Origin of the sequence: Delftia sp. RIT313 (assembly GCF_000632165.1) — a bacterium.
Classification (GTDB): domain Bacteria; phylum Pseudomonadota; class Gammaproteobacteria; order Burkholderiales; family Burkholderiaceae_C; genus Comamonas; species Comamonas acidovorans.
On sequence record NZ_JFYT01000051.1, the window covers coordinates 1 to 56,997 of the forward strand.

General features: G+C 65.9%; 49 protein-coding genes (1 of these 49 only partly in view). 25 read left to right on the top strand and 24 right to left on the bottom strand.

The window, feature by feature from the left end; translation table 11 throughout:
* Positions 1 to 477, bottom strand: a 477-nt coding sequence (locus tag BW39_RS15115) for a flavodoxin family protein (RefSeq protein ID WP_043822710.1), incomplete at its 3' end; no start/stop codon positions are given.
* A 55-nt stretch (positions 478 to 532) separates the two neighbouring features.
* A complete protein-coding gene (locus BW39_RS15120; protein ID WP_043822711.1) occupies positions 533 to 1,504 on the bottom strand; it encodes a LysR family transcriptional regulator in 972 nt (323 codons plus the stop codon).
* Between the two features lie 171 nt (positions 1,505 to 1,675).
* Between BW39_RS15120 and BW39_RS15125 the strand changes: the two genes are divergently transcribed.
* Positions 1,676 to 3,145 carry an MFS transporter gene (locus BW39_RS15125; protein ID WP_235264213.1) on the top strand — a complete coding sequence of 490 codons (1,470 nt, stop codon included), beginning with the start codon at positions 1,676 to 1,678 and terminating at the stop codon, positions 3,143 to 3,145.
* A 13-nt stretch (positions 3,146 to 3,158) separates the two neighbouring features.
* On the opposite strand, the gene BW39_RS15130 is transcribed toward BW39_RS15125, so the two are convergent.
* Positions 3,159 to 5,504 carry a TonB-dependent receptor gene (locus tag BW39_RS15130; RefSeq protein ID WP_235264214.1) on the bottom strand — a complete coding sequence of 782 codons (2,346 nt, stop codon included), beginning with the start codon at positions 5,502 to 5,504 and terminating at the stop codon, positions 3,159 to 3,161.
* Between the two features lie 186 nt (positions 5,505 to 5,690).
* Positions 5,691 to 7,025, bottom strand: coding sequence for a sigma-70 family RNA polymerase sigma factor (locus BW39_RS15135; protein WP_043822716.1), 1,335 nt, complete (start codon positions 7,023 to 7,025; stop codon positions 5,691 to 5,693).
* 126 nt (positions 7,026 to 7,151) lie between these two features.
* Between BW39_RS15135 and BW39_RS15140 the strand changes: the two genes are divergently transcribed.
* Entirely contained in the window at positions 7,152 to 7,397 is a 246-nt protein-coding gene (locus BW39_RS15140) for a hypothetical protein (RefSeq protein WP_043822769.1), read from the top strand.
* Between the two features lie 90 nt (positions 7,398 to 7,487).
* Complete coding sequence (locus tag BW39_RS30390; protein WP_081816214.1) at positions 7,488 to 8,237, top strand: DUF4377 domain-containing protein; 750 nt, start codon at positions 7,488 to 7,490, stop codon at positions 8,235 to 8,237.
* Between the two features lie 166 nt (positions 8,238 to 8,403).
* Here the strand turns inward: BW39_RS30390 and BW39_RS15145 are convergent, their stop codons facing one another.
* Positions 8,404 to 9,303: a LysR family transcriptional regulator gene (locus BW39_RS15145; protein WP_043822718.1), complete on the bottom strand. Its 900-nt coding sequence runs from the start codon at positions 9,301 to 9,303 to the stop codon at positions 8,404 to 8,406.
* A 201-nt stretch (positions 9,304 to 9,504) separates the two neighbouring features.
* On the opposite strand from BW39_RS15145, the gene BW39_RS15150 reads away from it, so the two are divergent.
* The 7 genes from BW39_RS15150 (at position 9,505) to BW39_RS31995 (ending at position 15,890) form a co-directional block, all read left to right on the top strand.
* The gene (locus BW39_RS15150) at positions 9,505 to 10,116 is read left to right on the top strand and encodes a glutathione S-transferase family protein (RefSeq protein ID WP_034392716.1); all 612 of its coding nucleotides are present in this window, start codon (positions 9,505 to 9,507) and stop codon (positions 10,114 to 10,116) included.
* A 54-nt stretch (positions 10,117 to 10,170) separates the two neighbouring features.
* Positions 10,171 to 12,246 (top strand): FAD-binding oxidoreductase, encoded by a 2,076-nt coding sequence (locus BW39_RS15155; RefSeq protein ID WP_043822721.1) that lies wholly within the window; start codon positions 10,171 to 10,173, stop codon positions 12,244 to 12,246.
* A 57-nt stretch (positions 12,247 to 12,303) separates the two neighbouring features.
* A complete protein-coding gene (locus tag BW39_RS15160) occupies positions 12,304 to 13,002 on the top strand; it encodes a hypothetical protein (protein ID WP_043822722.1) in 699 nt (232 codons plus the stop codon).
* A gap of 15 nt (positions 13,003 to 13,017) precedes the next feature.
* Complete coding sequence (locus BW39_RS15165) at positions 13,018 to 13,251, top strand: hypothetical protein (RefSeq protein ID WP_043822725.1); 234 nt, start codon at positions 13,018 to 13,020, stop codon at positions 13,249 to 13,251.
* Between the two features lie 167 nt (positions 13,252 to 13,418).
* Positions 13,419 to 13,883: a GNAT family N-acetyltransferase gene (locus BW39_RS15170; RefSeq protein ID WP_043822728.1), complete on the top strand. Its 465-nt coding sequence runs from the start codon at positions 13,419 to 13,421 to the stop codon at positions 13,881 to 13,883.
* A 555-nt stretch (positions 13,884 to 14,438) separates the two neighbouring features.
* Positions 14,439 to 15,371 carry a hypothetical protein gene (locus tag BW39_RS15175; RefSeq protein ID WP_043822730.1) on the top strand — a complete coding sequence of 311 codons (933 nt, stop codon included), beginning with the start codon at positions 14,439 to 14,441 and terminating at the stop codon, positions 15,369 to 15,371.
* Positions 15,372 to 15,386: 15 nt separating this feature from the next.
* Complete coding sequence (locus tag BW39_RS31995) at positions 15,387 to 15,890, top strand: hypothetical protein (RefSeq protein ID WP_235264215.1); 504 nt, start codon at positions 15,387 to 15,389, stop codon at positions 15,888 to 15,890.
* A gap of 69 nt (positions 15,891 to 15,959) precedes the next feature.
* Here the strand turns inward: BW39_RS31995 and BW39_RS15180 are convergent, their stop codons facing one another.
* The 14 genes from BW39_RS15180 to BW39_RS15240 all read right to left on the bottom strand — a co-directional run bounded on the left by BW39_RS15180 (position 15,960) and on the right by BW39_RS15240 (position 35,424).
* Positions 15,960 to 17,804 (bottom strand): acyl-CoA dehydrogenase, encoded by a 1,845-nt coding sequence (locus tag BW39_RS15180; RefSeq protein ID WP_043822772.1) that lies wholly within the window; start codon positions 17,802 to 17,804, stop codon positions 15,960 to 15,962.
* 108 nt (positions 17,805 to 17,912) lie between these two features.
* A complete protein-coding gene (locus BW39_RS15185) occupies positions 17,913 to 19,088 on the bottom strand; it encodes an acetyl-CoA C-acyltransferase (RefSeq protein ID WP_013802768.1) in 1,176 nt (391 codons plus the stop codon).
* Positions 19,089 to 19,147: 59 nt separating this feature from the next.
* Complete coding sequence (locus tag BW39_RS15190; protein WP_043822732.1) at positions 19,148 to 21,247, bottom strand: 3-hydroxyacyl-CoA dehydrogenase NAD-binding domain-containing protein; 2,100 nt, start codon at positions 21,245 to 21,247, stop codon at positions 19,148 to 19,150.
* A 170-nt stretch (positions 21,248 to 21,417) separates the two neighbouring features.
* Positions 21,418 to 22,563: a radical SAM protein gene (locus BW39_RS31055; RefSeq protein ID WP_152547243.1), complete on the bottom strand. Its 1,146-nt coding sequence runs from the start codon at positions 22,561 to 22,563 to the stop codon at positions 21,418 to 21,420.
* The gene (locus BW39_RS30400) at positions 22,556 to 22,984 is read right to left on the bottom strand and encodes an SPASM domain-containing protein (RefSeq protein ID WP_081816215.1); all 429 of its coding nucleotides are present in this window, start codon (positions 22,982 to 22,984) and stop codon (positions 22,556 to 22,558) included. Before BW39_RS30400 ends, BW39_RS31055 begins: the two co-directional genes overlap by 8 nt.
* Positions 22,985 to 23,083: 99 nt before the next feature.
* Entirely contained in the window at positions 23,084 to 23,779 is a 696-nt protein-coding gene (locus BW39_RS15200) for an ABC transporter ATP-binding protein (RefSeq protein ID WP_012205150.1), read from the bottom strand.
* 10 nt (positions 23,780 to 23,789) lie between these two features.
* The gene (locus BW39_RS15205; RefSeq protein ID WP_012205149.1) at positions 23,790 to 24,617 is read right to left on the bottom strand and encodes an ABC transporter ATP-binding protein; all 828 of its coding nucleotides are present in this window, start codon (positions 24,615 to 24,617) and stop codon (positions 23,790 to 23,792) included.
* Between the two features lie 3 nt (positions 24,618 to 24,620).
* A complete protein-coding gene (locus tag BW39_RS15210) occupies positions 24,621 to 25,985 on the bottom strand; it encodes a branched-chain amino acid ABC transporter permease (RefSeq protein ID WP_043822736.1) in 1,365 nt (454 codons plus the stop codon).
* 4 nt (positions 25,986 to 25,989) lie between these two features.
* A complete protein-coding gene (locus BW39_RS15215; RefSeq protein WP_013802772.1) occupies positions 25,990 to 26,943 on the bottom strand; it encodes a branched-chain amino acid ABC transporter permease in 954 nt (317 codons plus the stop codon).
* A gap of 52 nt (positions 26,944 to 26,995) precedes the next feature.
* Entirely contained in the window at positions 26,996 to 28,231 is a 1,236-nt protein-coding gene (locus BW39_RS15220; RefSeq protein ID WP_043822738.1) for a branched-chain amino acid ABC transporter substrate-binding protein, read from the bottom strand.
* Positions 28,232 to 28,619: 388 nt separating this feature from the next.
* A complete protein-coding gene (locus tag BW39_RS15225) occupies positions 28,620 to 29,855 on the bottom strand; it encodes a branched-chain amino acid ABC transporter substrate-binding protein (protein WP_013802774.1) in 1,236 nt (411 codons plus the stop codon).
* 169 nt (positions 29,856 to 30,024) lie between these two features.
* Positions 30,025 to 31,662 (bottom strand): 3-(methylthio)propionyl-CoA ligase, encoded by a 1,638-nt coding sequence (locus tag BW39_RS15230; RefSeq protein ID WP_043822739.1) that lies wholly within the window; start codon positions 31,660 to 31,662, stop codon positions 30,025 to 30,027.
* Between the two features lie 111 nt (positions 31,663 to 31,773).
* The gene (locus tag BW39_RS15235) at positions 31,774 to 33,609 is read right to left on the bottom strand and encodes a CocE/NonD family hydrolase (protein ID WP_043822743.1); all 1,836 of its coding nucleotides are present in this window, start codon (positions 33,607 to 33,609) and stop codon (positions 31,774 to 31,776) included.
* Between the two features lie 102 nt (positions 33,610 to 33,711).
* A complete protein-coding gene (locus BW39_RS15240) occupies positions 33,712 to 35,424 on the bottom strand; it encodes a carboxylesterase/lipase family protein (RefSeq protein WP_043822745.1) in 1,713 nt (570 codons plus the stop codon).
* A gap of 190 nt (positions 35,425 to 35,614) precedes the next feature.
* Here BW39_RS15240 and BW39_RS15245 point away from each other — a divergent pair, with 190 nt between their 5' ends.
* From BW39_RS15245 to BW39_RS15270, 6 genes are all read left to right on the top strand, one after another.
* Positions 35,615 to 36,631: an AraC family transcriptional regulator gene (locus BW39_RS15245; protein ID WP_043822774.1), complete on the top strand. Its 1,017-nt coding sequence runs from the start codon at positions 35,615 to 35,617 to the stop codon at positions 36,629 to 36,631.
* Positions 36,632 to 36,700: 69 nt separating this feature from the next.
* Positions 36,701 to 38,239: a protein adenylyltransferase SelO gene (locus BW39_RS15250; RefSeq protein WP_043822746.1), complete on the top strand. Its 1,539-nt coding sequence runs from the start codon at positions 36,701 to 36,703 to the stop codon at positions 38,237 to 38,239.
* Entirely contained in the window at positions 38,236 to 38,649 is a 414-nt protein-coding gene (msrB, locus tag BW39_RS15255) for a peptide-methionine (R)-S-oxide reductase MsrB (protein ID WP_012205139.1), read from the top strand. The genes BW39_RS15250 and msrB overlap by 4 nt, the downstream gene beginning before the upstream one ends.
* Positions 38,650 to 38,775: 126 nt before the next feature.
* Positions 38,776 to 39,375, top strand: coding sequence for a septation protein A (locus BW39_RS15260; RefSeq protein ID WP_043822747.1), 600 nt, complete (start codon positions 38,776 to 38,778; stop codon positions 39,373 to 39,375).
* A complete protein-coding gene (locus BW39_RS15265; protein ID WP_013802780.1) occupies positions 39,372 to 39,653 on the top strand; it encodes a BolA family protein in 282 nt (93 codons plus the stop codon). The genes BW39_RS15260 and BW39_RS15265 overlap by 4 nt, the downstream gene beginning before the upstream one ends.
* An 81-nt stretch (positions 39,654 to 39,734) precedes the next feature.
* Entirely contained in the window at positions 39,735 to 40,520 is a 786-nt protein-coding gene (locus BW39_RS15270) for a foldase protein PrsA (RefSeq protein ID WP_012205136.1), read from the top strand.
* Positions 40,521 to 40,698: 178 nt separating this feature from the next.
* On the opposite strand, the gene BW39_RS15275 is transcribed toward BW39_RS15270, so the two are convergent.
* Both BW39_RS15275 and BW39_RS15280 read right to left on the bottom strand, forming a co-directional pair.
* Positions 40,699 to 42,900, bottom strand: coding sequence for a TonB-dependent receptor (locus BW39_RS15275; protein ID WP_043822749.1), 2,202 nt, complete (start codon positions 42,898 to 42,900; stop codon positions 40,699 to 40,701).
* Positions 42,901 to 43,015: 115 nt separating this feature from the next.
* A complete protein-coding gene (locus BW39_RS15280) occupies positions 43,016 to 43,780 on the bottom strand; it encodes an ankyrin repeat domain-containing protein (RefSeq protein ID WP_012205134.1) in 765 nt (254 codons plus the stop codon).
* Positions 43,781 to 43,981: 201 nt separating this feature from the next.
* On the opposite strand from BW39_RS15280, the gene BW39_RS15285 reads away from it, so the two are divergent.
* Positions 43,982 to 44,458, top strand: coding sequence for an SH3 domain-containing protein (locus BW39_RS15285; protein ID WP_012205133.1), 477 nt, complete (start codon positions 43,982 to 43,984; stop codon positions 44,456 to 44,458).
* A gap of 34 nt (positions 44,459 to 44,492) precedes the next feature.
* Here BW39_RS15285 and thiD read toward each other — a convergent pair whose 3' ends face one another.
* Complete coding sequence (thiD, locus tag BW39_RS15290; protein ID WP_043822751.1) at positions 44,493 to 45,374, bottom strand: bifunctional hydroxymethylpyrimidine kinase/phosphomethylpyrimidine kinase; 882 nt, start codon at positions 45,372 to 45,374, stop codon at positions 44,493 to 44,495.
* 354 nt (positions 45,375 to 45,728) lie between these two features.
* On the opposite strand from thiD, the gene BW39_RS15295 reads away from it, so the two are divergent.
* From BW39_RS15295 to thiE, 4 genes are all read left to right on the top strand, one after another.
* Entirely contained in the window at positions 45,729 to 46,847 is a 1,119-nt protein-coding gene (locus BW39_RS15295; protein WP_081816217.1) for an FAD-dependent oxidoreductase, read from the top strand.
* 120 nt (positions 46,848 to 46,967) lie between these two features.
* Positions 46,968 to 47,165: a sulfur carrier protein ThiS gene (gene thiS, locus BW39_RS15300; RefSeq protein ID WP_012205130.1), complete on the top strand. Its 198-nt coding sequence runs from the start codon at positions 46,968 to 46,970 to the stop codon at positions 47,163 to 47,165.
* Between the two features lie 32 nt (positions 47,166 to 47,197).
* Positions 47,198 to 48,007, top strand: a complete 810-nt coding sequence (locus BW39_RS15305) for a thiazole synthase (RefSeq protein ID WP_013802786.1) — start codon at positions 47,198 to 47,200, stop codon at positions 48,005 to 48,007.
* Positions 48,008 to 48,018: 11 nt separating this feature from the next.
* Positions 48,019 to 48,942: a thiamine phosphate synthase gene (gene thiE, locus BW39_RS15310; protein ID WP_043822753.1), complete on the top strand. Its 924-nt coding sequence runs from the start codon at positions 48,019 to 48,021 to the stop codon at positions 48,940 to 48,942.
* A gap of 58 nt (positions 48,943 to 49,000) precedes the next feature.
* On the opposite strand, the gene BW39_RS15315 is transcribed toward thiE, so the two are convergent.
* The gene (locus BW39_RS15315) at positions 49,001 to 51,709 is read right to left on the bottom strand and encodes a type IV pilus assembly protein FimV (RefSeq protein WP_043822754.1); all 2,709 of its coding nucleotides are present in this window, start codon (positions 51,707 to 51,709) and stop codon (positions 49,001 to 49,003) included.
* Positions 51,710 to 51,809: 100 nt separating this feature from the next.
* Between BW39_RS15315 and BW39_RS15320 the strand changes: the two genes are divergently transcribed.
* From BW39_RS15320 to BW39_RS15335, 4 genes are all read left to right on the top strand, one after another.
* Positions 51,810 to 53,348 carry a 3-hydroxyacyl-CoA dehydrogenase gene (locus BW39_RS15320; protein WP_052155349.1) on the top strand — a complete coding sequence of 513 codons (1,539 nt, stop codon included), beginning with the start codon at positions 51,810 to 51,812 and terminating at the stop codon, positions 53,346 to 53,348.
* 170 nt (positions 53,349 to 53,518) lie between these two features.
* Positions 53,519 to 54,238 carry a Crp/Fnr family transcriptional regulator gene (locus BW39_RS15325; RefSeq protein ID WP_012205125.1) on the top strand — a complete coding sequence of 240 codons (720 nt, stop codon included), beginning with the start codon at positions 53,519 to 53,521 and terminating at the stop codon, positions 54,236 to 54,238.
* Between the two features lie 151 nt (positions 54,239 to 54,389).
* Positions 54,390 to 55,475 (top strand): phosphotransferase, encoded by a 1,086-nt coding sequence (locus BW39_RS15330; RefSeq protein WP_013802790.1) that lies wholly within the window; start codon positions 54,390 to 54,392, stop codon positions 55,473 to 55,475.
* A 77-nt stretch (positions 55,476 to 55,552) separates the two neighbouring features.
* Positions 55,553 to 56,827, top strand: a complete 1,275-nt coding sequence (locus BW39_RS15335) for an acyl-CoA dehydrogenase family protein (protein WP_012205123.1) — start codon at positions 55,553 to 55,555, stop codon at positions 56,825 to 56,827.
* Positions 56,828 to 56,896: 69 nt separating this feature from the next.
* On the opposite strand, the gene BW39_RS15340 is transcribed toward BW39_RS15335, so the two are convergent.
* A protein-coding gene (locus BW39_RS15340) for an efflux transporter outer membrane subunit (RefSeq protein ID WP_043822755.1) crosses the window boundary here: on the bottom strand, positions 56,897 to 56,997 show its 3' portion. 1,357 nt of this gene lie beyond the right edge of the window; the window shows 101 of its 1,458 coding nt (coding positions 1,358-1,458); its start codon lies beyond the right edge, outside the window; the stop codon is at positions 56,897 to 56,899.

Here is a 56,997-nt window from a genome sequence, read left to right on the forward strand (position 1 = left end):
CCCCATCGCCTCCCCCAACGCCCGGCACTGCTCCAGCTCAGCTGCGGCAATCCGCTTGGGCGCCAGGATGGCCTCGGTGGTCTGGGCGTGGGTGCAGATGATCAGGGGCTCAGCCACGGGCTTGAGGCGCCAGCCGGTGGCGATGCGGGCGATCTGGCGGGCGGCGTTCTGGCCGTCGCTGCCCGCGCAGATGAGGCTGGCATAGGGCCGGCCATTGAGGTGGTCCAGCGCCGCGTAGTAGCTGCGGTCGAAGAAGTCCTTGAGCTGTCCGCTGATGGCGGCCAGGTTTTCCGGGGTGGCGAAGAGGTAGCCGTCGGCGGACAGCACATCGTCGGGGCCGGCCTCGGAGGCATGCAGCAGGCGCACCTGCACGCCCTGGCCTTCGGCCGCTGCGCCGTCGCGCGCGGCCTCGGCCATCTGGCGGGTGCCGCCGGTCATGGAGTGGTAGACGATCAGCAGGGTCTTGCTTGCGTTCATGCCGCGAGCATAGACCGATGGAGGGAGAACCGGGCCGCTCCCGCCACGGTGCGGGTCAGGTAACCCCTCTGCCGGCCCCATCCGTCAGCGACGCCAAGGAAGGCCTGATCCATTGCGGATCATCGAGCTGCCGTTGAATGCAGTCGCGCAACCATTGATGCGCGGGATCCGCCTGATGGCGCGGATGCCAGGCCATGCGCATGGGCTGCACCTGTACTTCGATGGGCAGGGCAAACACCACCAGCCCCAGCGATGCGGCCATGCCATGCGCCGTGCGTGTCGGCACGCAGGCCACCAGGTCGGTGCGGGAGGCCGCAATCAGGGCCGAGAACGAACTGGGCACCAGCAGCGCCAGTTGCCGCTGCAGGCCCAGCGCCTCCAGGGCAGCATCCACGGGCGAGCTTTCACCCGGGCGCTGGGTGATGCCGACGTGGCGCGCGGCGGCGAACTGCGCGGCGCTCAGCCGTTGCGACTTTCTGGTGGACTTCAACAGGGGATGGCCGGCGCGCACGACGCCCACCAAGGTCTGCTCCGATATCACCAGGCTCTCGGTTTCCGGGTCCATGCTGCGAAAGCTGCCCACATCCAGGTCGATGCGGCCTTCGCGCAGGGCCCCCGGGTCGGCATGGGTTTCGGGCAGGAACTGCAGGCTGGCCAGCGGCATTTCCGCCTCCAGCGCACGCGAGAGGCTGGCACCGAAGACGACGGCAATGCCTTCGGGCGCCCGCACCACGAAGCGGCGGCGCAGGCCCGCCAGTCCTCCCGCATCGACAGGGTCCTGCAGCGCCCGCGCCTGGGCCAGCAGCGCGCGCACCGGCTCCGCCAGGGCCAGGGCGCGCGGCGTGGGCACCAGGCTGCGGCCCGCACGCACCAGGATGGGATCGCCAAACGCCTCCCTGATGCGTGCCAGCGTATGGCTCATGGCGGGAGTGCTCAGGTGCATGCGCCCGGCCGCCTGCGTCACGCTGCCGGTGCTGAGCAAGGCATCCAGTGCAATCAGCAGGTTGAGGTCGTATGTGTTCGCCATACGAAATCATACGTTCAATACATTGCACTGTACAAAACCCACACCGCTCCCGACACTGGCGGCCGTTGCCTCAACCCAAGCCCTCGCCGCTGCACGCCCATGACGCCCACGCCCACAACCTCGCTGACTTCCCCGCCCGGTCGGCGGAACCTGCCCCGGCTTTGCTTCGCCATGCTCGTGCTGACGCTCGTCCTCGCGGCCCTGGACCAGACCATTCTTTCGACCGCCCTGCCCGTGATGGCCCGAGAACTGCCGGGCCATTGGCCGCTGGCCTGGGTGTTCTCGGCCTATCTGCTGGCGGCCACCGTGGTGATTGCGCTGTACGGGCGGCTGGCCGATGTGCTGGGCAGAAAGCCCATGCTGCTGCTGGCCATCGGCCTGTTCCTGGCCGGCTCCCTGGCCTGTGGTGCCAGCCATGACCTGCAGCAGCTGGTGTTGGCGCGTGCCCTGCAGGGCGCAGGCGGCGGCGGGCTCATGACGCTGACGATGCTGACCCTCGCCGACCTGTTTGCGCCTGAACAAAGGGCCCGCTACCAGGGCCTGCTGGGCGCCGCCTATGGCTTGTCGACCATGATCGGCCCGCTGCTGGGCGGGGCGCTGGTGGAGCATCTGTCCTGGCACTGGGCGTTCTGGCTGAACGTGCCGCTCGCAGGGCTGGCCTGGGGAGTGCTGGCATGGGCGCTGCCCGCCAGGGCGGCTGCGCCGCAGGCTGCCGCCGAGCCCCGGCCCCGCCAGCGCATCGACTGGCTGGGTGCCGTGTTGCTGGCCGCAGCCCTTGTCAGCCTGCTGCTGGCCACCCAGCACAGCCATCTGAATCTGCCCGAGCAGCTATCGCTGTGGGTGCTGCTGGCCCTGGGCGCCAAGTTCGCCCTGGCATTCTTCGTGCGCCAGCGCCGCGCCACCCATCCGCTGCTGCCCCTGTCGCTGTTTGCCCACCCGGCCTACGCGGCGGTCAGTTTCCTGGCCCTGTCCACGGGCGTTGCGCTGTATGCGGCCGTTGTCTTCCTTCCGCAGTATCTGCAGATTGGCCTGCACCTGTCGCCTACCGGCTCCGCCTGGCACCTGGCGCCACTGATGGCCGGCATCACCGCAGGGGCCATTGGCAGCGGCCGGCGCCTGCGCGCCCAGACGCCAGCCGCGTCGCTCGCCCGGGTGGCCTGCGTGCTGATGCTGCTGTCGTTCGGACTGATCACCGCAGCCTTGCACTGGCTGCCGCAGGCACCGCTGGCCCTGTCCGCAGGACTGCTGCCGCTGGGCCTGGGACTGGGGCTGATGTTTCCCATCATCACCGTAGTGGCGCAGCGTGTGTCGCCGGCCCGGCACCTGGGCATTGCCACGGCGGCACCCGTCATGCTGCGCAGCCTGGGCGGCGCCGCCGGCGTAGCCTTGCTGGCAGCCCTGCTCACCCATTTGATGAAACAGGAGCTGGCTGCGGCCAGCCCCCTGGGGGCACACGCCGATGCCGTCACCGCCGCGCTGGGCCACGGGCTGCAGGTCATCTTCGGCTGCGCGGCGCTGGCGGTTCTGGCGGCGTTGGGTGCCTGCCGATGGCTGCCGGCACGCAAAGCCGCAGCGCGTGACGGCCAGGGAGCCCCTGCGGCGCAGAGCGCCGCCATTCGTTCGGCTACGGAAGGCGCCTAGGCCGCCCGGTTCCTCAGAAATCCACCGAAGCCGACACCACGAAGGTGCGCGGAATCATCGGCGAGACGGCGCCCCAGGACGTGACACCGGCCCAGGCCTTGCGGTCGGCCACGTTCTGCACCGTGGCGCGCAGCGTGGTCTTGCGGCCTGCGATGCGGGTGGCGTAGCGCAGGCCCAGGTCGGTGCGTGTCCAGCCCGGGATGCGCAGGCGGTTGGCCTGGTCCACGAACTGGGCGCCGGTGTAGGCCAGGTCGCCGACCAGGGTCAGGCCCTCAAGGGCGGGCACATCCCATTCCACGCCCAGGTTGGCCAGCAGCCGCGAGGTGCCGATGGGCCGGTTGCCCACCAGCGCAGGCGTGGCCGAGCGCGTGATCTCGGGCTTGAGCCAGGTCACGCCACCGAGCAGGCGCAGGCCGCGCGCGGCCTCGCCGTAGGCATACAGCTCCATGCCCAGGTTGCGCTGCTCGCCGTTGGTCTTGTAGACGCCCTGCTCCAGGCCGCCGCTGGGTTTTTCAATGCTGAACAGGGCGGCGGTGGCCATGAAGCTGCCGAAGTCGTACTTGCTGCCCACTTCGTACTGGCGGCTCTTGTAGGGACGCAGCACCTCGCCGTAGTTGCTGGCCGCGGGCGGTGCGATGTCGCCCTTGCTCAGGCCTTCGATGTAGTTGGCATAGAGGCTCCAGTTCGGCGCCTGGCGCCAGACCACGCCCACGGCGGGCGTGGTCACGCTCTCGTCGTAGACATTGGCGGTGCCGCCCGTGAGCACGTTGTAGTTGGTGGACTTGATGGCCTGGTGGCGCAGGCCCAGCGACAGTTGCAGCCTGTCCTGCAGCAGCGAGAGCGTGTCCACCAGGGCCAGGCTGGTGTTGCGGTTGTCATGAATGCGCGGAATGGCCGAAGGCCGCGCAATGCTCTGCGGCGCGTGGGCAATGGGCGCATAGATGCTGGACGCCACGGTGGAGCCCGCCTGCAGCGCGCGGTGAAAATCCTCGCGGTAGCTGGCCAGCTGCAGCGTGACCGAATGCTTGACACCGGCCAGCGCAAAGCGCGAGCGCAGGCCCGCGTCGATGGTGCTGCGGTCCACGTCGAACACCGCGTAGGTGGGCGTGATGCTGGTGGCGCCCGCCGCACTGGTCAGGCGCGGGGCCGAGTCGTAGATGCGGTCCACATCGGCGCGCGACTGGCCGATGTTGGCGAACAGCGTGAGCTGCTGCGTGAGGTCCAGTTCGGTGCGCAGCAGCACGGCGCGCTCGCGGTTCTTGGACCATTCCCAGGGCTGGGTCACGTTGCGCCGGCCATCCGGCGCGGCAGGCATGGAGGTGAGCCCCGTGGGCATGATGGGCCGGCCCACGCCGTCGATGCGCTCGTCCTGCGAGAGCAGGTCCAGCGTGGCACGGAAGCGCTCCACCTCGTAGTCCAGCGCCACGGCCAGCACATGGCCATCGGTGCTTTGATGGTCCATGGACGTATCGCCGCCGTACTTGCTGGCGTTCACACGGATGCCGTACTGGGCCTCGTCGCCAAAGCGCCGGCCCACGTCGGCGTGGGCGCGCCAGAGGCTGTCCGAAGTCCAACCCGTGGTCAGCCGCGCCACATCTTCATTGGCGCGCTTGGGCGCGATGTTGATCACCCCGCCCACGGAGCCGTTGGGCGACATGCCGAACAGCAGCGCGCCGGGCCCCTTGACCACCTCGATGCGGTCCACGTACTCGGTGCGCACGCGGTAGTTGGGGGCAATGCCGTAGATGCCGTCAAAGGCGATCTCGCCCGAGTTGCCCTCCCAGATCGGAAAGCCCCGGATATAGAGGTTGTCCACGTTGCCGCCCGGCAGCACGGTGTAGCGCACGGAAGGGTCGCGGTTCACCGCCTCGGCAATGGTGCCGGCCTGCTGGTTGCGCACGGCCTCGGACGTGTAGCTGGTGGTGCTGAACGGCGCCTGCATGTTGCCGGTATTGCCCAGCACGCCCAGGCGCACGCCCTTGGCCACCTGCCCGCCGGCGTAGGGCGCGGGCAGCAGGCTCACATACTGGTCGCCGGCCGTCACGGTGATCTCGGACAGGCGGTGGGCGTTTTCCGGCAGGTTGTCGGGCGCATGGGCCGCAGCAGGCAGCAGGGTCAGCGTGCCGCCCTCGATGCGCCCCTGCAGGCCGCTGCCCTGCAGCAATGCCGCCAGGCCCTGGCGCACATCGTGGCTGCCGTTGAGCGCCGGGGCCTGCCGGCCCTGCACCAGTTCGGAGGAGTAGGTGAGCTGCAGCCCCGCCTGGCGCGCAAACTGGCTCAGCGCCTGGGCCAGCGGCTGGGCCGGCACGTCGAAGGACACCGATTGCGCGGCGGCCAACTGCAGTTGCAGGCCCAGCACCAGGCCTGCACATGCATGAAAAACCGCTGTGCGGCGGAGACGGAGGCGGAATCGGAATCGGGAGGACTTGGGAGCGGACATAAGGACTTTCTGGAAGACAGGCTCATTGCGAATCGCCGGCACAGGCAGGGCGCCCGGCCTTTCATATGCAAATACGAGTCACTCCCAAAAACCCTGAAAAAAACTTCACGGCTCCGCGCGCCCGCCGCGCCGCGCAATCCGCAGGCCGCCGTCGTCCAGCACGCTGACCTGCACCGGCGCGAACTGCGGCAGCCCGCGCAACCATCGCTCGGTCTGGGCAATGCGCACATGGCCGCTGATGGCCAGTTGCGCCGCGCCCTCCTCCACCACCAGGCGGCGCCGCGTGTAGCGGCCCAGCCGGTGCACGACGCGGCCCAGCGGTTCCTGTTCGAAGACCAGCTCGCCCTCGCGCCAGGCCGCGGGCCGTTGCTGGAGCTGCGGCTGCCATGCAGCGCCGTCGGTATCTCCTGCACCGCCGTCCAGGGGAATGCGCAGCGACTGGCTGTCCTGCAGCAACTGGCTGCGCCCGGTGGCCGCATGCTCCACCCGCACCTGGCCCGACTCCACCTGCACGCGCACCGCATCGGGCTCCAGTTCCACACCAAAGCGCGTGCCCAGCACGGTCACGCGCAGGGGGCCGGCCTCCACCACAAAGGGGCGTGCCGCATCGCGCGCCACGGCAAAGAAGGCGGCGCCTTCCAGCAGCTGTGCCTGTCGCAGGTCGGCACGGTAGGTCAGTGCCACGCGGCTGGCGGCGTCCACGCGCAGCACGCTGCCATCGGGCAGCTCCAGGCTGCGCTGCACGCCCGTGGCGCTGGCCAGTTCACCTTGCCACAGCACGCGGCGGCTCCACATCTGCCAGGCGGGCCAGGCCGCGCAGGCCATGCCGGCCACGCCCAGCAGCGCACCCAGGGCACGCCGCCGCCGCTTTCTGGAAGAGGCCTGCAAGCCCGCCTCCACCCCGCCGCGCCAGCGCAGCAAGGCGGCTTCCAGGCAGGCATCGGCCTGCATCAGGTCGCGCTCCACGGTGTTCAGGGAGACCTGCAGGCGCTGGGCGATGTCGGCCTGCCGCTCGCCATGCAGGCGGTGGGCCAGCAAGGCGGCCTGCATGCGCTCGGGCAGGTCTGCAATCGTGCGCTCCACCACGGCCAGTGCCTGCCGGTACATGGCGCGGTCGGCCACATCGCCTTCGGCCTCGGACTGCAATTGCGCCCAGTCGTCCATGCAGCGCTGCTGCGCACCGCGCTGGCGCAGCCTGTCTATCGCCAGATGCTTGGCCGTGGCAAACAGGTAGGCCCGCGCGGCTTCGAGCGTGGGCGAGCTGCCATCGGGCAGCTGCGGCGGCGCATCGGCCAGGCGCAGCCAGGTTTCCTGGGCCAGTTCCTGCGCCTCATCACGGCTGCCGGTCTTGCCGGCCAGATAGGACACCAGTTGCTGCTGGCAGGCACAGAAAAGCTGGTGCCAGCGCGCAGCGGTCCAGGAAGCGGAAGGGGTGGGCATGGCCGGGGGAGGTGAGAAATCGACAACGAGAATGACTATCATTCTAGTTTTGTTTGATCCAGGCAGGCCCGGCGGACTGGCCATCGAAGGCAAACTGTCCATCATCAACACCCGGACCACATGCCCATGATCTTCCTGGCGATCACATCTACCGGCTTGGCACAGGCACTTCTCGCCGCCACCGAAAGCGACGCCATCTGGTGCGGCAGCGACGCGATTTCCGAGGCCGACTACGCCGCCCGACAATGGTCCAACCTCAGCCGCTTTGCCTACTCGCTGGAGGACCGCGTTTTGATCGACGATGCCGTGTCCACCATTGAGGAACACCACCCAGGGCATACGATCTGGGTAGAGGCCTCTTCCCTGCGATAGCGGGTTCTCTGGTCACCACCTTGAGGGCTTCAATTGAAAGCTTTTCTTCAATTCCTGGCAGCCATACTTTTGTCCACTGCAAGCCACGGCATGGAACACATTGCCAGCCAAAGTGCGCTACCGCATCAAAACAAGGACGCGGAGTATTTATCTGCCTACGAATGGAACCTGCAGCAGGCTTTCGATGCCGTAGGCAAAGAGAAAAAGAATTGGAAAACACCAGACAGCCCCTCAATAAAGCTCTGGTTCTCCAAAGATGGAGATTTCGGTACACGGATATGCAATTTCATGAACTGGAAATATGAGATGGATGCCGATGCAGGCCTCCAGATCAAGCCCGGCATCTACACGATGGCCGGGTGTCCCGAGCCATTGATGGAGCTGCAAAAATGGGCGAGTGACTTACTGTCAAGGAAATTCCACTACACATTGACAACGGCAATCGCCAACGCACCGCCCCATCTGCAACTGCGCTTTGGCGATGGCAGCCGGTGGGAATTGAAAGGCGAACCCACACCAATAACGAAGTACGGAAGTGAGGGCCAGCCGATTCTTCTGGAAGTCGAAGCACAACATGTGCGATGCAATGACAGCACAGCCAATGGCACCGAGTGCCTGCGCGTTCGAGAGGTCAATTGGCATGTTCGCAACGGGAAAGGCGAATTCCACAACCATGGAAAATGGCAGACTTTCAAATTGACGGCGATTGAAGGCTATTCACATCCACCGGGCTGGCACGGTGTTCTGAATGTCACTCGCTTCAAGTTGAAGAATCCGCCGTCCGGCGAAATGGCATTTGCCTATCTATTGCAGGGAGAAACAACCCGATTCTCCCAATAGAAACGCCATGCTTGCCTACGCGCCCAACCCCAAAGTCATTTCCCGAGCCACCTGCGCAGCCTCCCTGCGCCTGACCTCGGCCTGATCGACAAAGCCGCAATCCAGCGATTCGGCGCTGGTGCACATGGTTTGCAATGCGCGGAAGATGGCTTCCCGGCAATGGCCGCTACCACCTCAACGCCGCCACCCGCAGCGCATCCACCGCCATATCGATGAAGGCCCGCACGCGATGCGCGGCGTGCCTCCCTTCCCTGTGCACCAAATGAATCGGCAGCGGTGGCCGCTCGAAGGGCTCCAGCACCAGGCGCAGTGCGCCCTCCTGCACGGGCTTGGCGATCTGGTAGAGCGGCAGGCGCGTGATGCCTTGCCCGGCCAGGGCGCAGTCCGCCGCAGCCTCGTTGGTCATGGACATGAGGCGCGGCTGCAGGCGCACGGCCAGGGCCTTGTCGCCTTCGAGAAACCGCCATTCGGGCGTGGAGGTGAGGCCGGATGCGGTGATGGTGGTGTGCTGCGCTAGCTCCTCGGGCCGCTGGGGCACGCCGTGGCTGGCCAGGTATGCGGGCGAGGCACACAGCACCTGCCGCACGCTGCCCACGCGGATCGCCTGCAGCGAGGAATCGGGCAGATCGCCGATGCGCACGGCCACGTCCACGCCCTCGTCCACCAGGCTGACCACGCGGTCCACAAACCAGCAGTTGACGTCCACCTCAGGAAACCGGCCCAGGTAGTCGTGCACCACGGGCAGCACGTGCATGCGCCCGAAGTTGACCGGCGCCGTGAGCGTGAGCCGGCCGCGCGGTGCGGCATGGGCGCTGGCGGCATGCTCGTCGGCCTCTTCCAGCTCGGCCAGGATGCGGCGGCAGCTGTCGGCGTAGGCGGTGCCGGCCTCGGTCACGCGCACGAAGCGCGTGGTGCGCGTGAGCAGGCGCACGCCCAGGCGCTCCTCCAGGTCGGAGACGGCCCGCGTCACCACCGAGGGCGAGACCTTGAGCCGCCGTGCGGCCGAGGCGAAGCCGCCCGTGTCCACCACCGCGAGAAATGCCGTCATGGACTGGAAGCGATCCATCTGTGCCTGCCTTGTCTGTGTCGTGTATCTGCCCGGCTGCGAGCGGCCCGCGCAGAACTGCCCAGGTTTGCGCCGGCGCTTTGTTCGCGTTCCCGCAAGAGTGACTTGCCGCCGCCAGGGATTCTAAAGATGCGGGCGGAGAAGGAGGATACGTCCCGTGGCGCCGACAACCGGCGCCTTCACCAACCCCAAGGAACCGCAATGAAGCTCTACCACTTTCCCCTGTCCGGCCACGCCCACCGCGCCCGCCTCTTCCTCGGCCTGCTGGGCGTGGAGCATGAGCTGGTCCACGTGGACCTGGCCAACGGCGCGCAGAAGAAGCCCGAATTCCTGGCGCTGAACCCGCTGGGCCAGGTGCCGGTGCTGGACGACAACGGCACGGTGATTGCCGACTCCAACGCCATCCTCGTCTACCTGGCGCGCAAGCTGGACCGCCAGGACTGGATGCCCCTGGGCGCACAGGCCGAGGCTGAGATCCAGAAATGGCTGAGCATCGCCGCCGGCCCCATTGCCTTCGGCCCGGCGGCGGCCCGGCTGGTCACGGTGTTCAAGGCCCCCTTCCAGGCCGAGGAAGTGATAGCCCGCGCCCACGCCATCCTCGGCAAGATCGAGGCGCAATTGACCACCCGCCCCTTCCTCACCGGCGCCACGCCCACGATTGCCGACGTGGCCCTGTACAGCTACATCGCCAGCGCGCCCGAAGGCAATGTGGACCTGCAACCCTACCGCGAAGTGCGCGCCTGGCTGGGCCGCATCGAGGCGCTGCCGGGCTTCGTGGCATTCGCCCAGACACCGGCCGGCCTGCGGGCCTGAGCGCCTGAGTGCCTGAGCCACACCTCCCCTGAAACACCGGCAAAGGAGCGCACCATGCACCCGCAACCCCTGCAAAACCCTGCCTCGCCCTGGCATGCGGGCGAACTGGCGATCCAGCAAAGCGTTGGCGTCGTGGGCCGCATGGACATGCCGGGCCGCAAGTTCCTGCGCCCCTTCCTGCTGGACCAGCACCGCGAGTTCTATCCTCTGCTGCATTTCGTGGTGCTGGGCAGCGTGGATGCGCAAGGCGACGCCTGGGCCACGGTACGGGCCGGCGAGCCGGGCTTCCTGCACTCTCCCGATCCATCGACCCTGCATGTGGCGGCGGGCCGCGATGCGGCCGACCCGGCCGAGCCGGGCCTGGCTGATGGCCATGCCGTGGGCCTGCTGGGCATGGACCCCATGACGCGCAGGCGCAACCGGCTCAACGGCACCGTGCGGCGCAAGACAGGCGTTGATGGGGCGGGCGCCTTCGACATCGGCGTGGTCCAGAGCTTCGGCAACTGCCCGCGCTATATCCAGAACCGCAGCGTCCGGTTCGTCCGGCCTGCGGACGAGCCCACGCAGGTGCCGGCGGTCGAACTGGCATCGCTGGACCCGCGCGCGCGGGAGCTGATTGCGCAGGCGGATACGTTCTACGTGGCGTCCTACGTTGATGGGGAGGATGGCCTGCGCCAGGTCGATGTCTCCCACCGTGGCGGCAAGCCGGGCTTTGTGCGGATCGACGCCGATGGAACGCTGACCATCCCCGACTTCTCGGGCAACCTGTTCTTCATGACGTTGGGCAACTTCCTGGTCAATCCCAAGGCGGGCCTGCTGTTCATCGACTCCGAAACCGGGGAAATGCTGCAGATGACGGGCGAGGCCAGCGTCATCCTCGACTCCCCGGAAATCGCCGCCTTCGAGGGCGCCGAGCGCCTGTGGACCTTCAAGCCCCGCCGCATCGTGCGCCGGCCCGACGCCCTGCCGCTGCGCTGGAGCATGGCGGCCGACGGCTGGTCGCCCCACCTGCAGATGACCGGAAGCTGGGCCGATGCCAGCCAGCGCCTGGCCGCCGCCCGGCTGGGGCGGCAGTGGCGGCCGTTCCGGGTGGCGCAGGCCGTGGATGAGAGTTCCACCATCCGCTCGCTCTACCTGGAGCCGGCCGATGGCATGGCCACGGTGCCCCCCCTGGCCGGCCAGCACCTGCCGCTGCGCCTCACGCTGGCGGACGGCAGCCATCTGCAGCGCACCTATACGCTGTCGCTGGCGCCTTCGGACGGGCGCTTGCGCATCAGCGTCAAGAGGCAAGGCCGCGCATCCAGCCATCTGCATGGCCTGAAGCCCGGCGATCTGGTCGAGGCCCGCCCGCCCGCTGGCAGCTTCACCGCCGATGCGGCCCTGCGCCGCCCCGCCGTGCTGCTGGCCGCGGGCATAGGCATCACGCCCTTGCTGGCCATGCTGCGCCACATCGTCCACGAAGGCCGGCGCACCCGCAGCCTGCGGCCCACCTGGCTGTTCCAGGCGGCTCGCACGCGCAGCGAACGGGCCTTTGACACGGAGATTGCCGAACTGGTGAAGGCTGGCAATGCCGAGGTGCACTGGGTGCGAACGCTCAGCCAGCCCGGCACGGCAAAGGCCGGCCGCGACTACGACCATGAGGGCCACATCGACATGGCCCTGTTGAAGGCCACCCTGCCCTGGGACGACTACGACTTCTACCTCTGCGGCCCGGACGCCTTCATGCAGGCCACCTATGACGGCCTGCGCGAACGCAACGTGCCCGACGAGCGCATCCACGCAGAAGCCTTCGGTCCCTCGGCCCTGAAGCGCTCCATGGCCGGTGCAGCCCCCGCCGCCGAACTGCCGGCACCCGCCACACAGCCTGTCCGCATCATCTTTGCCGACTCGGCCAAGGAAGCGCGCTGGAAGCCCGGCGACGGCAACCTGCTCGAAGTGGCCGAGGCCCGGGGGCTGGAGCCCGCCTTCGGTTGCCGAGGGGGCAGTTGCGGCGACTGCCGCACGCGTGTGCTGCAGGGCGGGGTGACCTATGCCTCGCCACCCTCCTTCGCCGTGCCAGCGGGCGAGGCACTGATCTGCTGCGCCGTGCCTGCGCAGGGGACGGGGGAGGCTTTGCATCTGGCGTTGTGAGGGACGGCCGCCTGGCGTAGATACACTCGACGCCATCGCCGCTCTAACCCTCGCCCCATGAAGCCTGCCACTCACCTGCCGGCCCTGCTTGCCGCAATCCTCGCCTGTCAAATAGGCTTGGCCAGCGCACAGATCACCACACCATCACCGGGCACCTATGTGCGCAAAGGCGGGGGCGGCGATCTGGTGGTGCAGGCTGGCGGCAAGTTCCACATCCAGACCGTGGGCGCCAATGGTCATGCCTGCGAATTGGACGGCACCATCACCAACGGCCGGGCCAGGATGGCGAATTCGGCCTGCGCCGTGGACTTCACGCCTGCAGGTCAGCGCGTCGGCGTCGACACGGCCACCGCCGAGGCATGCCGGGACTTCTGCGGCATGCGGGCCTGGTTCGGTGGCGATTACCTTCGGCCCACGCCGGGCTGCACGGACAAGGCCATTGCCGCATCGCGCAGAAACTTCAAGCGCGCGTACGACGCCAAGGACTACCGCCTGGCGCTGACCACGCTGGCGCCGGTGCTGCAGGACTGCGATGAGGTGCTGACCGGCGTTACCAAGGGCTGGCTGCGCAACGACCTGGCGCTGGCACAGCTTCGCTCGGGCGATGCAGCCGCCTGCCGCCAGACCCTGGCCCCGCTGGCCGAGGAAGCCGGCAAGACGGATCAGGAACTGCGCGAGGCCTATCCACCCACCGATGCCGATGTGGTGCTGCCCATGCTCAAGGCTGCGCGCACCAATCTGCGCTTGTGCAGTTGAGGCGGGGCTATCGCCATGAAAGATCCCGCATCGCCCAACGCAGGAATCTCCGGGCATTTCCGGCGTGAGGCGAAGTGGATGCTGTGGGTGCTTGGCGTGCTGCCCTTGGCGCTTACCTTGCTGGCAGCGTGGCTGGCGCCGCTGATCCTGAACCATGTGGAGAAAGACAAATGCCTGAAAGCTGGAGCACAGATCTCCAGGCAAACCGGCAGGTGCGAACGCCCTGAACAGGCGCCCCCGAAGGAGTGACTTGCGGGCTGTCCCGTTGCCCGCCTGGCACACGACGATGCCCTGTGCTTGGGCATGGTGCCCATGCTGTAGCGGATCGGCGGCGGCCCGGGCGTCTTGCCCTATCCTTGTGCGCTTTCATTCCAACTGAGCAGCGCCCTTGAACCGGGCTTGACCCCTTGCCACCCATGACCGATATCCGCCCCGCCCACTTTCCCGAAGACCTCGACGCCGTGGTCCGCATCTTCCGGGAGTACGTGGCCAGCCCCACCGTGAGCCTGGACTTCCAGGACTTCGAGACCGAGTTCGCCGCCCTGCCCGGCAAGTACGCCGCACCCGAAGGCTGCGTGCTGCTGGCCTGGAAAGACGGCCAGCCCGTGGGCTGCGCCGCCCTGCGCCAGGTGGATGTGCAGACAGGCGAAATGAAGCGCGTCTACGTGCGCCCCACGGTACGCGGCGAAAACCTGGGTCGCCGCCTGGTGGAAGGCATCCTGGACACCGCGCGGCATGCGGGCTACACCCGCATCTGCCTGGACGTGCTGCCCGAGTTCCAGGCCGCGCAGCGGCTGTATGAGTCCCTGGGTTTTGCGGATGCAGAGCCGGTGAGCTTCAATCCCGTGCCGGGCACGCGTTATCTCGGACTGGATCTTTGAGGCATGCACCCTCCGGCAGGCGGCCTTCAGCGCCTGCACGGCTTCCGATGCGCTGACACCCGGTCCCTGAGTCCTCGTCTGCAAGCATTCAGCACGGTGAGACCGTAGCCCATACCCCGGTCCAACAGCCTGCCCGCAAGCGCAGCGGCGGTACGGACCACCTCTCCCCGCATCCTTCATCCGCAAATGCCCGTGGCCGAGCCGGGCAGCCTGCGCTTGTGCCCCGTGAATACCGTCCATGGCGAATGGCGCTGCCTGGGACCCAACGCTCATTGGCAGCATCTCTATTCACCTGGCATTTCAAACCTGATTTTAAGAATTGTCCTAAGGATAATTCTGAAAATGATCTGTGGGCGACTTCTTTGATTGACCTCGTGCAGGCCATGAAATCAAATGAGGACTCTTCGCACAGCAAACATCAGAAACCCGCTCGGACACTGACAGCGGATTATTCGCCTGCTTGCAACCACTCATTTCCGTCAAATTGCCTTTATTGATCAAGGCGCATTGGCTGGAATCCTCGATTCCGCTTCTGATCCAGCGTCTCCATACACCATGCCAGCCTCCATTGCCGCCACCTTCTATCAGATCGGCTATGCCGACATGCTTGCTCGCCAAATGGAGCAAAAACAGATCGATGCCATTGTGCTCACGCCACAGGAATACGCAGACATACTGAGCGACAAGGCGCATAACAATCCTCGCATGGCGGCCACGCTGCATGCCATGCTGGCCCACAGTGCGCTTGGGCGATACTGGACACACACCGCCAGCCCGAATGCAGGCAAACCCTGGGTCGCTCCCGCCTCCCTGATGGTCAGCGACGCGTACCTGATCACCAAAACGCTGATTGCATTGGGCCTGGCCGGTGCCCGCTCCTATATCAAGACAACCGCCACAGGCACCTATATCATCATCACGGGCTATGCGGGACTTCGCCGCCAGCTGCTGCAAGGCACGCGATTCCTTGCCGCCAATCCACGCATGGTCCAGATGGGCCTGGGTATTCGCGGTCTGCAGAATGTGGCCAAGGGCGGGTTTCTTCTGAGCCTGGTGGTGGGCACCGGGATAGAGACACTGGACTTCATCTTCAATGACGAGAAGACCATGCATGATCTTGTGGGTGGGATTGGAGTGGAGGCCGTGAAAGCAGGACTGGGAACACTTGCTGGGATAGCGGCGGCCACCATAACCACTGGAATGACGACGGTGGCAGTGATGCCGCTCTTTGCCATGGCTGTAGCCGTACTCATCACCAGCTTTGCGCTCAACCAAGCCGATACATATTGGCGAGTCAAAGAAAATGTCGTAAACGCTATGAAGGCCTTACCCGAAAGAACGGCAACAGGTCTCTATCAAATCAATACACAATCCATCGCTTGGGAAAAAATTCAGAAAAATGAAAATAAACACGAGAAAGAAGATTTTTACTGCGCCCCAGCAATGGATACCAAAAATCTCCTGTGCAGCATATCTAGAGTAAAATAAAACCAATTAAAGAAAATGAAGAATCGCATAATCATAAATAGAAGAAACTCCATATGGGGAACTCCATTATTAATGCTCATATTCATTGCCAATGTTCTCATTTGCATTAATGATACGTTTCCAAATATTAGTGACCTTCATAACAATGAAGCAATTGTAAAAATAGTCCCAATCACACCAATATTAATCTCTTCACTTCCAACACCAGCGATACTCTTATTAACGATGATCGCGAATGCAATTCCTTGCAAAGAAAGAGTGCTAAAAATTATGGAGCGCATTTTGATAGTTATGCTTTCCATTAATTTTGCAAGCATAGCCATTTCATTTATCATATTAATTCCATTGCAGTACTATGCAATGCCAAAGCTTGGATATACCAATTGCAGCATACTAAGGGATCACCCAACCATTTATTTCACAGACTGGGTAAAAAACCCCGAGTGGTGCGTTCGCGGGAAAACCAGGGAATGGGTCAAAGAGCAGGCCAGGCTCTCCGGCAACCTTGAAATTCCCTGAAATAAAAAAAGCGCAGACCACATGGTCCGCGCTTTTTTGCATCCTCCGGCAGCCGTGCTGCCAACTCCCTCAGAACGCCTCTTCACTCATCTCCGCGCAGGTCATGTCGCGCTCACGCACGACCTTGAGCCATGCGCCGATCTTCGGCAGCTCGTAGCCAAAGAAGTAGCGCATGGCGGCCATGCGGCCAGCGTTGGCAGGTTCGGCCAGGGCGGCGTCCTTGGCGAGTACAGCCAGGGACACGTCCAGCCAGATCCAGGCCAGTACCGTGTGGCCGAAGGCCTGCATGTAGGGCACGGCATTGGCCAGGGCCTGTTGCGGGTCGTCGGTGGCCCATGCGGCCTTGGTGGCGGCGCCGACTTCCTGCAGAGCCTTGGCCAGTTCATTGGCATGGCCGGCCAGTTCGGGCCGGGCCATGGCGCGCTGGATGGTGTCGTTGATGCGCGTGGCCAGCAGCTGCAGGCCCTTGCCGCCCTCCATGAGCACCTTGCGGCCCAGCAGGTCCATGGCCTGGATGCCGTGCGTGCCTTCGTGGATCATGTTCAGGCGGTTGTCGCGCCAGTATTGCTCCACGGGGAAGTCGCGCGTGTAGCCGTAGCCGCCGTGGATCTGGATGGCCAGGGAGTTGGCCTCCAGGCAGAACTCGCTGGGCCAGCTCTTGGAGATGGGGGTAAGCACTTCCAGCAGCAGCCGGGCCTCGGCCACGGATTCGGGCGTGCCGGTGTGCTGCTCATCGACCAGGCGCGCGCAGAACAGGTTCAGCGCCAGCGCGCCTTCGCAATAGGACTTTTGCGCCAGCAGCATGCGCTTGACGTCGGCGTGCTCGATGATGCGCGACTGGGGGCGCGTGGCATCCTTGCCGGCTGCACCCGGCGCCCCCTTGATCGGCCGGCCCTGCGGGCGGTTCTGCGCATAGTCCAGGCTGGCGTGGTAGCCGGCCAGGCCCAGCATGGTGGCGGCCATGCCGATGGAGATGCGGGCCTCGTTCATCATGTGGAACATGCATTTGAGGCCCTCGCCGGGCTTGCCGACCAGGTAGCCCACGGCCCCGGCGCCGCCGCGCACGGGAAAGCGCCCTTCCCCGAAGTTCAGCAGCGTGTTGGTGGTGCCGCGCCAGCCCAGCTTGTGGTTGAGGCCGGCCAGGGCAACGTCGTTGCGCTCGCCGGTGAGCTGGCCTTCGGTGTCCACGAGCTTCTTGGGCACGATGAACAGCGAGATGCCCCGCACGCCAGGCACGGGCTTGCCATCGGGGCCGGGGATCTTGGCCAGCACGAGGTGGACGATGTTCTCGGTCAGCTCATGGTCGCCCGCGCTGATCCACATCTTGTTGCCCTTGAGGCGGTAGCGCGGGCCCAGCGCATCGCTCTCGAAGTCGGCGCCATCGGGCTCGGCACGGGTGGCGATGTCGCTCAGCGAGGAGCCGGCCTGGGGTTCGGACAGGCACATGGTGCCGGCCCAGCGGCCATTGAATTCATTGGTGGCGAAGACCTGCTTTTGCATGTCCGTGCCGTGGGCCATGATGGCATTGGCATTGCCCGAGGTCAGCATGTTGGAGCCGATACTGATGGAGGCCGCCGCGAAGAAGCTGTTGGCTGCCGCCTCCACGGTGTAGGGCAGCTGCATGCCACCGATGTCGTAGTCCTGGGCGGCGCTGAGCATGCCCGAGTCGGCATAGGCCTGGCGCGCATCGTGGGTGCACTGGGGCAGGATGACTTTCTCGCCGTCGAACTGCGGCTCCTGCGTGTCCACGGTGCGGTTGAAGGGGGCGTATTTCTCGCGGGCGATGCGCTCGCAGGTGTCGAGCACGGCATCGAAGGTGTCGCGCGAATGGTCGGCAAAGCGCTCGCGCTCGCCCAGTGCATCGGCGCGCAGCCATTCATAGAGCAGGAAATCGATGGTGGAACGCAGGCGCATGGTGATGTCCGGAATCAAAAAAGAAGCCGCAGGCGCCGCCAGAGGGAGCGCGTGCGGCCAACAGGAGTAACGGGAACAGGCGGTGGCGGTCGCAGCCGCCACCTGCACTTACAGCACTTCGAACACGCCGGCGGCACCCATGCCGCCGCCGATGCACATGGTCACGCAGACACGCTTGGCACCGCGGCGCTTGCCTTCGATCAGGGCATGGCCCGTCAGGCGCTGGCCCGATACGCCATAGGGATGGCCCAGGGCAATGGCGCCGCCGTTGACGTTGAGGCGATCGTTGGGGATGCCCAGCTTGTCGCGGCAGTACAGCACCTGCACGGCAAAGGCTTCATTGAGCTCCCACAGGTCGATGTCCTGCACCGTCAGGCCCAGCTTCTTGAGCACCTTGGGCACGGCGAAGACGGGGCCGATGCCCATTTCGTCAGGCTCGCAGCCAGCCACGGCAAAGCCCAGGAAGCGGCCAAGAGGCTTGAGGTTGTTGCGCGAGGCATAGTCCTCGCTGACCACCACGCAGGCACCTGCGCCGTCGGAGAACTGGCTGGCATTGCCGGCCGAGATCACGCCGCCGGGCAGCGCGGGGCGGATGCCCGAGATGCCTTCCTTGGTCGTGCCTTCGCGCACGCCCTCGTCCTTGCTGCAGGTCACTTCCTTGGTGATCAGGCCGCGCACCTTGTCGGCCACGCCCATGGTCACGGTGATGGGCGCGATCTCGGCGTCCAGCAGGCCGGCGGCCTGGGCCGCGCAGGCCTTTTGCTGGCTGGCGGCGCCGTACTCGTCCATGGCGTCACGGCCGATGCCGTAGCGCTTGGCGACCTGTTCGGCGGTCTGCAGCATGCTCCAGTAGATCTCGGGCTTTTGCTTGGCCAGGGCCAGGTCCTGGATCATGTGCAGGTTCATTTCCTGCTGCACGCAGGAGATGGACTCCACGCCGCCGGCCACATAGACATCGCCCTCGCCCGCGATGATGCGTTGCGATGCGGTGGCAATGGTCTGCAGGCCCGAGGAGCAGAAGCGGTTGATGGTCATGCCCGATGCGGTGATGGGCAGGCCGGCCTTGAGCGCGATCTGGCGCGCAATGTTCATGCCGGTGGCGCCTTCGGGGTTGGCGCAGCCCATGATCACGTCATCGACGGCGGCAGGGTCGACGCCTGCGCGCTGCACGGCGTGCTGCACGGCATGGCCGCCCAGCGTGGCGCCATGGGTCATGTTGAAGGAGCCCTTCCAGCTTTTGGCCAGGGGCGTGCGGGCGGTGGAAACGATCACGGCGGATGTCATGGATATTCCTTGTATGGCGGGTTTGCGGTGGTTCGCAAAAAGTTCGTGCGCCGCACGTCTCAGCTGAATTGCTTGCCTTCGGCCGCCAGCTTCGCCAGCAGCGGGGCTGGCTGCCAGAAATCGGCGTCGTCGTTGGGGTTCTTGGCGAAGCGGTTCATGGCCTGGACCACGTTGAACAGCCCGACCTCACCCGCGTAGTGCATGGGGCCGCCGCGCCAGATGGGGAAGCCATAGCCGGTCAGGTAGACCATGTCGATATCGCCCGACTTGCCGGCGATGCCGTCTTCCAGGATGTGGGCGCCTTCGTTGACCAGGGCGAAGACCAGGCGCTGGACGATTTCCTCATCGGAGATCTTGCGCGGGGTGATGCCCAGCTCCTTGCGGTGGGACTCGATCATCTGGTTGACCAGCTCGGACGGGATAGCGTCGCGCTTGCCCGCCTGGTAGTCGTACCAGCCCGCGCCGGTCTTCTGGCCGAAGCGGCCCAGCTCGCACAGCTTGTCGGCCGTGCGGCTGTACTTCATGTCGGCGCGCTCGACGGCACGGCGCTTGCGGATGGCCCAGCCGATGTCGTTGCCGGCCAGATCGCCCATGCGGAACGGTCCCATGGCGAAACCGAACTTCTCGATGGCCTTGTCCACCTGGGCGGGCGTGGCGCCTTCGTCCAGCAGGAAGCCGGCCTGGCGCGAGTATTGCTCGATCATGCGGTTGCCGATGAAGCCATCGCACACGCCCGAGACCACGGCGGTCTTCTTGATCTTCTTGGCCAGCTTCATCACGGTGGCCAGCACGTCCTTGGCGGTGTGCTTGCCGCGCACCACTTCCAGCAGCTTCATCACGTTGGCGGGGCTGAAGAAGTGCATGCCCACCACGTCCTGCGGGCGCTTGGTGAAGGCGGCGATCTTGTCCACGTCCAGCGTGGAGGTGTTGGAGGCCAGGATGGCGCCGGGCTTGGCAACCTCGTCCAGTTGCTTGAACACGGTTTCCTTGACGCCCAGTTCCTCGAACACCGCCTCGATGATGAGGTCGGCGTTCTTGAGCGCGTCATACGACAGCGTGGTGCTCAGCAGCGCCATGCGCTGGTCGTACTTTTCCTGGGTGAGCTTGCCCTTCTTGACCTGGGCTTCGTAGTTCTTGCGGATGGTGGCCACGCCACGGTCCAGCGCTTCCTGCTTGGTCTCCAGAATGGTCACGGGAATGCCCGCGTTCAGGAAGTTCATGGAGATGCCGCCGCCCATGGTCCCGGCACCGATGACGCCCACGGTCTTGATGTCGCGCACAGCCGTGTCCGAGGGCACGTCGGCGATCTTGGAGGCCGCGCGCTCGGCCATGAACAGGTGGCGCAGCGCGCGCGACTCGGGCGACCACATCAGTTGCATGAAGGCATCGCGCTCCAGGGCCATGCCCTCGTCGAACTTCTTGCGCGCGGCGTTCTCCACCGTGTCCACGCAGCGGGCCGGGGCCGGGTAGTTCTTGGCCATGCCCTTGACCATGTTGCGCGCGAACTGGAAGTAGGCGTCGCCCTGGGGGTGCTTGCAAGGCAGGTCGCGCACGCGCGGCAGCGGACGCTTGTCGGCCACTTCCAGCGCAAAGGCCTTGGCCTCGTCCAGCAGGGACTCGGGCGAAGCGGCCATCTTGTCGAACAGCTTCTGGCCGGGGATGGAGGCCAGCAGCTCGCTCTTGACGGGTTCGCCGCTGACGATCATGTTCAGCGCGGTCTCCACGCCCAGCACGCGCGGCAGGCGCTGCGTGCCGCCTGCACCGGGCAGCAGGCCCAGCTTGACTTCAGGCAGGGCCACCAGGGTGCCGGGAGCGGCCACGCGGTAGTTGCAGCCCAGCGCCAGCTCCAGCCCGCCGCCCATGCAGACGGTGTGGATGGCGGCCACCACGGGCTTGCTGCCCTGGTCCAGCGAGTTGATCAGCGAGACCAGGTGCGGCTCGCGATACGCCTCTTCCTTGCCGAACTCGTTGATGTCAGCGCCGCCCGAAAAAGCCTTGCCGGCGCCCGTGATGACGATGGCCTTGACGGCCGGGTCGGCGTACGCCTTGTCCAGCCCCTCGACGATGCCCCGCCGCGTGGATAGCCCCAGGCCGTTGACCGGCGGATTGTTCAAGGTGATGACGGCGATGGCACCGTCCACTTTGTATTCAGCAGTCATGCTGTTGTCCCCTATGCGATAGAAAAAGAACGATCGTGCGATTTTGATTGTAGGGAGTTCTTCCGCCTTTGCCATCCACCCTTGTCTCGGGCGGGACAAATTGTGTCGAGACGCCGAATAGGCACCTGTTCACCACGGTCTGACTCACTTCAGAAATTCCGTGTGCAGGCCTAGGCCGCCACGGCCAGCGGAGGTACGTCAAGCTTGATTTGCTGCCCCTCCAACATGGCATACCCTATTGACAGATAGTGGTTGCACAACTCCGGTTCGCCAACCAGAGACTGCTCCGCGTCTTCTGGCCGAAACAGCAACAGATGGCGCACATACAGCAGGTCGGCCTCGGACTCGATGGCGAAACGGATGAAATCCGGAAACTCGTGGATATTGTTGCGCTTCAGTGTCCAGGACAATCCAAGCCGTGGCCGGCGAAGCAGATCAGATCCGCGGCGCAGCGTTTGGTAATAGTCGAGATTTTTCTTGAATGTAGGCAAATCGGCGCCTGTGCGATTGGCGGCAAAAACCTCGTCCGTGATCCCGTCTATGGAAAAGGTGAGCGTATCCACCAAGCGAATCTTTCGTTCGTCAAACCGCTGCTTCACAAATGTCCCATTGGTTACGCAGGTGACCAGCACGTTGTATGCCTCGCACAACTCGAACAAACGATTCCACAGGGGCATGGACACCATGCTCGGCTCGCCGCGGCCCACCAGGTTGATCAACGTCAGATAGGGGAAAACTTCATGCGCCAGAGACTCCAGCACATCTTGCGAAAAAGCCGGGCGCCGATTGTTCATGCGGTGCTCATTCTCAACTCCATGGCTGCTGCAATGCGAGCAGTGAAGATTGCATGCGGCAGTCAGTTCGAGACTCAGGGACTCTGGCAGATGCGGCACCTGTGCCAGCTGGCGAGACTCACTGTTCACCACCTGGGCGCGAACCCATTCCTTCAACCCCAGCAGATAGGCCTGCCTTGACAGTTCGTCTCCATCCTCAGGAACAAGTGCAGCGGAAACCACATCGAATTCTCCGTGCCCCTGAACAAAGGCTTCCAGCCGCAACTTTACCCAGCCCGCCTCACGCGCTTCATCGGGAATCAATACGCGTATTCGCTCCACCTGGTGGACGTTTTGCAATCGAAAGCAAATGGCACGCTCTTCGCTGTAACGTCCCAGGATGCCGGTTGAAAAATACAGCTTGCTGAAATCATATCGATTGACGGGAGCCTTTTTTATGCGTAACGCCAATTCTATGTATAAATCCTCTTTTTTGACACGGAACAATCCTAGATTCTTCAGCTGAGGTTGGATTCTATTCATTTTTATTTCTCTCCCCCTGCTCCTTTATGAAGTCCCAGGCAATCGGTTGATATTCAACCTTCTTGGCTAGCGAAGCTTGTGTTCTTTCCCCTCCAAAGTTCGCCCAGATATTTCTCTGTTCGGCATATCTGATTTCACGAAACCAGCATTTCTTGCATTGCTCCCATTCTTTTTCCGTATTGAGCGTGCCGCGCACCGACTGCATGCGCTCGTTGTTCCATAGCGAAGAAAAATTGACATCCTTCTTCAGATGGCCCACATTTTCAGCGTACATGTTCGCACAAGTCACGACCTCTCCATCGGCCATGATGACCGCTGTCCGGTGTATGAATATGCATTCAGCCGGTTCCGCGGTTGATCTATCCACTGCAACCGCCTTGGCTTCATCGTGCAGCCTTTTCAAGTCTTCAATTGAAAGCATGATGTCGATTTTTTAAAGTTGAACTGATAGACATGGGGATGTCATTTCAGAAAATCCATCATAAGCCATCAATTGAAGACCCGGCGCAAGGCGATTTTCTTAAACCTCCAGCCACTCCTTGCGCACCTTCTGATCGGCGCGCAGCCCGTCGGGCGTGCCGTCGAAGACGATGCGCCCATGGCCCATGACCAGGGCGCGGTCCGAGATGCTCATGGCAATGGTGAGCTTTTGCTCGATCAGCAGCACGGACACGCCGCGCTGCTTGATCTTTTGCAGGTACTCGCCCACCAGCTCGACGATCTTGGGTGCCAGGCCCTCGGTGGGCTCGTCGATGATGATCAGGTCGGGGTCGCCCATCAGCGTGCGGCACAGGGTCAGCATCTGCTGCTCGCCGCCCGACATCACGCCGGCCTCGGTGTGCTGACGCTCCTTCAGGCGCGGGAACATGGCATACATGTCGTCGAAGCCCCAGCGGCTGTCCCGACCCTTGCCCTTCTGTCCCAGCAGCAGGTTCTGGTGCACGGTGAGGTTGGGGAAAACGTCGCGGCTCTCGGGCACGTAGCCCACGCCCAGGTGGGCGATCTCGTAGGCCTTGCGGCCGGTCAGGCTCTGGCCCTTCCAGTCCAGCGAGCCCTCCCAGTGCACCAGGCCCATGATGGCCTTGGCCGTGGTGGAGCGGCCCGAGCCGTTGCGCCCCAGCAGCGCGACGATTTCGCCGGGCTGCACCGAGAAATCCACGCCATGCAGCACATGGCTTTTGCCGTAGTAGGCATGCAGGTTGTTGATGTTCAGCATCCGCGCTTCCTCAATGTGCACCAGCTTGTTGATCCGCCACGGACGAGCCCAGATAGGCCTCCTGCACGCGCGGATTGGCACGCACGGCCTCGGGCGTGTCGTAGGCGATGACTTCGCCGTAGACCACGACGGCGATCTTGTCGGCCAGGCCGAAGACCACGCCCATGTCGTGCTCCACGGTCAGCAGGGTCTTGCCTTCGGTGACCTTCTTGATCAGCTGGATGAAGTGGGCCGTTTCGCTGTTGCTCATGCCGGCCGTGGGTTCGTCCAGCAGGATGACGCCGGCGCCGCCGCCGATGGTGATGCCGATCTCCAGCGCACGCTGCTCGGCATAGGTCAGGTTGACCGCCAGCGTGTCGCGCTTTCTGTGCAGGCCGATCATCTCCATCAGTTCATCGGCGCGGGCATTGGCGTCGCGCAGCTTCGACAGGAAGCGCCAGCAGCTGTAGCGGTAGCCCAGGCTCCACAGCACGCTGCAGCGCAGGTTCTCGAACACGCTGAGCTTGGGAAAGATGTTGGTGATCTGAAAGCTGCGCGACAGCCCCATGCGGTTGATTTCATAGGGCTTCTTGCCGTCGATGCGCTGGCCGTTGAGCAGCACCTGGCCGCTGGTGGGCTCGAAGCGGCCACTGATCAGGTTGAACAGCGTGCTCTTGCCCGCGCCGTTGGGGCCGATGATGGCCACGCGCTCGCCGGGCTTCACGGCCAGCTGGGCGCCACGGATGATCTCGGCCTTGCCGAAGCGCTTGTACAGGTCGCGCAGCTCCAGCGCATAGGTGGCCTCGCCAGCCGCGGCGGCGGCCGCGGTGCCCGGACGTTCGATTGCAATGCTGGACATGGTTCAGCCCTCCCCGCGCTTGATGGCTTCTTCGATTTCTTCCTGGATGCGCTCCCAGCGGCGCAGGCACCAGCGCCTGGCCACTTCCAGCAGGCCCAGGCCCACCACGAAGATGGCAACGGCCACGGTCCAGGTCGATGCCGAGCTGGTATCGAGCTGCACGCCCATGAACGAGACCTGGGGACCCAGGGCCGCATTGAGCTGCAGGTGGTAGATCATCTCGACGATGGCCGCGCCGCCCACGATCATGACCAGGGCGCTGGCCGCGATGGTCAGGTAGGGCTGGGCCAGCCGGCGCCACTTGCCGAAGCGCGCCACGCGCAGGTTCATCATGATCAGGCTGGCAACGCCGCCCGGTGCGTACATCACCATCAGCAGGAACACCAGGCCCAGGTACAGCAGCCAGGCCTTGGTCAGCTCCGACAGCAGCACCGAGGCCAGCACCAGCAGCACGGCGCCGATGATGGGCCCGAAGAAGAAGGTGGCGCCGCCCAGGAAGGTGAACAGCAGGTACGAGCCCGAGCGCATGACGCTCACGCTGTCCATGGCCGTGATGATCTCGAAGTTGATGGCTGCAAGCCCCCCGCCCACGCCAGCGAAGAAGCCCGCGATGATGAAGGAGAAGTAGCGCACGCGCTGCGTGTTGTAGCCCACGAACTCCACGCGCTCGGGGTTGTCGCGCACGGCGTTGAGCATGCGGCCCAGAGGCGTGCCCGTGAAGGCGAACATGGCGGCCGTGCAGATGAAGCAGTAGGCAGCGATCAGGTAGTACACCTCCATGCCCGAGCCGAAGGTCAGCCCGAAGAAGGGCTTGCCATAGACGCGGTCGGTGGTGATGCCGCCCTCGCCCCCGAAGAACTCGGGGAACATCAGCGCCATGGACGCCACCAGCTCGCCGATGCCCATGGTGATCATGGCGAAGGTGGTGCCCGACTTCTTGGTGGTCACATAGCCCAGCAGGGCCGCGAAGAACATGCCGCCCAGGCCGCCGATGATGGGAATCAGCACCAGCGGAATGCCCCAGTCGCCGGAGCTGGCCCGGTTCATCGCATGGATGGCGATGAACGAGCCCAGCCCCGTGTAGACCGCATGGCCGAAGCTCAGCATGCCGCCCTGCCCCAGCAGGATGTTGTAGGACAGGCAGATGATGATGAGATAGCCGATCTGGCTGAGCATGGTCAGCGCCAGGCTGCTGGTGAACACCAGCGGCGCGACGATCAGCGCCAGGGCGAAGGCGCCCCAGATCAGGATGCGGCCGATGTTGAGCGGCTGGAAGCTGTAGTGGCGCCCTGCGCCCGCAGCCCCCGAAGCGCCCGGAACGCCTTTTGCGGCAGTGGGTGTCATGGTCGTTTTGGTGATCGAGGACATGGTGTCAATCTCCCCGCGTGCCCAGAAGGCCCTTGGGCCGGAAGATGAGGATCAGCACCAGGAACAGGTAGGGCAGGATGGGCGCGACCTGGGAGATGGTGAGCTTGAGCAGCGGCCAGCCGAAGGTCTGCTCGCCGACCGGGCTGCCCAGCGAGGTCAGCAGGCTGGCCAGCGACCAGTCGATGGCCACGGCAAAGGTCTGCACGACGCCGATCAGCAGCGATGCCACGAAGGCCCCCGCCAGCGAGCCCATGCCGCCGACCACCACCACCACGAAGATGATGGAGCCGACCGACATGGCCATGGCCGGCTCGGTCACATAGGTGTTGCCGCCGATGACGCCGGCCAGCCCCGCCAGCGCGCAGCCGCCGCCGAACACCATCATGAACACGCGCGGCACGTTGTGGCCCAGCGCCTCCACCATCTCGGGGTTCTTGAGCGCGGCCTGGATGACCAGGCCGATGCGCGTGCGCGTCAGCAGCAGCCAGACGGCCACCAGCATCAGCAGCGCCAGCAGCATCACGAAGGAGCGCGAGCGCGGGAACTGCGTGCCGTACAGCGTGAACAGCGGGCCCTGCAGCGCGGGCGGCAGGCCGTAGGGCACGGTGCCGCGGCCCCAGACCAGCTGCACCACCTCGAGGATGAGGTAGGACAGGCCGAAGGTCACGAGCAGTTCGGGCACATGGCCGTACTTGTGCACGCGGCGCAGGCTGTAGCGCTCGAACATGGCGCCCAGCGCGCCCACCAGCAGGGGCGCGACGAACAGCGCGCCCCAGAAGCCGATGATGCCGCTGAGCGTGTAGCCGAAGTACGCGCCCAGCATGTAGAAGCTGGTGTGGGCGAAGTTGAGCACGCCCATCATGCTGAAGATCAGCGTCAGCCCCGAGCTGAGCATGAACAGCAGCAGTCCATAGCTCACGCCGTTGAGCAGCGATATGGTGAAGAACTCAAGCGTCATCGAAAGGCCTTGGTCTCGGTGCGTTGGGGACAGGAAGCGGTGCAGGCCGCTCTCAGGACGGGCGCTTCATCTGGCAGGAGGTGGGCGTGCTGGCCACGTAGGGCTCGTAGTACTTCACCGGGGCGAAGGTGTAGCCCGTGTTCTCTGCGTCATACGGGTTCTTGCCGCCAGCCTTTTCCCAGCGCGTGATGTACAGGCCCTGCTGCAGCTGGTGGTCGCTCTTGCGCATCTCCACTTCGCCGTTGAAGCTCTTGAGCTTCATGCCCTCCAGCGCGGCCGCCACCTTCACGGGGTCGGTGCCGCCGGTCTTGACGAAGGCCGCATCCAGCAACGCGAACACGTGGTAGATCGAGCTTTGCGTGAGGTCGTCGTTCATCTTCTTCTTGAACTCGGCCATCAGCGGCTGGATGGGGCCGCCCATGTTGTAGTGGCCATAGCCCACGGTGTAGACCTTGCCGTCGGAGGCCGCGCCCATGGCCGTGGGCGAGCCCGAGCCGAAGGCGTAGTAGGTGTAGAACTTGACGTTGCTCAGGCCCGCATCGTTGGCGGCCTTGAGCAGCAGCGACAGGTCCGATCCCCAGTTGCCCGTGATCACCGTGTCGGCGCCCGATTGCTTGATCTTGGCGATGTAGGGAGCGAAGTCGCGCACCTGGGCCAGGGGCGCGAAGTCGTCGCCCACCACCTGCACGTCGGGCCGCTTGGCCTTGAGCATTTCCTTGGCGTACTTGGAGACCTGCTGGCCGTGCGAGTAGTTCTGGTTGATCAGGTAGACCTTCTTGACCTCGGGCACGTCCTTCATATAGGTCGTCAGCGCTTCCATCTTCATGGAGGTGTCCGCATCCAGGCGGAAGTGCCAGTAGCTGCACTTGCTGTTGGTCAGGTCCGGGTCCACGGCCGCGTAGTTGAGGTAGACGACTTCCTTGCCCTTGTTGCGCGCGTTGTGCTTTTCCAGCGCATCCATGATGGCCAGGGCCGGGCCCGAGCCGTTGCCCTGCACCACATAGCGTGCGCCCTGGTCCATGGCCGAACGCAGCACGGCCGTGGTCTCCTGCGGGCTGAGCTTGTTGTCCAGCGGGATGATCTCGAACTTCACGCCCGAGGCATTTTTCCTGTTGAACTCCTCGGCCATCAGCTGGAAGGTCTTGAGCTGGTTCGTGCCCACGGCGGCCATCAGACCCGACAGAGGATCGATCCAGCCGATCTTCACCGTCTCGCCCTTTTGCGCCCAGGCGCCCGATGCACAGGCCAGCATGGCCGAGGCGGCCACCGAATGCACGATCCACTTCATTTTTCTGTCTCCTTTTTCCGGTTGATTCGGATATCTGTATTGGCGCCAGACTAACGCCTGAATGACAATTTCCCTCTGGGGAATGCCTTAGAAACTATCGCGCATGCGACTTGACTGCGACTCTGGACACATTGGCGACAGATCGCCATCGATCAGGCCAGAAAACCGTGTTTTGCCTGATTTCAGGCAAAAAAAGGGGCGCCTCGCGCCCCTTTGCGAAGTCATGCGTTCTCCCGTATATCAATGAGCCATGGCGATCAGCCAGAAACTGGCTTGTCGCAACGAGGAGGCACCGAGGAAGGGCCGCCCCGCACCGAGGGTGCCGTCCCCCTCCCGCGAAGCGAGAGAGGGGGAAGCGGCGCAGCCGCTCAGGGGGAGGCTTTTCATTTCAGGAAGGCCGTTTCATCTCGCATGAAGTCGGCGTGCTGGCCACATAGGGCTCGTAGTACTTCACGGGGACGAAGGTGTAGCCGGTGTTCTCCGAATCCATCGGGTACTTGCCGCCGGCCTTTTCCCAGCGCGCGATGAACAGGCCCTGCTGCAGCTGGTGGTCGCTCTTGCGCATCTCCACTTCGCCGTTGAGGCTGTTGAACTTCATGCCTTCCATGGTGGCCGCCACCTTGGCCGGGTCCGTGGTCTTGGCGCGCAGGAAGGCCTGGTCCAGCATGGTCAGGCCCGAGTACAGCGAGCCCGTGTACATGTCGTCGTTGAACTTGGCCTTGTAGCCCTTGGTGATGCGGTCCAGCGGGCCGGGCAGGTTCATGTGGCCGTAGCCCACCATGTAGACCTTGTCGGCGGCGGCCGCGCCCATGGCCGTGGGCGCGCCGGTGGCAATGGCGTAGTACGTGTAGAACTTGACGTTGTTCAGGCCTGCATCGCTGGCGGCCTTGATCAGCAGCGCCAGGTCCGAGCCCCAGTTGCCCGTGATCACCGAGTCGGCACCCGACTGCTTGATCTTGGCGATGTAGGGAGCGAAGTCGCGCACCTGGGCCAGCGGCGAGAAGTCGTCGCCCACGATCTCCACATCGGGGCGCTTGCGCTTGAGCATCTCCTTGGCGTATTTGGAGACCTGCTGGCCGTGCGAGTAGTTCTGGTTGATCAGGTAGACCTTCTTGACCTCGGGCACGTCCTTCATGTAGGTGGTCAAGGCCTCCATCTTCATGGAGGTGTCCGCATCCAGGCGGAAGTGCCAGTAGCTGCACTTGCTGTTGGTGAGGTCCGGGTCCACGGCCGCGTAGTTGAGGTAGACGACTTCCTTGCCCTTGTTGCGCGCGTTGTGCTTTTCCAGCGCATCCATGATGGCCAGGGCCGGGCCCGAGCCGTTGCCCTGGAAGACGTAGCGCACGCCCTGGTCCATGGCCGAGCGCAGGGCCGCCGTGGTTTCCTGCGGGCTGAGCTTGTTGTCGATGCCGATGATCTCGAACTTCACGCCCGAGGCCGTGCCCTTGTTGAGCTCCTCGGCGATGTACTGCAGGCTCTTGAGCTGGTTGGACCCCAGCGCGGCCATGAGGCCGGACAGCGGGTCGATCCACGCAACCTTCACCGTCTCGCCCTTCTGGGCCATGGCGCCCGTGGCGCAAGCCAGGGCCAGGGATGCCGTCAATGCCTTGATCGCAAACTTCATGAAGCGTCTCCTCTTGTGGTGGTTTCTGGGCGAGGCCCAGGGTAATGGCCCCTGTGCCCTGCCCTGATCGGTGATTGCCCCTAGCGGCTATCGCCGACGAGACTCGGACCGGCCGCCCCGGCCAGGACATGCCCCCGCATGCCCTGGCCCGGTGGCCGCCCGCAACGGCTCAAAGCCCCGGCAGCCGGTAGCCGGCCAGCTGCTCGCGCAGCCGGGTCTTGAGCATTTTTCCGGTGGCGCCCAGCGGAATGGCATCGACGAAGACCACGTCGTCGGGGATCTGCCACTTGGCGGTCTTGCCCTCGTAGAACTTGAGCAGTTCCTCGCGCGTGACCTCGGCGCCGGGCTTCTTCGCCACGGCGACGATGGGGCGCTCGTCCCACTTGGGATGCGGCATGCCGATGCAGGCGGCCATGGCCACGGCCGGATGGGCCATGGCGATGTTCTCGATGTCGATGGAGCTGATCCACTCGCCGCCGGACTTGATCACGTCCTTGCTGCGGTCGGTGATCTGCATGAAGCCGTCCGGGTCGATGGTGGCCACGTCGCCCGTGGGGAACCAGCCGCGGCCCTGCGCATCCTTGACCAGCGGGCTCTCGCCCTTGAAGTAGCTGTCCACGATCCAGGGGCCGCGCACCAGCAGGTCGCCGTAGCTCTTGCCGTCCCAGGGCTGGTCGGTGCCGTCGCTGTCGACGATGCGCATGTCCACGCCGTAGATGGCGCGGCCCTGCTTTTGCAGGATCTTCATCTGCTCGTCCTTGGGCAGCTGCAGCTGCTTGTTCTTGAGCGTGCACAGCGTGCCCAGCGGGCTCATCTCGGTCATTCCCCAGGCATGCAGCACCTCCACGCCGAACTCGTCCTGGAAGGCCGTGATCATGGCCGGCGGGCAGGCGGAGCCGCCGATCACCGTGCGCTTGAGCGTGGAAAACCGCAGGCCGCCCGGCCTGATGTGGCCCAGCAGCATCTGCCAGACCGTGGGCACGCCGGCCGCGTAGGTGACGCCTTCGGCCTCGATCAGCTCGTACAGCGACTTGCCGTCCAGCGCCGGGCCGGGGAACACCAGCTTGCAGCCCGTGAGCGCGGCCGAGTAGGGAATGCCCCAGGCGTTGACGTGGAACATGGGCACGACGGGCAGCACAGAGTCGCGCGCCGATATGCACATCACATCGGGCAGCGCGGCCGCGTAGGCGTGCAGCGTGGTGGAGCGGTGGCTGTACAGCACGGCCTTCGGGTTGCCCGTGGTGCCGCTGGTGTAGCACATGCTGGAGGCCGTGTTCTCGTCGAATTCGGGCCACTGGTACTGGTCGGGCTGGCCGCCAATCCAGTCCTCGTAGCTGACCAGGCCCGGAATGCCGCTGTCGGCGGGCAGGCGGTCCGCATCGCACAGCGCCACCCACTGGCGCACCGTGGGGCACTTGGCATGCACGGCCTGGATGATGGGCAGGAAGGTCAGGTCAAAGCACATGACGCGGTCTTCCGCGTGGTTGATGATCCACGCCACCTGGTCGGGATGCAGGCGTGGATTGACCGTGTGCAGCACGCGGCCCGAGCCGCTGACGCCGAAGTACATCTCCATGTGGCGGTAGCCGTTCCAGGCCAGCGAGGCCACGCGGTCGCCGGGCTGCAGGCCCAGGCCGTCCAGCGTGTTCGCCAGCTGGCGCGAGCGCCGTGCCAGGTCGCGGTACGTATAGCGATGGATATCGCCCTCCACCCTGCGCGAGACGATCTCCGCATCGCCATGGTGGCGGTCGGCGAAGTCGATCAGCGACGAGATCAACAGTGGTTGGCTTTGCATCAGACCCAGCATCTATAGGCTCCTAAGGTGATTGAACTTCGTGAACGTCGTGAACTGCGGACCGCGGATTCGCGCAAGGCCAAGGCCATGGTGCGCGATGCCGCTGCCCGCATGGAGGGTGGCTCAGGCCGGCGCCCTGGGTCCGATCCCGGCAGGGACAGGCGCATCGTTTTTCCGGCATGGTTGACGCATTGTCTTGTCGCAACTCGGCAGCGTCTTCGCATGCTCGTATGGGATATACCCTAGGACGATGCTGGAGGCATGCGCCGCGTCATGCCACAGCGTGTTCGTGGACGGCGTCTTGTCGTTGCCGAAGATCCAGTATCCGGTCTGAGATGGCGAATCCACTGTCACGCGAATGCTTGAACCGGCGCGGAACACATGCGCGAATTTCTGTATTTCCACCCGCATCAACTGGGGCTGACCGGCAACCAGTGGCACATCCTTGTCCCGTGTGTAGGCCCCCCAGGGACGCAGCGCCGTGGATCGACTCTCATCGAGCGCACGCTTGGAGGCACGCAGCCAGCCGCGCTGCACGAACATCTCCTGCCCGTCCGGCCGCACCTCGGACACGGTGACCTGGATGTCGGTATTGGCGGCCGTGGCGCTGAGCCACAGGTCGGCCGAGCCTTCGCCATAGAAGCTCAGGTCCTGCGGCAGGGCCGCCGTGGTGAAGACCAGCTGGCCATCCTTTTCCGACGCGGGCACGGCGGGCCAGCCTTCGGCCGCCGGGTTGTTCACCTGCGGGCTCAGGGCCGGATAGCGGTAGCTGGACGAAGCCGCCCCGGAGGCGGGTGCGCTGTCGCCCAGCGCCTGGCCCGGCTGCATCCACAGGCGCAGGGGCTTGACCTGGACAGGCAGCCGGTCAAACCGTGCCTCGCCCGTGGGCATGAGCTTGGCGCCGCCATTGAGGGCCTTGGCGTCCGTGGTCTGCATCTCCTGCAGCAGGCGCACGCGCGGCTCCTTGTCGAAGCCGTTGTCCTCGCCCTTGACGAAGCGCGCCAGGAAGCGCTTCAGCGTCTGGTCGATATGGTCCGAGGTGATGTTCGTGTGGTGGTCGCCGTTGGAGCTGACCAGCCACATCCTGTCGGGCGCAATGGTGTCCTCGTAGTAGCCCGAGCGCGGGCCGATCTGCTCGTCCTGCCAGGACTGCGTGCCCAGCGTGGGGATATTGATCTTGCCGCTTTGCAGCATGGCGCTGCGCTCCAGGTACAGGCCATCGGCATAGGGGTTGTCCAGCCACTTGATCAGGTCCAGCTCGGGCCGCTTGATCTTTTCGATGTTGTCGGCCACGGTCTTGGCGCATTCCGTGTCGCCACCGTTCTTCACCGCCAGGTCGGCGGCCGTGCGCCAGATGCGCGGGAAGCCGTTCCACCACTGTGCCGGAAAGCCGATGTTGGCAATGCCGCCCGGATAGCCCACGTCCCGGTAGGGATCGCCCACATTCTTGCTGGGCGTGATCGCCAGCAGCCCCTTGGGCCGGTGCGCCGCCACCCACAGCTGGTTGTAGCCCGAATACGAGTAGCCGATCATGCCGATGCGGCCATTGGACCAGGCCTGCCGCCCGGCCCATTCGATGGCAAAGGCACCGGCCGCACCCACGCTGGCGTCAAACACCTTGTCATCCCCCGTGGAGCAGCCCGTGCCCGGCACGTTCAGCCCCATGACCGCATAGCCTTCCTTGGTCCAGGGACTGCTGATGTTGGGGTAAGAGCCCGAGATATAGCCGTCGTACTCGACCAGCAGCGGGAACGGGCCCTGCCCCTCGGGCAGCAGCAGCGAGTAGCGCATCCTGCTGCCGTCCGGCAGCGTGATGTAGCCCGATTGCTGGCCCGGCCCCATGGGCGCGGGCATGCCCGACGATCCCCCTCCGCAGGCGGCCAGGCCCACGGCGGCGGCCGCAATGGCTCCCGCCAGCGGCCAGCGCCAGGCATGTGTGAAAACGGTCTTGACTGTCATGGGTACTTGTCTCCTTCGTTGTTGTTGGCTATCTCTCGGGGCTTGCCGCGGCGAGCCCCTGCTCGCTCATCTACTCGCTCATCGGCCCGTCCATCAGTTCTCTCACTGCAGCCGGATGCTGGTCGCGCCCGGCTCGGCATCAAAGATCAGGCTGGACGGCCAGGGCTTCCATGTCTGGCCCAGGGCCGCGTTCTGCGGACTGCCGGTCTGCATGAAGGCCTTGAGGCTGGCCATCATGGCGTTCGACAGCGCCAGCCGGCCCGGGGCATTGGCCGTGCTGTTGGTCACGCGGGAGAACACGGATGGCCCGAAGTTGCCGAAGAGAAAGGGCAGATCGAACGCATGGGCCGCGCCGTAGACCGTGTTCCAGGGGGCGGGCTGGCGCGCCCAGTCGAAGCGGTAGCTCCAGACCTCGGCCTGGCGCGTGCGCAGCGTGTTGAGCAACTGGTCGCGGCTGGGATCGGCGAACAGATGGGTCAGCTGCGCCATGCGGGCGTTGTAGCCCGTGACCGGCGTATCGACGGGCAGGTAGGCGGCATCGATGATTTCGGCCAGGCCCGGCGCGTTGGGCGACTGCGCATCGAAGGACTGCATCATGCGAAAGCGCGCCGCATCATCGATCCTGAAGCCCGGCTTGCCGCCCAGCGCCGCCAGCAGGGGCGCGAACAGCTTGCCCTCCTCGGCCGTGTAGCCGGCCATCACGGGCATGCGGTTGTATTGGCCCGCAGCCAGCGCGGCCATGGGATCGGTGGGCAGCAGCAGGCCGTCGGGAATCGGTCCCGCGCCCGTCAGGCCCTTGGCCACCAGGGTCTGCAGCAGCACGCGCGCATCCTTGCCGCGCAGGTAGGCCGCAATCTGCGCCGGTGTCCAGCCGGCAGCCACCGTGGCCGCAGCCGCCACATCGGCAGCCAGCCCATCGGCCACCATCAGATGGGCCAGCAGCAGCGCGGACTGGGTGGCGTAGGCCGAAGCCGGCTTGAGCGTGGCCAGCACGCCGGCCGGCAGATTGGATGGAAGCGACAGCCCGCCGCTGATGGGCACCAGCCTGTGGAACAGGCCGCGCGCCGACTCGGCCGCCAGCAGCGCCAGCACATTGGTGGCACCTGCCGACTGGCCCATGAGCGTGACATTGCCCGGATCGCCGCCAAAGCCCGCGATATTGCGTTGAACAAAGCGCAGCGCCTGCAGGTTGTCCAGCAGCGCGAAGTTGCCCGTGGCCGGCGCGCCGGCCTGCATCTGCGGCATGTGCATGTAGCCCAGGATGTCCAGCCGGTAGTTGGCCGTCACCACCACGGCATTGGCGGCGCGTGCCAGGGCCGCGCCGTCATACAGCGGATCGGCCGTATAGCCCGAGATGGCGCTGCCGCCGTGGATGAACACCAGCACCGGCAGCTTCTCGGCGCCGCTGGCCGGGCGCCAGATGTTGAGCGTCAGGCAGTCCTCGCTGCCCACGGGCTGGCCCAGGGTGGAGGCGATGGTGTCGTCGAAGCGGTTGTTGGCTCCCGGGCCGTACATGCGCCCGATCTGCAGGCAGGCATTGCCGAACTGGCGCGCCTCGCGCACGCCCTCCCAGGCCTTGGGTTCGGCCGGCGGCTGCCAGCGCAGCGCGCCCACGGGGGCCTGGGCAAAGGGCACGCCCTTCCAGTAATAGGTGCCCGTGGCGGCGCCATCGTCCACGCCGCGCAAGGGGCCGTAGGCCGTCTCGCGCAGTTCGGGACCTCCGCCGCCCGAGCCGCCGCAGGCCGCGAGCCACAAAGCCATTGAACCCACGGCCAGGCGTATGCCGCCAGCCATCCACCGCTGTCCTGTGCGCATGCTTGTCTCCTGAATGGTTTTTGGGGTTTCCCGTATGGGCCGCGCCGGGCCCATGGGTCACACTGCGCAGTCGTTCGCCGCGCTGCAAAAATTCTAGGAACAGCGCGGCAAAACGCCGCTATCGCAACCACGCCAAAACAGTGACTTCAGAACGCAAACAGCGCCCCGAATGGCCCAGGAAAACCCGGTCATGACAACGCAGCGCAGCAGCTCCGCCGCCTGGGTGCGCGGCATCCTGGACATGATGGCCACCGAAGGGCTGGCCCCGCAAAGCCTGTGCGCCGCAGCCGATATCGACCTTGCCGCACTGCAGCATTCGCAGACCCGTACCGATGTGGACCGAGTGAGCCGGCTCTGGGAGCTGGCCGTGGCCCAGTCCGCCAATCCCACGCTGGGGCTGGACCGGCAACTGGCCGCGCGCCACGGCAACATCGATCTGGTCGGCTACTCGCTGGCTTCGGGCCCGCACCTGCTGGCCGGCTTCCGCGACCTGGAACGCCACATGGCCGTGATCTCGGATGCAACGTCCTTCACGCTGGAGCGCGATGCGCGCGGCTACTGGCTGTCCATACATCACATCGGCGCCACACGGCCCGTGCCGCGCCAGCGCGTGGAGTTCGCCGTGCTCACGCTGCTGGTGCTGTGCAACTGGCTGACGCGGCGCGATGTCCGGCCGCTGGCCGTGGAATTCATGGCCGAGGCGCCCGCCCCCTCGCACGAGGCCGCCTACCGCGCGGCCTTCGGCCTGCTGCCGCGCTTCGGCGAGGACGCGAACCGCTTCCTGCTGTCCGAGGCCGACCTGCTCGCCCCCATTCCCACGCACAACCCCGAACTGCTGGCACTGCACGAAAAGCTGGTCGAAACCGAACTCGACCACCTGGGCCAAGCCGGCGTGGGCGCGCGCGTGCGCCACGAGATCGCGCGCCTGCTGCCCCAGGGCGAGCCGCGCCGCGAAGACGTGGCCAGCCTGCTGGGCCTGACCGACCGCACCTTGCAGCGCCGCCTGCAGGCCGAAGACACCAGCTACCAGCAACTGCTGGACGAAACCCGGCGCGAGCTGGCCCTGCAGTACCTGGGCGAGCCGCGCCGCAGCCTGGCCGAGGTGGCCGACCTGCTGGGCTTTGTGGACCAGAGCAACCTCTTTCGCGCCTGCCGCCGCTGGTTCGGCATGCCGCCGGGCCAGTACCGGCAGCAACTGCGTGCGTGAATGCATGCGGTGAATGCGCGCATGAACCTTGCGCCCCACGGGGCATAGGCGCTGGGGGACAATTCCCGCATGAACCTGCATGCTGCCGCCGAAGGCCAGGCTCCGGCGACCTCCCCACGCCCTCCCATCTCCTGGCAAGACGGCTTCGCCGCCCTGGGCCCGGACTTCTTCACCCATCTGCGCCCCACGCCGCTGCCCGAGCCGCACTGGATTGCCACCAGCACCGGCATCGCCGAGCTGCTGGGCCTGGACCCGCAGTGGCTGGCCTCCGATGAGGCCCTGCAGGCGCTCACCGGCAATGCCGTGCTGCCCGGCAGCCATCCGCTGGCCAGCGTCTACAGCGGCCACCAGTTCGGCGTCTGGGCCGGCCAGCTTGGCGACGGCCGTGCCATCTTGCTGGGTGAGACCGCCTCGGGCCAGGAAATCCAGCTCAAGGGCGCGGGCCGCACGCCCTACTCGCGCATGGGCGACGGGCGCGCCGTGCTGCGCTCGTCCATCCGCGAGTTCCTGTGCAGCGAGGCCATGCACGCCCTGGGCATTCCCACCACGCGCGCGCTGAGCCTCACCGGATCGCCCGCCCCCATTCGCCGCGAAGAGATCGAGACCGCTGCCGTGGTGGCACGCGTGGCGCCCAGCTTCATACGCTTCGGCCACTTCGAGCACTTTGCGGCGCGCGACCAGATAGCGCCTTTGCGCCAGCTGGCCGACTACGTGATCGACCGCTACTACCCCGAATGCCGCACGGCCGAGGCACTGGCCGGCAACGCCTACGCCAACTTCCTGCAGGCCGTGAGCGAGCGCACGGCGCGGCTGCTGGCGCACTGGCAGGCCGTGGGCTTTTGCCATGGCGTGATGAACACCGACAACATGAGCATCCTGGGCCTGACCATCGACTACGGGCCCTTCCAGTTCCTCGATGCCTTCAACCCCGGCCACATCTGCAACCACAGCGACACCCAGGGCCGCTACGCCTTCAACCGCCAGCCCCAGGTGGCCTACTGGAACCTGTACTGCCTGGGCCAGGCCCTGCTGCCGCTGATCGGCGAAGAGGAACTGACCATTGCAGCGCTGGAGTCATATAAGCAGGTGTTTCCGCAGGCCTATGGCGCCCTCATGCTACGCAAGCTGGGCCTGCCAGAAGATGCGCCAGGCACGCCCCCCGCCGAGGGGCGCTTTGCCGCCGTGGTGAACCCGCTGCTGCAGCTCATGGCCGACAACGCGGTGGACTACACCATCTTCTTCAGCCGCCTGACCGATGCGGTGGCTGGGGGTGCCGGTGCCGGCACGGACCTCGACCTCGAGCCCGTGCGCGACCTGGTGCTGGACCGCGAGGCCTTCGACCGCTGGGCAGCCCTGTACGCACGGCACCTGGCAGGCACGGATGCCGCGGCGGCCGCCGCTTTGATGCAAGAATCGAATCCGCGCTTCGTGCTGCGCAACCACCTGGGCGAGATGACCATCCGCGCCGCAAAGGCCGGTGACTTCGCTCCTGTGCGCCAATTGCTGGCTGTGCTGCAGACTCCGTTCGACCCCCACGCCGAGCATGCCGAATGGGCAGGCTTCCCGCCCGACTGGGCTTCCTCCATCGAGATCAGCTGTTCATCATGAGCTTTCCCATCCACAAGACCGAACAGGAATGGCAGGCCGAGCTGCAGGCCAAGGGCGCCGAACCTGCCGCCTTCCAGGTGACACGCCATGCAGCCACCGAGCGCCCGTTCACCGGCCGCTATGAGCAGTTCTGGGCCGATGGCAGCTACCACTGCATCTGCTGCGGCAGCAAGCTGTTCGACTCCGACACCAAGTTCGACGCCGGCTGCGGCTGGCCCAGCTTCGACCGCGCCATCCCCGGCGCCATCACCGAAATCGTGGACCGCAGCCACGGCATGGTGCGCACCGAAACCGTCTGCAGCCAGTGCGGCGCCCACCTGGGGCATGTATTCCCCGACGGCCCCTCCGACACAGGACTGCGCTACTGCATGAATTCCGCATCGCTGGAATTCGAGCCGCCCAAGGCCTAGGCTCCAGGCCCGCAAAAACCCCAGGCCACGCGGCCCTGCACCGATGCCGGGCCGCGCCGGCTGCGCCACAATGCGCCTGCCAAGCTCAGGCCCCATGCCTGACTCCAAGCCCATCGAAACCTTCCAATGAAGTTACTGATCGACTTTTTCCCCATCATCCTGTTCTTCGTCGCCTTCAAGGTCTGGGGCATCTACACGGCAACGGCCGTGGCCATCGTCGCCACCATTGCCCAGATCGCCTATCTGCGCGTGCGCCACGGCAAGGTCGAGCCCATGCAATGGGTGAGCCTGGGCGTGATCGTGCTGTTCGGCGGCGCCACCTTGCTGGCCCACAACGACACCTTCATCAAGTGGAAGCCCACCGTGCTGTACTGGCTCATGGGCAGCGCCCTGTTGATAGGCCAGCTGGTGTTCCGCAAGAACCTGCTGCGCTCGGTCATGGGCGCGCAGCTGCAACTGCCCGACGACGCATGGCGCACCCTGAACTGGAGCTGGGCGGCGTTCTTCGCGGTCATGGGCGCGCTCAACCTGGTCATCGCCTACCGCTTCGACACCGACACCTGGGTCAACTTCAAGCTGTTCGGCGGCATGGGGCTGATGCTGGTCTTCGTGATCGGCCAGGCCATCTACATGAGCCGCTTCATGCAGGAAGACAAGGGCGAGGCAGCAGCCGCCACGCCCGACGCCCTGCCCCCGTCTGGCGTGCAGCAGGACAAGCAGCCATGAGCGCGCCCGCCCATCCGCTGCCCATCACCGCCGAAGCCATGCAGGCCGTGCTGCGCGAGCGCCTCGCCCCCGATCACCTGGAAGTGATCGACGAGAGCCACCAGCACGCCGGCCATGTGGGCGCCAACGGCACCGGCTTCGGCACGCATTTCCGCGTGCGCATTGCGTCACCTTTGTTTCAAGGCAAGCCACGCGTGGCACGCCATCGCCTTGTGTATGATGCGCTGCAAGAATTCATTGACCAGGGCGCACACGCCATCGCCATCGAGGTTCTTTGAACTTTTACAGGCTCCGACGATTCGGAGCCTGTTGCGTATCCGCGCTATAGAATCAATTTTTCCTTCATATCTGGAATTCGCATGAAAAAACAGCTTCTGACCAGCCTGGTGACTGCCGCCGTGCTGAGCACCGCGGCCCTGTCCGCCTCGGCCCAGAACATCGCCGTCGTCAACGGCAAGGCTGTGCCCAAGGCACGCGCCGAAGCGCTCAAGCAACAGATCGAGCAAAGCGGCCGCCCCGTGACGCCCGAGCTGGAAGGGCAGATCAAGGAAGAAGTCATCGCCCGCGAGATCTTCATGCAGGAAGCCAACAAGCGCAGCCTGGCCAACAGCGAAGCCTACAAGCAGCAGATGGAACTGGCACGCCAGACCATCCTGATCCGCGCGCTGTTCGAGGACTTCCAGAAGAAGAACCCCGTGACCGACGCCGAAGCCAAGGCCGAGTACGACAAGGCCGTCGCTGCCAACAGCGGCAAGGAATACAAGGCCAGCCACATCCTGGTCGAGTCGGAAGACCGCGCCAAGGCCATCATTGCCGAGATCAAGGCCGGCAAGAAGTTTGAAGACATCGCCAAGAAGGAGTCCAAGGACCCCGGATCCGGCGCCCGTGGCGGTGACCTCGATTGGGCCAACCCCGGCAACTACGTGCCCGAGTTCTCCGAAGCCCTGATCAAGCTCGAAAAGGGTGGCATGACCCAGGAGCCGGTCAAGACCCAGTTCGGCTACCACATCATCCGCCTGGACGACGCACGTCAGGCCGAACTGCCCAAGTTCGAGGAAGTCAAGCCCCAGATCGTGCAGCAGCTGCAACAGCAAAAGCTGGCGCAATTCCAGGAATCGCTGCGCGAAAAGGCCAAGATCCAGTAAGATGCGTACGAGTCGGCGGTTTTTGCCGCCGGCCTGACCATCACCAGCCCGCCTTGTGCGGGCTCTTTTTTTGTCCGACGACCCTGTCAAAAACAAAAGCTGCCCTCTGGGGGCAGCTTGCACGCATTGTTGCCTGCGGCCGACACGCTGAGCGTCGGGCCCCAGGCAATCCGGCACTTCAGAACTGATAGGTTGCCGTTACCCTGGCCGTGCGGCCTTCGCCGTATTCAACGGCCGAGGAACGCGACTGCTCGCCCAGGCGCTGGCGCACGCCGGCCACATAGGCCTTGTTGCCGATGTTTTCGAGATTGAGCCTGAGCTTCCATTGCCGGTTGAGTTCATAGCCGACCATGGCGCTGTGCACCCAATAGGCAGAGAGTTTCCCATCGCCTGCCGAGGTGACATTGCGCGTGCCCACGAAGCGCACCCCATAGCCCACCGTCCAGCCTTGGGGCAATGCATAGGTGGTCCACAGGTTCAGCGAATGGCGCGGCGTATTGCCCAGCGCCTGGCCCACACGCGCAGGCTCGTTCAATGACTTGAGGGTCTTGCTGGCCATGAAGGTGTAGTTGGCGAAGACATCCCATTGCGGCGTCACCTTGCCTGCGGCACCGAGCTCCAGCCCGCGCACGCGCTGCTCTCCGGCCAGCAGATAGCTGCCATCGGCCATCTGCTCTCGGGCATTGGTCTTGTCCACCTGGAACAGGGCGCCGGTCAGCGCCAGCTGGCGGTCCAGCACATCCCACTTGGTTCCCAGTTCCAGGCTGGTGTTCTTCTCGGGTGCCAGCGAGGCCGTGGCCGCATCCAGGCCCGAGCCCGTGGAGACCAGGAATTCGGCGGAAGGGTTGAAGGCCGTTCCGTAGGCCAGGTAGATGCGGCCGTTGTCGGCGGGCTTGAAGCTCAGGGCCGTGCGGCCGCTGAGCCGGCCGTCGGAGCTGTCCACCGAGGTGCGCACGCCAGCGGACGTTGTGGCGTTGGAGCGCCCGTTGATCCAGTCATAGCGCAGGCCCAGGTTCAGATCCCAGCGCGGACCCAGCGCAATGGAGTCGGTGGCATACAGCGCGCGGGTGTCCAGGCTGGTTTCGTTCCTTCCGCTGTTTTGCAAGTCCGTCGTGCCCGTCCAGTATCCGGGCGGACGGGCCAGCGGATAGCCGCCGGCCGGGAACTGCCGGTTGATGTTGTAGGAAGAGGTGGTGCGGTCATAGGTCTCGCGCGCGATCTCGAAGCCCGTGATCAGCGTATGCCCCAGCACGCCTGTGTCGAAGCGCTGGGTCAGGTTGGTCTGGTTGATCCACAGGGTGGTGGCCGCATCGCGGCCATAGGCCTGGGGCCCTGCGGGCCGGTAGTAGCCAGGCTGCATGCCCCGGAGATCGACATGCGAGGCAGAGATCACGGTATCGCGGCTCAGCCGCGAGTAGCGCGAGAGGTTCTGCAGCTTGGCGCCCGAGGCGAAGTCATGCTCGATCTTCGCGGTCAGGGCATCCTGGCTGATCTTTTCCCGGTCAAGGTTGCGCCATCCGAAGTAGGCATTGCGCGAGACGCCATCGAGCATCTTGCCGCGAAAGGCCGGCACGCCAAAGTCAGGAAGATTGTCATCGTTCTGGTGGAAGAAGCTGAGAGTCACGCGCGTGGGCGAATTCAATCCCAGAGCCAGCGAGGGCGCCACACCCCAGCGCCGCTTGAAGATGGTGTCGCGCCCGGCCACGTCGCTGTCATGGCCCATGAGGTTCAGGCGCATGGCGGCCTTGCCGCCAGCCAGCACCCGGTTGGTGTCGAGCGTGAGGCGCCGGTAGCTGGCCGTGCCCAGGCCTGCGTCGGCCTCGGTGAAGTCATGGGCCTTGGGCTGCTTGCTGATCATGTTGATGCTGCCGCCCGAGGTGCCTGCCCCGCCAAAGACCGAGTTCGGGCCCTTGATGACTTCGACAGACCCCGTGTTGAAGAGGTCGCTGCGGTTGTTCTGCCCACTGTCGCGCAGCCCGTCGATCTGCAGGTTGGCGTTGGCGCTGAAGCCGCGGATGTTGATGCTGTCGCCCGAGCCCGCACCGCCCTCGCCCGCATTGAAGGTGATGCCCGACACATTGGACAGCGCCTGCTGCAGGCTCAGGGCGTTCTGTTCCTGGAGCACCTGCCCCGGTACCACCGTAATGGTCTGGGGCACGTCCAGCAGCGGCTTGGCGTACTTGACCGAGTCGGATGCCTCGGTGCGCGAGCCGGTGGTGCGCGGTCCCGAAACGGTGACCGGCGCCAGCTGGACCTGGCGATCCTCAGGGGGCACATCCTGCGCGTATGCGGGTGTGACCAGCGCCGCAGTGAAGACCGAATAAAGGCATGACTGGGGGCCGGAGACGAAAGGTCGGGAACGGCAATCTGAAGTGCGCATGGCAAGGGCCTTTGTTGAAAATGGAAATCATTTGCAACAAGACCTTTCCCAAGCAATCAGATCCGTCTGATTCTGGTGTTCAGACCTCGATCTCAGGCGTTTTCGTTTGCGCCGATCAGCGCGCTCCCGCCTCCTGCAGCAGCCGCTCCACCTCATGCTGGCTGCGCTGGCGGGCGTGGGCCAGGGCCGTGACGCCATCCTTGTCGGGCAGGCTGAGGTCCGCCTTCGCCGTGATCAGCTGGCGCACGATGTCTTGGTAGCGCGGGCCACCATCGCCCAGCAAAACGGCTTCGAGCAGGCAGGTCCAGCCCAGCCGGTTCACATGGTCGGCCCGCACACCGGCAGCCAGCAAGGCCTGCACGGTATCGACGTGGCCGCGCTCGCAGGCGGGGATCAGCGCCGTGCCGCCGTAGCGGTTGACGCTTTGCAGGTCGGCACCATAGGACAGTGTCATGCGCAGGATTTCCAGCCGGCCCAGGGCACCGGCCAGCAGATAGGCGCTGTCCTGCAGGTCGTTCTTGAGATTGGGATTGGCCCCGTGGACCAGCAAGGAGCGCGCGACCTCGACATGGTTGCCGCGCACGGCCAGCAGCAGCGGCGTGTTGCCCTGCGGATCACGCACATCCACCGGCGCGCCGCGCTTGAGCCAGTCGCGCACCTGCAGCGCTTCGCCCGCCTGGGCGGCCGCCAGCAGCGCGGGGCCGAATTCGGGGCGGTTCACCACACCCTCCTGCGCCTTGGCCGCGTCGCGGCCCTCGGCGGCTGCGGCAACGGCCTGGGCCTCCTGCGCCTGGACATCCGCCAGTCCTGCCGCAAGGCAGGCCGTCAGAATCGCCGCGTGCCGGCCCTGCGCGCCGGATCGGGAAACAGCATGGTGCATACAAGCCCTCCTGGAAAACACTGTGGTGCGGCAAGCGTACGGCAAGCCCGGGCGATTGCAGGCGAACCCGGGGTGCCGCCCGTCAGTTTCATTCAGGAACTATAGCGGCATCGCCTGATCCCACGCGCTTTCCCTGGGCTCGGCCCGCGCTGGAAAGTCTCCGCGCGCCAGCCGACCTCGAACGAAAGGAGACCCGTTCCCGTGCCTTGCAATCAACGCCGTGCCGCCCGCTGGCTGGCCGCAGCCGCCACCGCCCTCGCCGTCCTCACCACCACCCTGGCCCCGGCCGTCGCCCATGCGCGCGAGTTCGTCAGCGTCAAGGGCACCAGCGTCAATGTGCGGCAGCAGCCCACCACGCGCTCGGCCACGCTGTGGGAACTGGGCAAGGGCTATCCGCTGCAGGTGGTGCAGCGCAAGGGCCAATGGCTGCGCGTCAGGGACAACGAGAGCACGCTGGGCTGGGTGCATGCGCCGCTGACCGGCAAGACCCCGCACATGGTGGTGACCGGGCGCACCGCCAACCTGCGCGCCGGCCCGGGCCAGAACCACCGCGTGGTGGGCAAGCTGGCTGAAATGGAAGTGGTGCGCACGCTCAGGAAACAGGGCTCCTGGGCCCAGGTCCAGCGCGACAACGGCCAAAAGGGCTGGGTGGCGCGCAGCCTGACCTGGGGCTGGTGACCTGGGCTGATTCCCTGGACGTCTGGCTGGACGTTCAGCCGTTGACCACGACCTGCGCGCGCGGCGCATAGCCGTGGTTCAGCGGGCCATGGCCGGCGCCCGTGAACACATCGGCACCGGCCGCAATCGCGCCCAGGATGTAATCGCGCGCCTGGGCCACGGCCGCCTCCAGCGGCAGGCCCAGTGCCAGGTGCGAGGCAATCGCCGAAGACAGCGTGCAGCCCGTGCCGTGCCCGTTGTGCGTGGCAATGCGCTGCGACTGCAGGCGCAGCCGCTGGCCGTTGCCATGGCCCAGCAGGTCCACCACCAGATCGCCCGACAAGTGCCCGCCCTTGAGCAAGGCGGCCGGCGCGCCCAGCGCCAGCAGTTCCTGCACGGCGCCGTCCAGTGCGTCTATGCCCTCAATGGAGTGGCCCAGCAGCAGCGCCGCCTCGTCCAGATTGGGCGTGACCACGGTGGCCAGGGGGAACAGTTCGCGCACCAGCACGGAGGCGGTTTCCGGCGCGATCAGCCGGTCGCCGCTGGTGGCCACCATCACGGGGTCCAGCACCACGTTGCGCAACTGGTGGCGGCGGATGGCATCGGCCACCACCTGCACCACTTCGGGCGTGGCCAGCATGCCGATCTTGACGGCGTCGGCGCCGATGTCCTCGACCACCGCATCGATCTGGCCGCGCAGTATGTCCACGGGAATGCCGTGGATGCCGCTGACGCCCAGCGTGTTCTGCACGGTGATGGCCGTGATGGCCGTCATGCCGTAGCAGCCCAGTGCGCTGCAGGTCTTGAGGTCGGCCTGTATGCCGGCGCCGCCGCCGCTGTCGGAGCCCGCGATGATGAGCACGCGGGCATAGCGCTTGCGCGCGGCGGGAGCCGGTTCGGGGGATGCGGCGGTCGAAGGGGAGTGGTCGGCAGTCATGGGCGAAAATTATCACCCATGCGCATGGTCAATACCGGCAGCTGCGGGATGTGCTGTAATGCCTGCTGACGGACGAAACAGGGGTGTCCCGTCGGTGAAACAGGGCCTGACCCGCCTCACCGATGCGTGACTGAGAAACACCCTGGGGCCCCGGGGCGACCAGCCCCCTGCCGCACAAGCCTGCACCACAGGCACCTTGCCGCGCAGCGCCCCTGCACCCGATCCAGGTCATGCTGGCGTGGGGAGTTTCAATCAATCGGGGTGGTACGCCGCGTTTTGTCCAGCACATGCCCTGTGCGCGGACAGCCGGCCGGCAGTCCCACGGGCATGGGCGCACTTGACCACCAGATGCACATGTCCGTTCTACAAGCTTCTTCCCGCATCGCCATTCTGGGCGGCGGCCTCATGGGCCGGCTGCTGGCATTGGCGCTGGCCCGTCGCGGCCACGGCATTGCCGTATACGACGCCCACGGCCCCGAAGGCGATGGCGCTGCCGCCCGCGTGGCAGCCGCCATGCTCGCGCCCCTGGCCGAATCGGCCATTACCGAGCCCGGCGTGGTGCGCATGGGCCAGCACGGCCTGACGCGCTGGCCCGAACTGCTGGCCCAGCTCGATGCGCCCGTGTTCTTCCAGCAAAACGGCACCCTTATCCTCTGGCACCGCCAGGACGCGGGCGATGCCCAGCGCTTCTTCGGCCTGCTGGAGAAAAACCGCCGCATCAACCCCAGCCTTCCCGCGCTGCAGCCGCTGGCCGACCAGGCCCTGCACGACTGCGAGCCCGCGCTTGAGCGGCGCTTTGCCCAGGCCATGTACCTGCAGGGCGAAGGCCAGCTGGACAACCGCCAGCTGCTGGCCGCACTCCACGCCACGCTGACCCGCCTGGGCGTGGAGCAGCACTGGAACCAGCCGCGCGAGCTGGCCGACTTCCAACCCGGCGCGCCGGGCCAGCCCGACTGGGTGCTGGACTGCCGGGGCCTGGGCGCACGCGGCCAGTGGCCTGCGCTGCGCGGCGTGCGCGGCGAGGTGGTGCGCATCCACGCGCCCGAGGTCACGCTGCAGCGGCCCACGCGCCTGATCCATCCGCGCTACCCGATCTACATTGCGCCCAAGGAGGACCACCTCTTCGTCATCGGCGCCACCGAGATCGAGTCCGACGACATGTCGCCGGCCAGCGTGCGCTCCACGCTGGAGCTGCTGAGTGCCGCCTACACCGTGCATCCGGGTTTTGCCGAGGGACGCATCGTCGAGATCGCCACCCAATGCCGCCCCACCCTGCCCGACAATCTGCCGGCCGTGCGCTGGAGCGCGCCCCGCGTGATGGAGGTCAACGGCCTGTACCGCCATGGCTTCATGATCGCGCCGGCCATGCTGGACGTGGTGCTGGAGCTGCTCGACAGCGGTGATTCCGAACTGGCCCGCCGCTTCGATGTCGCCGTCGAGCATGCGCCATCGCAGCACAAGGCAGCCGCCTGAACGGCACGCACGGCACTTTCACGCACAACAGACCGGACATGCATGCAGGGCCGACAAGACCGGCCCTGCCTAAGATCGAACAAGCCCCCCGTACCCGCCTTTCGTTTCCCCTCAGCCGCCATGAACATCACCATCAACCAGCAAGCGACCGAACTGAGCGACGGAGCCACCGTGGCCGACGCGCTGGCCCAGCTTGCGCCGCGCCCGCCCTTTGCCGTGGCCATCAACACCGTCTTCGTACCCAAGGCCCGCTATGCCGAGCAGGCGCTGAACGACGGCGACCGCCTCGAAGTGATCTCGCCGGTGACCGGCGGCTGATGCCCCATCCGACTCTCCCATTGCCTCACGCCATGACGACTTCCGCCCCTTCCTCCGACGACAGCCTGGTCCTGTACGGCCAGCGCTTTGACAGCCGCCTGCTGCTGGGCACCTCCCGCTACCCCTCGCCCGCCGTGCTGGAAGCTGCCGTGCAGCGCGCCCGCCCGGCCATGGTCACGGCCTCGCTGCGCCGCCAGGGCAGCAATGCCGCCGAGACCGGTGCCAGCTTCTGGGAACTGCTCAGAAAGCTCAACGTGCCCGTGCTGCCCAACACCGCCGGCTGCATGACCGTGCAGGAAGCCGTGACCACGGCCCAGATGGCGCGCGAAGTCTTCGAGACGCCCTGGATCAAGCTGGAGCTGATCGGCGACGACTACACCCTGCAGCCCGACACGCTGAACCTGGTCGAGGCCGCCTCCATCCTCATCAAGGACGGCTTCCAGGTCCTGCCCTACACCACCGAGGACCTGGTGCTGTGCCAGCGCCTGGTGGATGTGGGCTGCCAGGCCGTCATGCCCTGGGCGGCGCCCATCGGCACGGGCCGCGGCCCCGTCAACCCCTACGCCATGCAGACGCTGCGCGAGCGCCTGAAGGTGCCGCTGATCGTGGATGCGGGCCTGGGCCGCCCGTCCCATGCCTGCCAGGTCATGGAATGGGGCTATGACGCCGTGCTGCTGAACACGGCCGTGGCCCTGTCCGAAGACCCAGTGGCCATGGCCGGCGCCTTTGCCGATGCCGTGAACGCCGGCCACGCCGCCCACCGCGCCGGCGCCATGGCCGAGCAATCGGCCGCCCAGCCCAGCACGCCCGTGCTGGGCACGCCGTTCTGGCACCACGGCTGAGGAGACCGGCCATGAGCAACGACTCCATCCAGTCCTGGGCAGATGCCATCGTGCGCCTGCACGGCGCCACCTTCGCCCCTGAAGGCTCCGCCCTGCCCTCGCAGCCCGTGCCGCAGGCACAGCGCCAGGAACCGGCCTATCTTGCGGCACTGCAGGCCTGCAGCGCGCTGGGCTTCATCGCCATCGACGCCGAGACGCTGGCCCGCGCCTGGCAGGCGCAGACGCTGCGCAGGGGCCGCTTCGAGGCCACGCTATGGCCCGACGATCCGCGCGACTTCGGCCTGGAGGGGGCCGATCCCGCACTGGCCTTCCCGGAGTGCCCAAGGTCCCTGGGCCTGTACGGCGTGCTGCCCGATGCGCAATGGGTGGGCCGCATGGCCCGCGCCGGTGTGCCCACCGTGCAATTGCGCTTCAAGTCCGAGGACCGCGACGCCATCGCCCGCGAAGTGCGCGCCGCCGTGGCCGCCGTGGAAGGCACGGGCGCCCTGCTCTTCATCAACGACCACTGGCGCGAGGCCATCGATGCCGGCGCCTATGGCGTGCACGTGGGCCAGGAAGACCTGGACGCGCTGGCCGGCGCCGACCTGCAGGCCATCCACGCCTCCGGCCTGCGCCTGGGCGTGAGCACGCATGGCTATGCCGAAATGGTGCGCGCCCATGCGGTGCAGCCCAGCTACATCGCGCTGGGCGCCGTCTTCCCCACAACGCTCAAGAAGATGGCCACGGCTCCACAGGGCCTGGCGCGCCTGAGCGCCTATGTGCGCCTGATGCAGCGCTATCCGCTGGTGGCCATCGGCGGCATCTCGGCCGACCAGTTCCCGGCCGTGCGCGCCACGGGCGTAGGCTCGGTGGCCGTGGTGCGGGCGCTGGTCAATGCCGAGGATCCAGAAGCGGCGGCGCAGCAGTTGCTCGCAAGCATGCACGCTGCCGACTGAGTTCTTGCTGGGCACCCCAACAAAAAAGGGAGCAGATGCTCCCTTTTTTTTCACTGCCTCAGCCCTTGGGCGGATCCTTGTCGTCTGCCTGCGGCGACGGAGCCTGTGGTGAGCTACGAAAGGCCGGGTCGGTCTCGCGCGACAGCAGCATGTCCACCGAGCGGCTCAGCGGCTCGTCCAGGCCACGGTGCTCACGCACGGTGTCGGGCGGCTCCAGCTCCCACTTGTCCAGCGCCAGGTCCATGTCCAGCGGCGCCTTGAGATTGTGGCTGCTGAAACCCACGGCACCCGAACCGGGCATCGACAGCGTCACGGGCGGAAAGCGCGAGGGCACATCGACATGCGGCAGCTCGTTCTCGCCCAGGTCCGTGAGGTCTATGTCCAGCAGCGGTGCCGACTCATCGTGGATGAAGGAAGGCGCCTCGCCCAGGGGCACGGCGCGCACCTGGCCTGCGGGCAGTTGGCCGGCCTGATCCAGATCGAAGTTCAGGGGCTGCAGCTCGAAGTGCAGCGGTGCGGACAACGAGTCCGGTGCGCCGCTCGCAGGCTTGTCGCCGCCACCGACTGCACCCGTGGACAGGGGCAGCGTGTCCATGGGGGTGAACTCCAGGCCCGGCTCCAGCGGCGTCACAGAGGCCGGCTGCGGCTGTGCAGGTTCTATCGGCGGCTGCAGCTCTGCCATCCAGTCCACGCCCGTGGCTGCGGATGCAGGAGCCTGCGCCGGCGTGGTTTCTGCAGCCGCTGTGAAGTCAGCCGCGCCGGCCGTGGCTGCGCCGGCTGCGGCCGTGCCCGCCACCATGCGCGGCGTGGTGCGCTCGCGCGGGCCGGATTCGCCGCGGGTTCCGGCAGGTGAGGTGCGCGCAATGGACAGCAACAGCAGCAGGTCGTCGAAGGCGGCCAGATCGAAGGGGGCCGGCGCATCGGGGTCGGGTGCACCGTCCTGCTTGAACAGGTAGTGCGCCAGGCAAGTTTCGACTTCGTCCACGGGCCACAGGGCCTCGATGCGTGCCAGTTGCTCGGGATAGCCCTGCAGCAGGCTGCTGCCCTTGTCGGTGAAGCCCGGCATGGCCGGCACACGGGCGTTGAAATGCCTGGCAAAACGCGCGCGCAGCTGGTCGAAATCGTCGCGGCGGCTCAGCGTGTAGTACAGGTGCAGCAGCTCCAGATAGGCCAGCGGCGAGGAATCCTCATGCGTGTCGATATGCGAGCGCAGCAGCTCGATGGCCTGCTGGTGTTCACCCACCGAGATGAAGAATTCCGCCTGTTGCTGCACGTCGAACAGTTCGCCGGGCTGCACCATGCGCCTGGCCTTGATGGCCTCGGGCGCAGACGTGCGCACAGGTGCCGGGGCCTGCGGCGCAGGCTCGGTTTCCAGCTCGGCATGCACGGACACAGGCACGGGAATGGTGGCCGGGCCGAAGTCGCCAGGGTCCACATCCTCGTGCAGCTCATAGGTCACGCCGGGGCGCATCTGGGCGCCGCGCTGCACATAGGGCGAAGCCAGGGTATCCGGTCCCCGGCGGTCATCCTGCTGCGGTGCCGCAGGCCGGTGCTCACGCAGGCTGGGGGCCATGGGCCGCGTGGGCCGATGGGGATCCAGGGAATGCGGCAGGGTGTGGATCTCGTCATCGCGCACATGGGGCGGGGTCGACGGCACGGGGTCCTGCGACGAACGCTCCACCGATTCCCGCCAGGCGTTTTGCTCGCGCGAGAACAGCGAAGCACCCGAGCGCATGCGCCAGGCCATCCAGCCGATCACGGCCACGGCGGCAATCAGGGCCAGCAGCAGCGCATTGAACAGCCAGGACGAGCCGCCGGACTCCTGGCGCATTGCGTCCAGCTCGGCCCGCAACTGGGCCAGTTGCCCACGGTCCACGCCGTCGCGCTTCTTGAAGGCCGCCATCTCGGCCTCCAGCGCCTGCACGCGCTTGTTGGCCTCGGCCAGCTGCTCGCTGCCGGCATCGAACATGGGAGCCGCAGATGCGGCGCCGCCTTCGGGTGTTCCAGGTGTTCCGGCTGCTCCAGCGGCGCCCGGGGTTCCGCCCGTGCCCAGCCATTCCTCCACCGGCTCCATGCGAAGGCGCGGTTCGATGCGCAGGCCCGCCTGCAGCTGCCCGGCCTGGGCCTGGGCGGTCACACCCACGGGAGGCTTGGACTTTTCGGCCGCGGCCTTGGGTTTCGGCTTGGGCTTTGGTTTGGGCTGGGGCTGCGCCTCCTTGGGAGCGGGCGCCGTGGCAGGCCGGGCATCCGACCGGGCACTGCGGGCAGCGGCCGCGCGGGAGGGTGTCGAAGAGGATTCAGAAGCGGTGCCAGCCACACCGGCTGCACCAGCGCCAGCGCCAGCGCCAGCACCGGCTGCTGCAGCGGCGCCCACGGTCGGCAGCGCAGGCTGGGCTGCTGCCAGTTCACGCACATTGATGGGCTGGTTGCCTGTGGCGTCCACCGAATCTGGCAGCTGCGCCAGCAGCGTATAGCTGCGGCTGATGCCGCCACCTTCGCAGCCCGCCCACAGCTTGAGCGTCACGATGGGCTCGTCCACCGTATAGCGGGCCTGCACCCGCACCGCCTTGCCCGACGAGGTCGGGCTGACACTGACGCGCGAGGATTCGATGGGCCTGTCACCGGCCAGCAGCTCGGCGCGCACACAGGAGCTGCCGGCGTCGTTTCCGCTATCGGGCTGCAAGCCCACCACCAGGTCGAACGGAGCGCCCAGCACCACGTTGCCCCGAGGACTGCCCAACGACAATGCGGACGCGTTCCAGGCCATGGAGGACAGGGCGACGCCGAGAATGGTGCTACAAATTCTCACATCAGCCTTTCTTTGAACGCTTGCATTTTTGCATAGACACCTGTAGGACACCTCCTCTATGTATATGATCCAAAACAACATTTCTACTATCAGAAACGTCGGATTGATAGGCGCAGGCATCATGGGGCAAGGCATTGCCCAGTTGGCCGCCCAGGCAGGCGCCAGGGTGCTGTTGCAGGATGCCCGTCCCGGTGCTGCCGCACAAGCGCAACAACAGCTGCTTGCGCTGTGGGACACGCTGCAGAAGAAACAAAAAATAACAAGTGAGCAGGCCGCAGATTGCAAGGCCCGGCTGACGGTGGTGGACGGTCTCGATGCCTTCAGGAACTGCGATCTGGTGATAGAGGCCATCGTCGAGCGCATGGATGCCAAGCAGGCGCTGCTGCGCGAGCTGGAGGCCATCGTTGCGCCCGGGACCCTCATCGCCAGCAATACCTCGGCGCTGTCCATCACCACGCTGGCCACGGCGCTCAAGCACCCGCAGCGCTTTGCCGGCTTTCACTTCTTCAACCCGGCGCCGCTGATGAAGGTGGTGGAGATCGTGCGCGGCCTGGCCACGGACGAGGCCACCTGCGCCACGCTGGCACAGTTCGCGCGCAGCTTCGGCCACACGCCCGTGCGTGCGCAGGACACGCCGGGCTTTCTGGTCAACCACCTGGGCCGAGGCTATGTGACCGAGGCGCTGCGCATCGTGCAGGAAGGCATTGCCGACTTCGCCACCATCGACCGCATCCTGCGCGAGCAGGTGGGATTCAAGCTCGGCCCGTTCGAGCTGATGGATCTCACCGGCCTGGATGTCACCCATGCCGTGATGGAGCACATCTACCACCAGTACTACCAGGAGCCGCGCTACCGCCCCAGCCCCATTGCCGCGCAGCGCGTGGCGGCCGGCCTGCTGGGCCGCAAGACCGGCCAGGGCTTTTACCGCTATGCAGAAGGCCGCGCCGAACAGCCTGCCGAGCCTGCCGTGCCGCAGGTGCAGACGCTGCCACCGGTCTGGGTGTCCGCACGCGCGGCCCGGCGCAACGAGATCTACCAGTTGCTCAAGAGCCTGGGCGCACGCATTGAAACCGCGCAGGCACCGACCGAGCAGGCCTTGATCCTGGTGGCGCCGCTGGGCCTGGACGTGACCACGGTGGCTGCCGTGGAGCGGCTGGACTGCACGCGCACCATGGGCATCGACATGCTGATCGCCGACACCGACACGCGCCGCCGCGTGCTGGCCACCACGCCGGCCACGCGCACCGACATGCGCGATGCGGCCCATGCGCTCTTTGCCAGCGACGGCAAGGCCGTCAGCGTGATCCGCGACAGCGGCGGCTTTGTCACGCAGCGCGTGGTGGGCTCCATCGTCAACATCGCCAGCGACATCTGCCAGCAGGGCATCGGCAGCCCGGCCGATCTGGAAAAGGCCGTGACCCTGGGGCTGGGCTATCCCGTGGGCCCGCTGGCCATGGGCGACCGCTGGGGCCCCACCAACATGCTGGAGGTCCTGTTCAACCTGCAGACCGTGTATGGCGACCCGCGCTACCGCCCCAGCCCCTGGCTGCGCCGCCGTGGCGCGCTGGGGCTGAGCCTCACGCACGAGGAGCCATAAGCCCTGCGAAGCCGGCGACCCGATGCACGACGGGTCGCCTTTTTTTCGCCGCCCTGCCCCGTTTTCGGCAGGCCCAGACACCGAAGTGACAGGCCCGCCGGCGGCATGCTGCGCCGCGGCGGTCCCACACGCGACAATGTGACCGTCATCAGTCACGCAAAAGACAGGCCATGGACGACCCGATTCTTACCATCGAAGAACGTGAAGCGATCAATTCCGGTCGCTGGTTTTCATCACTTTCTCCATCGCTTCGGCACGACATTCTTCGATGCGCTTACGTCAAACGGTTCAAAGATGGCACGCTCATCTGCGCACGCGGAGAACCGCCCGAGGAATGGATCGCCTGCGCCCGCGGTGCGGTGCGCGTGAGCTCGACCTCGATCACGGGCAAGCAGATCACGCTGGACTACGTGGAGCCGGGCATCTGGTTCGGCGACGTGGCCATCCTGGACGGGGACAAGCGCACGCACGATGCCTATGCGCACGGCGAGACCACGCTGCTGTGCGTGTCCAAGACCGACTTCAAGAAAATCCTGTCCATGCATGTGGAGTTCTCGGAAGCCATGCTGCGCCTGCATGCACGGCGCATCCGCCAGCTCTACGGCCTGGTCGAGGACCTCAACACCCTGCCGCTGCGCGCGCGCCTGGCCAAGCAGCTGCTGCACCTGGTGCGCAGCTATGGCGTGACCAGCCTGTCGGATGGCAGCGAGATCCGCATCGGCCTGCACCTGGCGCAGGAGGAACTGGCCCAGTTGCTGGGCGCCTCGCGCCAGCGCGTGAACCAGGAACTCAAGGCCATGGAGCGCGAGAACGCCATCCGCATCGAGCCGGGCGGCCTGGTGGTCTGCGACCGCGACACGCTGCTGCGCATCGCCGCGCCCGACGCCTGAACCTGCGCGGCCCGCGCCGCGCCGCGTACACACAACCCTTTCCTTCACCGACCGGACGCTCGCGCCGGCCGGTGCCTTGCCGCGCCCGTGCCGCGCGGCCGCACCCCTTTCTAGAACCGGTTTCCGAACCGATCACAGGACTGACTGCCCCATGAGCACTTTCGACCATTTCGTAGGCACGCGCCCCGTCTCCGACCAGCACGCATTCGACGTGCCCGCGCTCACCGCCTGGATGCAAGGCCATGTGCAGGGCTTTGCCGGCCCGCTGCAGGTGGAGATGTTCAAGGGCGGCCAGTCCAACCCCACCTACAAGCTGATCACGCCCGGCCGCAGCTACGTGATGCGCTCCAAGCCCGGCCCCGTGGCCAAGCTGCTGCCCTCGGCCCATGCCATCGAGCGCGAGTTCCGCGTGATGAAGGGCCTGGCCGGCACCGACGTGCCCGTGCCCCACATGTATGCGCTGTGCGAGGACGAGTCCATCATCGGCCGCGCCTTCTACATCATGGAGTGCATGGAAGGCCGCGTGCTCTGGGACCAGTCCCTGCCCGGCATGGAGCCGGCCCAGCGCGCCGCCATCTACGACGAGATGAACCGCGTGATCTCGGCCCTGCACACCGTGGACTTCGCGGCCCAGGGCCTGGCCGACTACGGCAAGAGCGGCAACTACTTCGAGCGCCAGATCGGCCGCTGGAGCAAGCAGTACGTGGCCTCGGTCACCCAGCCCATCCCCGAGATGGACCAGCTCATGCAGTGGCTGCCCGCCCACATGCCGGCCAGCGCGCTGGATGCCTCGCGCGTGTCCATCGTGCACGGCGACTTCCGCCTGGACAACCTGATGTTCCACCCCACCGAGCCGCGCGTCATCGCCGTGCTGGACTGGGAGCTGTCCACCCTGGGCCACCCGCTGGCCGACTTCAGCTACCACTGCATGAGCTGGCACATCCCCGCCACGCTGGGCCGGGGCATCGCAGGCAAGGACCTGGCTGCCCTGGGCATTCCCGGCGAAGAGGAGTACATCCGCCGCTACTGCGAGCGCACGGGCCTCAAGGACGTGGACACGCTGCGCGCCGACTGGAACTTCTACATGGCCTACAACATGTTCCGCATCGCGGCCATCCTGCAAGGCATTGCCAAGCGCGTGGAGGCCGGCACGGCCTCCAGCGCCCAGGCCAAGGCCTCCGGCGACACGGCCCGGCCCATGGCCGAGCTGGCCTGGTCCTTTGCCCAGCGCAGCTGAGCCATCCAGACCGCCCCATCACTCACCGATCACCCCGTTTCCACCACAAGCGACAAGCCAAGAGAAGGAGCGCATCCATGGACTTTGAATATTCGCCCAAGACCAAGGACCTGCAGGAACGCCTGCTGAAGTTCATGGACGAGCACATCTATCCCGGCGAAAAGGACTATGCCGCCGAGATGGAAGCCAACACCGCCGCAGGCAAGCGCTGGACGCCGCTGCAGACCATCGAGAAGCTCAAGGTCAAGGCCCGGGAGCAAGGCCTGTGGAACCTGTTCCTGCCCGTGGACAGCGCCGAGGCCGCTGGCTACAAGGGCGGCGGCCTGACCAACCAGGAATACGCGCCGCTGGCCGAGATCATGGGCCGCGTGCCATGGTCCAGCGAGGTGTTCAACTGCTCTGCGCCCGACACCGGCAACATGGAGACCATTGCGCGCTACGGCAGCACCGAACTCAAGGAGCGCTGGCTCAAGCCGCTGCTGGAGGGCAAGATCCGCTCGGCCTTCGCCATGACCGAGCCCGAAGTGGCCTCCTCCGACGCCACCAACATCTGCACCCGCATCGAGCGCCAGGGCGACGAGTACGTGATCAACGGCCACAAGTGGTGGATCTCGGGTGCCGGCGATCCGCGCTGCCAGGTCTTCATCACCATGGGCAAGACCGACCCCGATGCGCCCAAGCACTCGCAGCAAAGCATGATCATCGTGCCCGGCGACGCGCCCGGCATCCGCATCGTGCGTCCGCTCAACGTCATGGGCTATGACGATGCGCCGCACGGCCACATGGAGATGTACTTCGAGAACGTGCGCGTGCCCGTGGGCAATATCCTGCTGGGCGAGGGCCGTGGCTTCGAGATCGCCCAGGGCCGCCTTGGCCCCGGTCGCATCCACCACTGCATGCGCCTGATCGGCCTGGCCGAGCGCGCGCTGGAGCTGATGTGCAAGCGCGCCAGCTCGCGCATCGCCTTCGGCAAGAGCGTGGCGCAGCAGACCGTGACGCAGGAACGCATCGCCGAGGCGCGCTGCCGCATCGACATGGCGCGCCTGCTCACGCTCAAGGCCGCCTGGCTGATGGACATTGCCGGCAACAAGGTGGCACGCAGCGAGATCGCCATGATCAAGGTCGTGGCCCCCAGCATGGCCTGCCAGGTCATCGACTGGGCCATGCAGGTGCACGGCGGCGGCGGCATGAGCGACGACTTCCCGCTGGCCAGCGCCTACGCCCACGCGCGCACGCTGCGCTTTGCCGACGGCCCGGACGAAGTGCACCGCAACGCCATCGCCAAGTGGGAGCTGGGCAAGTACGGCGCCTACGGCAAGGATGCCGGCGTGCCCATCACGCGCGGCAGCTGAGCAGGCTTCAAGCCTGAGGCCTGAGGCCGCACACCCGACAGGATCGGGGGCGGCCCTGCCCCCCCCCTCTCAGCCAGGTGGCAATGCCTCCTGGCTTTTTTGCGCCTGCCTTTCCGGCATTTCAGTGCCCATGGCAGGCGCCTCCCATCCCCCGCCCAGCGCCCGGTACA

Coding starts and splice junctions, on each gene's coding strand:
- BW39_RS15220 (WP_043822738.1), bottom strand. CDS start 28,231: ATGAAGTGGATCGTGCATTCGGTGGCCGCCTCGGCCATGCTGGCCTGT.
- BW39_RS15170 (WP_043822728.1), top strand. CDS start 13,419: ATGACCGATATCCGCCCCGCCCACTTTCCCGAAGACCTCGACGCCGTG.
- BW39_RS30390 (WP_081816214.1), top strand. CDS start 7,488: ATGGAACACATTGCCAGCCAAAGTGCGCTACCGCATCAAAACAAGGAC.
- BW39_RS15210 (WP_043822736.1), bottom strand. CDS start 25,985: ATGTCCTCGATCACCAAAACGACCATGACACCCACTGCCGCAAAAGGC.
- BW39_RS15230 (WP_043822739.1), bottom strand. CDS start 31,662: ATGCTGGGTCTGATGCAAAGCCAACCACTGTTGATCTCGTCGCTGATC.
- BW39_RS15140 (WP_043822769.1), top strand. CDS start 7,152: ATGATCTTCCTGGCGATCACATCTACCGGCTTGGCACAGGCACTTCTC.
- BW39_RS15320 (WP_052155349.1), top strand. CDS start 51,810: ATGTATATGATCCAAAACAACATTTCTACTATCAGAAACGTCGGATTG.
- BW39_RS15165 (WP_043822725.1), top strand. CDS start 13,018: ATGAAAGATCCCGCATCGCCCAACGCAGGAATCTCCGGGCATTTCCGG.
- thiE (WP_043822753.1), top strand. CDS start 48,019: ATGAGCAACGACTCCATCCAGTCCTGGGCAGATGCCATCGTGCGCCTG.
- BW39_RS15120 (WP_043822711.1), bottom strand. CDS start 1,504: ATGGCGAACACATACGACCTCAACCTGCTGATTGCACTGGATGCCTTG.
- BW39_RS15315 (WP_043822754.1), bottom strand. CDS start 51,709: ATGGCCTGGAACGCGTCCGCATTGTCGTTGGGCAGTCCTCGGGGCAAC.
- BW39_RS15245 (WP_043822774.1), top strand. CDS start 35,615: ATGACAACGCAGCGCAGCAGCTCCGCCGCCTGGGTGCGCGGCATCCTG.
- BW39_RS15145 (WP_043822718.1), bottom strand. CDS start 9,303: ATGGATCGCTTCCAGTCCATGACGGCATTTCTCGCGGTGGTGGACACG.
- BW39_RS15240 (WP_043822745.1), bottom strand. CDS start 35,424: ATGCGCACAGGACAGCGGTGGATGGCTGGCGGCATACGCCTGGCCGTG.
- BW39_RS15135 (WP_043822716.1), bottom strand. CDS start 7,025: ATGCCCACCCCTTCCGCTTCCTGGACCGCTGCGCGCTGGCACCAGCTT.
- BW39_RS15260 (WP_043822747.1), top strand. CDS start 38,776: ATGAAGTTACTGATCGACTTTTTCCCCATCATCCTGTTCTTCGTCGCC.
- BW39_RS15155 (WP_043822721.1), top strand. CDS start 10,171: ATGCACCCGCAACCCCTGCAAAACCCTGCCTCGCCCTGGCATGCGGGC.
- BW39_RS15250 (WP_043822746.1), top strand. CDS start 36,701: ATGAACCTGCATGCTGCCGCCGAAGGCCAGGCTCCGGCGACCTCCCCA.
- thiS (WP_012205130.1), top strand. CDS start 46,968: ATGAACATCACCATCAACCAGCAAGCGACCGAACTGAGCGACGGAGCC.
- msrB (WP_012205139.1), top strand. CDS start 38,236: ATGAGCTTTCCCATCCACAAGACCGAACAGGAATGGCAGGCCGAGCTG.
- BW39_RS31995 (WP_235264215.1), top strand. CDS start 15,387: ATGAAGAATCGCATAATCATAAATAGAAGAAACTCCATATGGGGAACT.
- BW39_RS15265 (WP_013802780.1), top strand. CDS start 39,372: ATGAGCGCGCCCGCCCATCCGCTGCCCATCACCGCCGAAGCCATGCAG.
- thiD (WP_043822751.1), bottom strand. CDS start 45,374: ATGACTGCCGACCACTCCCCTTCGACCGCCGCATCCCCCGAACCGGCT.
- BW39_RS15190 (WP_043822732.1), bottom strand. CDS start 21,247: ATGACTGCTGAATACAAAGTGGACGGTGCCATCGCCGTCATCACCTTG.
- BW39_RS15180 (WP_043822772.1), bottom strand. CDS start 17,804: ATGCGCCTGCGTTCCACCATCGATTTCCTGCTCTATGAATGGCTGCGC.
- BW39_RS15200 (WP_012205150.1), bottom strand. CDS start 23,779: ATGCTGAACATCAACAACCTGCATGCCTACTACGGCAAAAGCCATGTG.
- BW39_RS30400 (WP_081816215.1), bottom strand. CDS start 22,984: ATGCTTTCAATTGAAGACTTGAAAAGGCTGCACGATGAAGCCAAGGCG.
- BW39_RS15185 (WP_013802768.1), bottom strand. CDS start 19,088: ATGACATCCGCCGTGATCGTTTCCACCGCCCGCACGCCCCTGGCCAAA.
- BW39_RS15160 (WP_043822722.1), top strand. CDS start 12,304: ATGAAGCCTGCCACTCACCTGCCGGCCCTGCTTGCCGCAATCCTCGCC.
- BW39_RS15325 (WP_012205125.1), top strand. CDS start 53,519: ATGGACGACCCGATTCTTACCATCGAAGAACGTGAAGCGATCAATTCC.
- BW39_RS15305 (WP_013802786.1), top strand. CDS start 47,198: ATGACGACTTCCGCCCCTTCCTCCGACGACAGCCTGGTCCTGTACGGC.
- BW39_RS15295 (WP_081816217.1), top strand. CDS start 45,729: ATGTCCGTTCTACAAGCTTCTTCCCGCATCGCCATTCTGGGCGGCGGC.
- BW39_RS15235 (WP_043822743.1), bottom strand. CDS start 33,609: ATGACAGTCAAGACCGTTTTCACACATGCCTGGCGCTGGCCGCTGGCG.
- BW39_RS15150 (WP_034392716.1), top strand. CDS start 9,505: ATGAAGCTCTACCACTTTCCCCTGTCCGGCCACGCCCACCGCGCCCGC.
- BW39_RS15270 (WP_012205136.1), top strand. CDS start 39,735: ATGAAAAAACAGCTTCTGACCAGCCTGGTGACTGCCGCCGTGCTGAGC.
- BW39_RS31055 (WP_152547243.1), bottom strand. CDS start 22,563: ATGAATAGAATCCAACCTCAGCTGAAGAATCTAGGATTGTTCCGTGTC.
- BW39_RS15280 (WP_012205134.1), bottom strand. CDS start 43,780: ATGCACCATGCTGTTTCCCGATCCGGCGCGCAGGGCCGGCACGCGGCG.
- BW39_RS15125 (WP_235264213.1), top strand. CDS start 1,676: ATGCTCGTGCTGACGCTCGTCCTCGCGGCCCTGGACCAGACCATTCTT.
- BW39_RS15205 (WP_012205149.1), bottom strand. CDS start 24,617: ATGTCCAGCATTGCAATCGAACGTCCGGGCACCGCGGCCGCCGCCGCG.
- BW39_RS15335 (WP_012205123.1), top strand. CDS start 55,553: ATGGACTTTGAATATTCGCCCAAGACCAAGGACCTGCAGGAACGCCTG.
- BW39_RS15275 (WP_043822749.1), bottom strand. CDS start 42,900: ATGCGCACTTCAGATTGCCGTTCCCGACCTTTCGTCTCCGGCCCCCAG.
- BW39_RS15175 (WP_043822730.1), top strand. CDS start 14,439: ATGCCAGCCTCCATTGCCGCCACCTTCTATCAGATCGGCTATGCCGAC.
- BW39_RS15215 (WP_013802772.1), bottom strand. CDS start 26,943: ATGACGCTTGAGTTCTTCACCATATCGCTGCTCAACGGCGTGAGCTAT.
- BW39_RS15330 (WP_013802790.1), top strand. CDS start 54,390: ATGAGCACTTTCGACCATTTCGTAGGCACGCGCCCCGTCTCCGACCAG.
- BW39_RS15225 (WP_013802774.1), bottom strand. CDS start 29,855: ATGAAGTTTGCGATCAAGGCATTGACGGCATCCCTGGCCCTGGCTTGC.